Origin of the sequence: Bacillus sp. 007/AIA-02/001, from assembly GCF_004634455.1 — a bacterium.
Taxonomy (GTDB): Bacteria; Bacillota; Bacilli; order Bacillales; family Bacillaceae_G; genus Bacillus_A; species Bacillus_A cereus.
The window spans coordinates 288,358-329,235 of the sequence record NZ_SEIY01000004.1 but is presented as its reverse complement, the minus strand read 5'-3'; the positions used below and the strand labels follow the sequence as shown (position 1 = coordinate 329,235).

The following is a 40,878-nucleotide window of genomic DNA, read 5'->3' as shown; positions in this document are numbered from 1 at the left end:
TTAGGCTGGGAGGCAACACGCGGATTAGAAGAAATGTGTGCTGACTCTTGGAAATGGCAATCAAATAATAAAAATGGATACATGGATAGTGAATTATAAAAAATGTTGAGCTAAATGCTTATGATTTAATCCATTAGAGTTAATGACTCTTAATTTACAAGGTTAGATGTATAGAAAGTAGGAAGAAAATGAACTCAATCCTAATCTGTGGCGGAGCTGGCTACATCGGTTCTCACGCTGTGAAAAAATTAATAGACGAAGGTTTATCTGTAGTAGTAGTAGATAACTTGCAGACTGGTCATGAAGATGCAATTACGGAAGGCGCGAAGTTTTATAATGGCGACCTTCGTGATAAATCCTTTTTAAGGGATGTTTTTAAACAAGAAAATATTGAGGCGGTTATGCACTTTGCAGCTGATTCTTTAGTTGGAGTTAGTATGGAAAAGCCCCTTCAATATTATAATAACAATGTGTATGGTGCACTTTGTTTATTAGAGGTAATGGATGAGTTTAAGGTAGATAAGTTCATTTTCTCTTCTACTGCGGCAACGTATGGTGAGGTAGATGTTGATCTTATTACTGAAGAAACGATGACGAATCCAACGAATACGTATGGAGAAACGAAGTTAGCAATTGAGAAGATGCTTCATTGGTATAGCCAAGCTTCAAATTTACGTTATAAGATTTTCAGATACTTTAATGTGGCTGGTGCAACTCCAAATGGTATTATTGGGGAAGATCACCGTCCAGAGACACATTTAATTCCTCTTGTGCTGCAAGTGGCTTTAGGTCAACGTGAGAAGATTATGATGTTTGGTGATGATTATAATACGCCAGACGGTACTTGTATCCGTGATTATATTCATGTTGAAGATTTAGTAGCGGCTCATTTCTTAGGGCTTAAAGACTTGCAGAACGGCGGAAAGAGTGATTTCTATAACTTAGGAAATGGTAATGGTTTCAGTGTAAAAGAAATCGTTGATGCAGTTCGCGAAGTTACAAATCATGAAATTCCTGCCGAGTTAGCACCGCGCCGTGCGGGCGATCCAGCACGTTTAGTTGCTTCTTCTAAGAAAGCGAAAGAGAAGTTAGGATGGGATCCTAATTATGTAAATGTTAAAACAATTATTGAGCATGCTTGGAATTGGCATCAAAAGCAACCGAATGGATATGCTAAATAAATATAATAAGTGAAAGAGAGGGTATCGTCGACAAAATATGTTCGACAATACCCTCTCTTTTTTTATAGGATTTTTGCTATACTAAACTGTACTATAATACGTGGTGGAAGGAGGAGAATGATGAAAATACTTGTGGTGGATGATGAATCGAGTATTCGTAATTTGATTCGGATGCAGTTGGAGATGGAAGGTTATGAAGTATTGGCAGCGGCTGATGGGAGAGAAGCTTTAGAGAGATGGAATGAAGGGCCGGATGTATTGATTTTGGATGTTATGCTTCCGGATACGGATGGGTATGAGTTGCTTCGTTTGTTCCGTGAGAGGGATAGGGATATTCCGGTGCTGATGTTAACGGCAAAGAGTCAGATGAATGATAAGTTGCTTGGCTTGCAGCTTGGTGCTGATGATTATGTGACGAAGCCGTTTAATTATGCGGAGCTTATTCTTCGGGTTAAGAATATGGCGCGGCGTGTAAAGAAGACGGAGGCGGCTGTAAGTCATGAAGTAATTGAGGCTGGAGAGATAGTGATTTGTCCTAAGGAAAGAAAGGTACATGTGAGTGGACAAGAGATTCAGTTAACGTACCGAGAGTTTAATTTATGTCAGTTATTTGTTTCAAATCCGCAGCGTGTGTTTATGAGGGATGAGTTGCTTGAGAAAGTATGGGGATTTGAGTATATCGGAAATACGAGAGCAGTTGATATTATGGTGCAGAGACTTCGAAAGAAGCTTGGGACGAGCGGGGAATATATTAAGACAATTTATGGCGTTGGCTATAAACTGGATTGTTAAGTGGTGATGGTATGTCTTTAAAGCGAAATATGGTGTTTGGAATAGTTGGGCTGTTAATTCCGATTTTTGTTCTTTTATATGCAGTTGTTTATATTACGTTAGAAAAGAATATGTATCATAACGCAGCAGATTCTTTAGAAAAGTTAAGTGTAGAAGCACAAATTTATACGATGAATTATTTAGAGAAGGAAGCAGAAGTGGATACGCTTGGTCCGAATTCACTTTTAATTGCGTCGTATTTAGCGAAGCGTATGGATGTCCGTGTGCAGATGATTGGGAAGAATGGCGATGTTGTTGCAGATACACAAAAAGGAGCATTGCTTCACCGTAACATCGACATTGAGAGTTCTTTGAAGGGAAAGAAGTCTTACGTTTTTGAGGAGGCGGATCCAGCTCCTATTCTTTTGTTTTCAAGCCCGGTTTATTATGGAAACGATGTCATTGGAAGTATTCGTTTTATAAATGAGTTAACGGGTGAGAATGAAGTTTTAACAAATGTGAGCTGGACGTTCTTAATGACATCTCTTTGTTTAGTAGCTACCGGTATTTTCTTTGCAATTCGTTTGGCGAAGTCTCTTCATAAACCAATTGATCAGTTGAGACAAATGGCACAGCGGCTCGCGAATGGTGATTATAAGAGTAAGATTGAGTTAAATGAGTATGTGGAAATCGCTCAGCTTTCAGCATCTTTTAATGCGATGGCCGATGGAATTGAGCTGCATATTAAGCAATTGCAGGAGGAGAAAGAGAAGCAGAAAGATTTCCTAGACCGTATTACGCATGAGCTAAAAACACCGCTAACGGCAATTATCGGTTATGTTGATTTAATCCCGAAGTTACAATCGAAAGAAGATGTACAGGAAAGTCTCCGTTATGTGGCTGTGGAAAGTGAGCGCTTATTATCACTTGTAGAGGAACTGCTTAAGTCCTCGAAATATGGGACGAGTACGTTTGAAGTGTCTCCTACAGTTGTGAACATAAAGGAATTGGCAGAAGAAGCAGTTTCAATTGTAAAACCTCGTCTAAATCAGTTTGAAATTGAAGTGGTAAATGAGTTAACGGATGTACATGTTGTTGCGGATTTTGATAAGACGAAGCAAATTTTCTTAAATGTGCTTGATAATGCAATTAAGTATAGTGATGCTTCGCACATTCGTATGAATGTAATTGTAAATGAGCATGAGGCGAAGGTTTTTGTTCATGATGATGGGATCGGTATAGATGAAGTGGTGCTTGCAGAGTGGAATGAGTCTCCGAAAGGAAAGGCACTTCCTTCTAGTTACGGGAATGGTTATGGTTTGTATATTTGTCAGGAGATTATGAATAAGCAGGGCGGAAGCATGCGGATTGAGAGTAGTGAAGAAATAGGTACTACAATATTCATTACATTTTTGCTTCCGAGAAGGATGGAAGACATAAAAAACTTGAAAGCGGTTAAATGATACATTTATGAAACAATTATGCGGTATTTTCGAAACAACGTTTTTTTATCTTGGAGGTAGGCAGAAATGAAAAGGCTATCATTTCAAATTCTTATGTTTGTCATTTGTATGATTGTTTCTCTTGTTTTGTTTTATGTTATGGAGAAGCAAATCTATAATCGAATCAACATTGTAAATGATAAACAAGCCGTTTTACAAAGGGTGAATGAATCTCTTCCAATTGAAGTGAAAGTAAGACATGAAAAGTGGGGAGAAATCGTTGTAACGGATGAAGTTCGTTTGCATACGATTGTTTCATTCTTTGACCGAATTCGAATAGAGCCAGGGGACGTTAAGAGCCAAGAACAAGTATTTACTGGAGAAGTAACGTACTTGAATGGACATAAGCGTACTTTTGCAGTAGGTGACTTGTTCCAGTATGGGGAAAATGTATACGGAAAGAATGGCATGGATCCGATGATTTCAGCACTTCAAACGTATTTATTAAGCCTGTATTACACGCCAGAGCGTATTAGTGATTTCTTTGCTTCAGCAAAGGATGTCGTAGCACGTCAAGGCGATGTGGTACGTACTATCAATCTTACGCACATACTTGATTCTATTCGGTACGCAAAGCAAATTACAGATTACGGAGAAATTCAGAAGTTATTACAATCGCAGAATGAACCGATTGCTTATATTACAGCTTATAAAACAGGTAAGCGCGTAAAAAATGATCGTGAAGATATTCTTACGATTTCTGTGTATCCATCGTACTTTGTTGTGCAATATCTCGGTGATAATAACGGAAATGTCATGTATATGAAAGGCTCTCTAGCAGAGTTATTCGTAAAGGAGAATGCGTCATGAGAAAGATAGCCTTTTTCTTCTTTTTGCTAGTAATTGGAGGAGCGATGTCTAGTTGCTCTCGAGATACAACCTCTATTAAATATAGTAAAAATGGTCTCCCTATTTTGGATGATCGTCATATTGTTGCGTATGTGGCGGCTCGTGAGGAAGTTGGAGAAGCGTTACTTTCATCATTTTGTAAGCCACGTGGATGTACGTATGAATTTATTCGTCTTTCAACAGAAGAACTTCTTCGTAGAGTGGAAGAAGAAGCTGGAAATCCGAAGGCGGATATTATTATTGGCGGTACAGTAGATGCGCATCAAATGATGAAGCAAAAAAATCTTTCTATTCCTGTGATAAGCCAACATGCAAATCGTATTTCAAAAACTGTTAAAGATAAAGATGGTTATTGGTACGGTTATGAAGTGGAGAAGCTGGCAATTGCGATTAATAAAGAGCGGTGGAACGAGGAAATAGCGCCGCTCGGTCTCTCGTATCCGTTAAGATGGAAAGATTTATTGAATCCAGTATATAAAGGAAAGATTGTCATGCCCGATCCAAATGTTTCAGGTACAGCATATACGTTTTTCCAATCACTGATTGATACGTTAGGTGAAGAGGAAGCGAAGGGATATGTGAAGAATCTGGCAGAACAAGTTGGAGAAGTAACAGTGAATGGTTACATCCCAGCAGAACTTGTTGCGAGCGGTGAATATATGATAGGCATCAACTTTATGGGAGATCAGAGAATGCTTCAAAAACAAGGCTTTCCGATTTTAAGTAACGAACCTGAGCAAACAGGGTTATCTGTTAATGCGATTTCGAAACTAAAACGTGCACCGAGTGGTATTATTGCGGATTTATTTATTGATTATTGTTTATCAGAAGAAGCGGGGCATATTTTAGAAAAAGTGTCGTTTGGCGTACCAACGATGTTTGCGAAGAATGAGAAAGAAATAGAAGGACAGCCGGTTAGAAGGACGAACCAAAATATATCAAATAGCGGAATAATCGAGATATGGAATAGACAGCGTCTCTCTCTGAAGTGAGAAAAGGAGACGGAAATATATGTTTAAATGGCTCAAGCCAGCACCTGCAATTGAAAGATTGCCAGCGGATATGATCGACCGTGTATATCGATTACTACGTATTCGTGTGTTAATCGGAATTTCAGTTGGATATGCTGCTTATTATTTAGTTCGTAGTAACTTTAATTTATCTACTACGTATTTAGTAGACGAGTTCGGATTTAGCACTACACAAATCGGATTATTAGGTGCAGTAATGGCTGTTGTTTACGGACTTAGTAAATTCTTTATGGGTAATTTATCGGATAAGGCATTTGCTCAACGATTTATTGCAGTAGGTTTATTTTTATCTGGGCTTGTTAATATTTGTTTCGGTTATGCATCTTCCTTTGGGATGATTTTAACATTACTTGTTCTAAACGGTATTGTACAAGGTATGGGAGCACCACCTTGTAGTATTGTTATGACGAAATGGTTTTCAAAGAAAGAGCGTGGTACGAAAACAGGTCTTTGGAATATTTCACATAACGTTGGTGCACTACTTGTTCCACCATTCATTGGGATTGGGGTAGGTATTTTCGGTGAAAGCCATTGGCAAGGCGGCGTATTTATTTTTCCAGCGATAATCGCTATGGTAATTTCAGTTCTAGTATGGATTAATGCGAAGGATACACCAGAATCTGAGGGTCTTCCACCAATTGATGAATATCGTAATGACTATGAAGAACTTGAAAAAGTAGATAATGCTAACAAAATGTCACCAAAAGAAATTTTAATGAAATATGTAGTGAAAAATAAATTTGTTTGGTTCTTATGTATCGCAAATGCATTTGTTTACTTAATTCGCTTCGGTGTTATTAACTGGGTACCAATTTACTTAACAACAGTGAAAGGTTTTACAAAAACAGAAGCGCATTTTGCGTATTCAATATTTGAAACGGCAGCGATTCCAAGTTCTTTAATTGTCGGCCTTTTAAGCGATAAATTATTCAAAGGAAAACGTATGCCATTATGTGTTATGAGTATGGCTGGGGTTGTTGTTGGAACAATCGTCTATTGGCAAGCAACTAATATTATTGTTGTGAGTGTTGCAGTTTCTATTATCGGTTGTTTAATTTATGTACCACAGTTCTTAATCGGTTTAAGTGCAATGGAATTAGTACCGAAATTTGCAGTAGGTACGACAGTTGGTATGTGTGGTCTGTTCGGTTATGTTGGAGGTAGTTTCATAGCAAACGCAGCAATTGGTATCATTGTTGACCGTTCTGGCTGGGATGGTTGCTTCATGTTACTGTTAGCAGGCGGCATATTAGCAACGATATTCTTACTGATTGTTCAAATGGGACATGAGAGAAAAGCTTCTAAGGTAGCATAATATTTTATTTGAAAAAGCTATCCAATTGTTATATTGGATAGCTTTTATATTTTTATTTAGAAAAAACAAACAGTATGAAAAATTGCAGTTTAATATATAAATGATTTTTGTTAATTAATATAATTTTTTTAGATTCCATAAACCAAATAGATACATGGTTATACCGAAAAATCCGCCGCCACAGATGAAAATTACAACCTTAAATAAAGAAATAGAGATTTCCTCTGAACCTACATAGGGAAGGATATAATTCATAAAAACAAACATTTGAAAGCCCCAAAGCACACCTGCTTTTAAGCCAGCTTTTCTTAATTTTTTCTTGTGTTGTAAATATTCTTCTTTTGTTGCACATTCAGTATCACTTAAACCTTTTTTCTTGAATTTAAAGGCTAAATAATTAGCGTAAATCATATTAGATAGAAAAATAAATATAGTTCCTATAGATATTGTGTGGTTCATAGTATCAACAAGTAACATAATAAGCATTACCAACATATTTAACCACCATAAACCAATTCCAGCTACAGATAACTCTTTATTGATTTCTTGTTTTTGATATTCATCTCTCTCACTTAGTGTTCCAACAAAACTATTATAAACTCTTTCTTTCCATTCAATTTTCATCATTTAATCTCCCTACCAAAATAGACTATTTAAATCTGTTTTTAGTGCTTTTGCTAATTCGATACACAAGGCTAAAGAGGGATTATATTTATTGTTTTCAATTAAATTTATTGTCTGTCTCGCCACGTTAACTTTTTTAGCTAACTCTAGTTGCGATAGACCTTCAGATTTTCGATATTGTTTAACGTTATTCAAATATAAACCTCCCATTGATGGTTGTAGACCTCGTGTGCCAAAATGTCATTTATATGTGACATTTTATAATTGAATAGATGAAATGTCAAATATATATGACAAAATAGCGATGGTGCAATTAGGAAAATGATTTTAATGATTCATTTTGGCAAGAAGTTTGTTAATAAAGAATGGCTTCCATTCAATTAAAATTGCTCTTTTTCCTTTCCTTAAATCTATCTTAAAAGATATAATGTCATATTTCTAATCATTGGAATTTTTGTTACAATATAAATGGATGTGTAAAACTTTGTAAAAATAATGTAATAATATGTAATCTATTTTCAGAAAGTTTTATACAATTTTTATATTAAACTATTAAGTTATAAAAGGGAGCGAGAATATGTTACCAAATACGGTTCGTACTCCAAACAAGAAGAAGAAATGGATTATTATTGGGGTTATTGCACTAATTGTTATTGTAGCGGCAATTAATATTTTTGTTATGCAAGGTAAGAAGAAGGGTGCATCAACAAATGCTGATGCTGTAAGTTTTGAGAAAGTGACAGAGCGTAAGCTGAATAATACGAAGTTAATTTCTGGTCAGGTGAAGCCTGGTAATATTGAAAGCTTCTATGCAGATCCGGCCAAAGGGAAAGTGAAAGATATTGAGGTAAAAGAAGGGCAAGAGGTAGAAAAAGGTACGAAGTTATTCTCTTATGATAATGAAGAGATTAATCTTCAAATGAAGCAAGCTGAGCTTGATCAGAAGATGGCGGATATGCGTTACGATCAAGGGAAAAAGAAGATTGATTCGTTGAAGAAAGAAATTAAGAAGGCGAAAGATAGCGGAGCTGGGAAAGAAGTAACAGATCCGATGGACGAGCAAGTAAACGAGTTAGAGATAGGGCAAAAAACAATTGACCTTGAGAAAGAAAAAGGAAAGTTGCAGAAAGAAGAGTTAAGTAAGAAGCAGAAAGAACTTACGATTTATAGTAATTTCGCTGGTGTTGTTCAAAAGTTAGATAAAGATGCGGCACAAAGCTCATCTCAAGCGTTAGGTGGTCAAGGAAAAGCGTTTTTACAAGTAGCTTCTAAAGATCCATTCCAAGTTCAAGGTACGTTAACTGAGCTTCAGAAGTCACAAATTCAAAAAGATCAAACATTCACTGTAACGGCGAAAGCAAATAATAAGAAGAAGTGGACAGGTAAGATTACAGAGGTAAGTGAGTTCCCAACAAGTGCAGAGATGGCGCAAGCTGGCGGCATGGGTGAAGCAACTCAAAATATGTCTCAATATACATATAAAGCAAGTCTTGATAGCCAAGACGGTTTATCTCCAGGTTACCACGTTTCTCTGCAAGTAAACTTAGAGAATAAGAAGATGATTGCTGTCCCAAGTAAGAGTATTGTAGCAAAAGGCGATGATGCATTTGTTTATGTTGAGGATAAAGGTAAGCTTCGTAAACAAAATGTGAAAAAAGGTTCTACTGATGGGGACTGGACAGAGGTTGTAGAAGGCGTAACAGTGGGGCAAAAGGTGGTTAAAAATCCTTCCGACGATGTGTATGACGGAATGGAAGTGAAAGAGAAATGATTACGTTAAATAATATTGCTAAAACGTATTATCAAGGAAAGTTGGCAGTGCCGATTTTGCACGGTATTAGTTTAACGATTCAGAGCGGTGAGTTCGTTTCGATTATGGGACCGTCTGGCTCTGGTAAGTCGACGCTTATGAATATTATCGGTTGTTTAGATCGTCCAACAGAAGGCGAATATATGCTGAATGACGTGAATATCTTAACAGCAGACGAGTCAAAGCTTGCTTTAATTCGTAATGAATATATTGGCTTTGTATTCCAGCATTTTAATTTACTGCCTCGTCTTTCAGCAGTGGAAAATGTTGAGCTTCCGCTCGTATACGGTGGCGTGAAGAAAGCAGAGCGTCGCAAGCGTGCTTTGGAGGCGCTAGGTAAAGTTGGATTGGCAGATCGCGTGCATCATTTACCAAATGAGTTATCAGGTGGACAGAAGCAGCGTGTAGCGATTGCAAGAGCGATTGCAAATAATCCAACGTTTATTATGGCCGATGAACCGACTGGTGCACTTGATACGAAGTCTGGTGAGCAAGTTATGAATATTTTCACGAAGCTTAATGCAGAAGGTACGACGATTGTTATGGTTACGCATGAAGAGGAAGTGGCAGCGTATTCTTCCCGCCGCATTGTACTGCGAGACGGGAAAGTTACAGAAGATAGAAGGTGTGCGGTATGAGTTTACTAGATAGTATAAAAATTGCCTTATCTTCTATTTTAGCTCATAAACTGCGTTCAGCTCTTACGATGCTGGGTATTATTATCGGGGTAGGTTCGATTATTACTGTCGTTGCAATTGGGCAAGGCGGGGAAGCGATGTTGAAATCAAAATTCGCAGGTTCTGGTGGTAATAACCTTATGCCAATTCAATTTAAAGCAGATATTAATGATGAATTTGCTATAGGTGGATTTGAAATACCGAAGTTAACGGAAGAGGATATTTTGGAAGTAAAACAAGTGAAAGATGTTTCACACGTTATTACAACAAATTCGACAACAGAGACACTTGATGTAAATGATAAAAAAGCAAGGCTGAATGTTATTGGACTTGATAATGAATATTTTGCGGTTAATAAAGTAAAGGTTGTAAAGGGCCGCTCCTTAAATGAATCAGATATTTCTCACGCGAATAACGTTGTGATGATTAGCACAAAAACAGAGGAAACGTTATTTAAGGGCGTAAACCCAGTTGGACAAATTATCGAGATGAAGGGACAGCCAATGCAAATTATTGGTGTGTATACATCAGATAATGAATTTATGGGATTTGAAATGGAAGAAGCGTTAATTCCTCTTACGTTATGGCCTGTTTTATACGGGACAGATGATATTCAAAATATCGCAATTCAAGCTAAAAGTGTAGACAATTTAGAAGCAGCAGGGAAACGAGCTGTTGATGTATTAAATAGTCGTAAGCCAAGTGAAATCCCAGGTAAATATGAACTGGTGAATTTAAAAGAACTCCAAGAAAATGTTTCTAAAGTAACTAGCATCATGACGATGATTATCGGTGGTATCGCGGGTATTTCATTAGTCGTTGGTGGTATTGGTGTTATGAATATTATGCTTGTATCTGTAACGGAGCGTACGCGCGAAATTGGGATACGTAAAGCGCTTGGAGCAACGCGTAGTAAAATTTTATTACAGTTTTTAATTGAAGCTGTTATGTTAACACTTCTAGGTGGTTTAATCGGAATTGGTCTTGGGTATGGCGGAGCATATATCGTTTCTACATTCGCAAAATGGCCACCACTCGTCTCGTGGGAAGTTGTCGTTGGAGGCGTACTGTTCTCGATGACACTCGGTATTATTTTCGGATTAATTCCAGCAAATAAAGCTGCGAAATTAGATCCAATTGAAGCATTGCGTTATGAGTAATTAATAGTGTAGTAACAATACACATTACCATTCTAGTGGGCGGTTCGTAGCCTCTATATGAGGAAGTGAACCGCCCGTTAGAACGGGTTATATAAATAGAAGGAGGCGTTATAATGGAAGCTAATATTAATACGCAAGATGTAGGTGCGAAGAAGCCATCATTATTAGGAATGATTACTTCTCCAAGTGAGCAGTTTGAGAGAATGAAGACGAGTAATGCAGTTTGGGGTGCATTTTGGCTACTTGTTTTAATAGCTGGGCTTGTTGGGGGATTTGCTGCTTATGTATATTCTCTAACACCTGAAGCAATTAAGCTTAATAAGGAATTAGGTGTTACTGTTTCAGCTGCAATGACATATGGTATGGGATTTGGGGTAATTGCTATTAGTATGGCATTTGTCTTTCTACTTAGTGCCGTGGTGTATAAAGTGTTAATGGTATTTATAAGCAATGATACTTCTTATAAAAAATTATTAGCGATTACTGTATATTCAAGTGTTATTTCATTACTAGGTTTATTAATAAATACGATTTTAGCATATATTTTAGGTGGATCAGGTCAAGAAATGTACACTGGCCTAGAGCCAATTTTTGCTTCAAGTAGTGGTGTTGTAAAAGGCATTGTAAGTAAATTTGAAGTGTTTACAATTTGGGGATATGCAGTTACATGGCTAGGTCTTCAAATTACAGCAGGTTTAACTAAAAAGCAGGCAACAATTATTACTATTGTTTTCTTTGTTTTAACTCTTGGAATGGGCGCTTTACAAGGTATGTTCCAATAAGGAAATAAAATAGAAAGGTGGCTCTTTAAAGGAGTCACCTTTTTTTATTTTTACCCCTATTTCAAATGCCACCAACAAAATTTCAAATACTATCTAGTGTAATTTCAAATTCCGTCGGTAGTATTTAAAATTACTCACAATGAAATCTTTTCTTTATTTTTATATTGTGAAGGTACCGCGGAATACTAGAAAGGTATACCTTTTAGAAACGGGTACTGTGTGAAGCCAGCGACTTTTAAAGAGGCAGTTGTTTTGTATGAAGGTATGATTGTAAATCAAATAAAGAAATTAGGTATTCGTAAAGATTATGAAGAGTATTATCAATGTGGTTTAATTGGTCTTTGGTATGCGTATGAAAGGTATGATGCAGAGAAAGGGAGTTTTCCCGCATATGCAGTTGTAACGGTGCGAGGTTATATATTAGAGAGATTGAAGAAAGAGTTCGCAGTGCAGGAGAGGTGTGTATGTGTAGGAGAGTATGAGGATATCTTTCATTTTGAAGATGTTGAAATAAGAGTGAAGGATTTTATGAGTGTGTTAGACGAGAAGGAGAAGTATATTATTTTTGAACGTTTTTTTGTAGGGAAGACGATGGGAGAAATCGCTTTAGAGACGGAAATGACATATTATCAAGTAAGATGGATGTATCGGCAAGCAATCGAGAAAATACGGGATAGTGTAAAAGGATAAAAATAGAAAATAGAATGGAAGATAAGGAAATACTACCTTCCATTCTATTTGTTATTAAGGTGATGAATCTTGCATGTTCATTTGGGATAATACATATCCAGCTTTCCATAATTGCTGGCTTAACTTATGAGGACTAATTTGTATCGTTACGGTAGCTCCATTTGAAAAATGAATTTTAGCTTGTTTAGCTTTTTTGAAAAACTCTATTGTATGAACATGTTTGAAGAAAAGCCAAATGCAATTTGGAGAAGCAGGAGATTCTGTTGGGAAAGCACAAATATATTCTCTATGATTGATCGGAATTGGAACGTTTTGTTTGAATTTAAATTTTGTTTTTACGGCATTACGTCTCCCTTGATAAGTAGAATGAATATTTGTTAGACAAGATTTCTGTATAAGTTGGAGAGCAGTTTGACAGGAGTAAAGATGGTTCCCGCTACTGTCGATAATTTTTGTGCGGTAATAAGGGTGTTTACATGGTTCAAGCATCATTGTAGAACTAGAAATAAAAATGTTGTTTTCATTATCCATAATTCTATATCCTCCCTTATAATTTTTATTCCGAATATAATTATATATAAATTAAGTAAATTTACTGTTAATATTCTATTTCATATTGTAAATTTTGTCTATTCGTTTACAATCAATAGGTGATAGTCTTTCTAATTTGCATCGCTTGTACATATATATGAAAATAGAAAAGAGTAGGCGGTGATATAGTATGAAGAAAAAGTATATTATTATGGCTTTAGTTGTCGTTCTCCTAGTATATTTAGCAAACAGTAATCCGAGTAAGGGCGAATATACAGAATGGGCAGCGAAGCAGTTTATGAAGCGTAATGATGTGAGTAAGAAGCTAGATGAAGTTCAAAAAGAGAATGAAGAGGGTCTCCTTGGCGACTTGGCATCGGCCGGTAAAAAGTTAGCGAAAAAGTATGTTGAGCCACAAGTTGGGTTATTAATTGATCATTATACGAAGCGAAATGATTATATATTCTTCTCAACATATACGACTGAGTTTGATATAGGGGAAGAACATTATAAGTATGTATGCGTCGGTTTTTCAAAGATTTTTATCCCGATTGAAATGCCGAAGAAAAAAGACGAATCTGCAAAATGATGCAGATTCGTCTTTTTCATTTTATAGAGTAATGGGAACTTCAGATACATTTTTTTCTACAAGGCGAGCTCCCTTTTTTCTTGTATTTTCATCAATGGATGAAAATACAGATGAGGCAAGGATTGTATCCATTACTTGATTTACGACTTGTGCATCGATTGGTGTGATGGGCGTATCGATAGAAAAAACGACTGTTTTTCCATCTTCCTTCGCGAAAATCAACTCTAGTACTTGCATGTGTTATTCCCTCCTTTGTATTTATCCCGCTATTTACGGGATTTGGGTCTGCCGGTTAAATTGCGGGCTAATAATCAGCGGGGATGAATAAAATCCCCACTGATCCGAGTTTTACTTTATAGTTTAGAAAGATCTGATGTGCTTACAAGTTGTACAGCGTGAAGCGGTGATGCTTGTAAGGAAGCTAGAGCATGAGCTACATTGTGTACTTGATCTAAGCTCGCATTTGTTTTAACACGTTTAAATTGTTTGCTCTTGAAAACTGTTTTGCCGTTCTTATCTAATCCGTTGTTTAAGACAAGACGTAAAGTTAAATCCATTACGATTGTTTCAATTGCCATGTGTATCACCTCCTTTCACTTTATAAATAGGATGCAAATGTCATGTTTTGGCGTGAAATTTTTTCTTTTTTTTGGTACCCTTAAAAGATTAAGAGAGGAGAATTCTGGATAATGAATCGTAAATGGTTATTTTGGATTCCTGTATTACTATGGATGGGGCTGATTTTCTATTCTTCGGCACAACCATATAAAAAGCAGGATATGCGTTCAGATATTGAACAATATGTAAATGTTGAATTTGTGAAAGAGCATTTTTCATGGGTATCTATCGATTATGGTGGAGGAACCCCTGTTAGTATTGCGAATAAAGGTGTAGGCGGATTTATTGAGTTTTTCCTTCGTAAAGGTGCTCATTTTATGGTGTTCTTTATGCTAGGTTCATTGATTTATTACGCTTTTCATCGATCAGGTTATTCGAGGAAAAGATGTTTTATATATGCCCTTCTTTTCGTTGCGGGTTATGCAACATTTGATGAAATTCACCAATGGTATACGGGAGACCGTACACCAATGTGGCAAGATTCATTGCTTGATACGTGCGGCGGGTTAACGGGGATTATAATAAGTAATTGGTTTTGGAATAGAAAAAAGCGCTAATCTCATTTTGAGATTAGCGCTTTTTTTGTGGGTAGTAAAACTCCCCGTAAATGGCCTAATTAAAGTTTCACTTTATACACCAAGTAATTCTTTTAGTTCGTCTGTTGATAGTTCAGTCATCCAACTATCGCTTGTGATGACTGCATTGTTTAGAGATTGTTTTCTTTCTAGCATTTCATCAATTTTTTCTTCTAATGTTCCTGTTGTAATGAGTTTGTGAACATGAACAAATCGTTTTTGACCAATGCGATATGCGCGGTCTGTTGCTTGATTTTCCACAGCTGGATTCCACCAACGATCGTAGTGAATGACATGGTTGGCAGCGGTTAAGTTTAATCCTGTTCCGCCAGCTTTTAAGGATAAGATGAAAATGTCATACGTTCCGTTTTGGAACTCCTCAATCATCTTGTCACGATCTTTTTTCGGTACACTACCGTTTAAGAAGAGGACACGTTGGCCGAATTTTTCTTCTAGCACACGTTTTAGCATGTTCCCCATGCCAATGTATTGAGTGAAGATGAGGCAACTTTCATTTTGATCTTTTATATTTTCTATGAGTTCCATTAACGTTTTTGTTTTCATAGAGCGTTCAACGACATTTTGTGGCTCTTCTTCTTTTAAATAAAGAGCTGGATGATTACAAATTTGTTTTAGCTTGTTCAGCATAAGTAATATAAAGCCGCGTCTTTCAATTCCACTTAATCCTTCGACATTTTGCAGTGTATCTTGAACAAGTTGTTCATATAAGGAAGCTTGTTCACCAGTAAGAGGACAGTAAGCTTTTTGTTCTTGTTTATCTGGTAAATTTAATGCGACTGTTTGATCTTTCTTCGTTCGGCGCAGTAAAAATGGTGAGATAAACCGTTGAACTTGCTGGATTTTTCCTTCGTCACGATCTTTTTCAATTGGTGTGACGAAGCGGCGTTGGAATTGCCCTAAGCTTCCGAGATATCCATGATTAATAAAGTCGAAAATGGACCAAAGTTCAGCGAGGCGATTTTCCATCGGTGTACCAGTTAAAGCGATTTTGTGATTTGCTTGCAAGTTTCGTACTGCTTTCGACTGTTTCGTATGTGGGTTCTTAATATTTTGTGCTTCATCCAAAATAACAGCATCCCAGCATAATGAAGTTAGTTCTTCCTCATCGAGTTGAGCCAATGCATAAGATGTTAATACAACATCTGCTGATTGAAGGAAATCTTCAAAAGAATTGCCCTTATCTCTATTACTTCCGTAATGTAATTGAACACGTAAATTCGGTGCGAAACGCTCAAATTCTTTTTGCCAATTTCCAAGAACAGATGTCGGCGCTACGATTAATGCAGGGCCTGTTTTGAGATTGTTTTCTTTTATATATAGTAAGTAAGAGATTGTTTGAATACTTTTCCCGAGTCCCATATCGTCAGCTAGCAATGCTCCAAATCCAAGCTTTCGTAAATATAATAACCATTCAATGCCGTGTTGTTGATACGGACGAAGTGTTGCGTTTAGTGAAGTAGGGACATCTACTTTTGGAATATCTCCAATATGAAGCAGCTTTTGGAATAGTTCCTCATAATATCCATCTAGTTCGATTTCAATATCAGTAAACGGACTATCATCTTCTACAATTTCTGTTTCAGCCGTATTTGATAAATGTTGCTGCAGGACATCTTTCATCTCTAGTCCGTATTTATCGGCACGGTTCATGAGTTTCCTTACTTCTTCGATAAAGGCTGGATCTAGTCGCATCCATTGACCGTTTATATTGAATAGACGTTTATTTTGTTCAACGAGTTCGAAAAATTCGCTTTCTGATAAATCAATGCCGTTCGTCGAAATGCGCCAATCAAAATTAACGAGCGTATTCATACCGAAGAACGATTGTGTTTGTGCTGTATTTTGCTTCAGCTGGACACGTAATTTCGGTTTTGTTGCTTTTAAATTTTGCCACCATGATGGTAGTAAAATTGTAATACCGGCTGCAAGTAATTCATTGCTTGCTTCTGTTAAGAAGTTCCAAGCTTCTGTTTCAAAGAGTTCATTTCGGAACGTATCTCCTTCTTTTAACCACGGTATGAGTTTACTAAAACCTTCTTGTGTTTCTGTAATCCGTTCTTCGTAATCGTGCCATCTTTTCGGTAAGGAATCGATGTTTTCATATACATATATGCGATGCGCCCCGCGCTTTGGTGTCACAATTGTTTCAAGCTTCCACATTTCAAATTCTTCTTGTGGTTCTTGTAGTCTTAGTCCGATTGTAAACGGAAGATCATCTTCGATATAACCAATTTTCCGAAGCCAATCTTCTTCATGTAGTGCTGTTTCCAGTTGTCTTTTCGTAAAGTCATAATGTTCATATAGTCTTTTAGCATCTTCCCAGCCGTCATTTGAGCGGTTGTCTTGTAATATGCTTTCATTTACTGCTGCTGAGAAAAGCGATGCTAATGTGTCATCTTCAATTGGTGTATTTTGAACTTTCCAAGATGGTTGTTTAGGCCAATGATTCATATCTGGTACGAAACTACCACTCGTAAAGGCATCCCATAGTTCATTTGCATCTTTCGTAAGTGCTGTAATCGTGCCGTTTATTTGAATATGTGCAAAGGAATTCATCGGTTTGTTTGCAATGTATTCAAAGGCTTGTGCATTTGTTAGCAACACACCTTGTTTTCCTTCGAAGGTTGCTTCTTTTAGAAACGTACCATAGAAAGAAGTGGAGTGCCATGTGAATGCATTTCGTTTCCAACTTGTTACGGATAATGGAGTACCGCTGTCATCTTCTCCCCAAAGGAACCAACCTTGACTAACATGCTGGAGCCTAATTGTTACTTCAGTTTGATTGATCATCGATTAATTTTCCTTTCCGTAATTCCTCTTGTAGTGCACGCAGACGTGAATGGAGATTAGCGATGTGAATAATGAAAGCATCCCATTCATCGGTGCGTTTTAATCGTTTATATAATGTACGTAATTTCTTTAAGTAACGAACTGCACGTTTATATGATTTACGATTTCGTTCTTCAATCGCCTCTACAGCAGCAAGATGGTAAAGAGGAAGTGCCACTTCTGGCGCTTCTTTTTCAATATCTTTCAGTGGCTCTTTCAACAGTTCAATTGCCTCAAATCCATATAAGAGATGAAGCTCTGCCCATGTGCGATACTGTTTTTTCGCAAGTACGTACTGTTCGTAGTTTGTGAAACTATACGGTAATAGTTCTTGTAAAATCATTTCAAAACCAGCTTGTTCATTTGTATGTGTTGCGTATGTTTCATACATGATTACAAATAGCCGAACGATATCTTTTATGAAAATCGTATTTTCGTGATCTTGGATCGTTTTCTTTACTTGTTTATACGTAAAGGAAAGCCAGTTTTTTGCACGATCCCATTGCATGGCACTTAATAGTTCTTCTAACCAATAGAAGTATAGACTCACAACAGAAGCAGGTTGTTTCTTTAGTAAGTCCATCGCTAGTAAATCTTCATCATTTAAAAAGAGAAGATGAGAAGACGCTAATGCTTTGGATAGTGGATTGATTTTCGTATCGATTCGTTTTTCTTCCTCTTGTATGTTCTCTTTATTGTTTAAAAGTTCACTCCATATGTGACGATAAATGAAAAATCGCTCTTGCGTATAAGCGTCGGTAGAGAAGAATACTTCATGAACGAGACGAGCTGTTTCTTGCAAAATTATTTCAGACTCTGAAGGAATCGCTTCTGATTGTAAGTCCCGAACGATGGATTCCACTTTATCTACAAATAGGCGAATGACATTAACAGGTTGGTGATAAGAATACGTTTTGTTTGCTTCGAATGCCTGAATTTCTTCTAATAATTTTTGAAAGCAGTAAATTGCTGCATGTAACCTGAATAATTCATGTATGGCGATGACGCGCGGAGCTTTCCGCTCAAGCTTCGTATAGAAATCTGTAAAGATACTCATAAGAAAATACATTTGTTTATAAGTAAGGCGAGCTTGTTCTTTTTTAAATGAATCATATTCTTTTTCAAAATATGATTCCCAACTTTTATAATCCGTTTCTTCAAAAGCTGATGATTGCAATACTTGTCTTGCAGTTCTAATAGGAGGAAGGGAAGGTTTCGTATTATTTTTAAATAAAGTTAATACATCTCCTACTTGCCCGAAACTAGACGCTGCAGATAGTAATACAGCGAGCATATGCTCACATTGTGTTGGTGCGAAGCAATCACAATAACTTTCAGCGACATTACGAATCGGAATATGAACGCTATATACGTTGCCTTCCGCATCTACAGTTCCTGATAGTGTATAACCATCAAAGTCAACGTTGTAGACAACACCACTACGATATAGGTGCCGAGCTGTAGCGACATGTTCCTGATCAGCTGTTTGCTGTGGATCTAGTCCTTGAACGAACTCATTCGCAATCATCATAATTTCATCTTTCGTAATTGAGTGTTGCAGCATAATATTCCTCCGTACACATATTTCTTTCCTTTACCATTATAAACAAAAAATGCTCAAAACAGAAAAAATGAAATTTGGATTACATAACTTGAAAATCATGGTAATATATAAAATGTTAATTTCATATATGAATATATACGTATAGGAGGAGAAATAATTTGTCAGATTTACAGACGAAGTTAGGTAGTGGAATGAATAAGTTACAAGAAGGAATAGAACAAGGGAAAATGAAGTTGCAAGTTGCACAAGAAATTGCTCAATTGAAAAAGGGAATGCAAGTGCAAATGCAGAAAAAAGCAGAGGTTCTATTAGAGGTTGGGCAGCAAGTGTATGTTCAATTAAGAGGAAGTGGAGTAAATGAAGCGAGCTTAAAAGAAATGATTGCTCCAGTTCAAGAATTTGATGTAGCTATTTATCAAGCAAGAAAGCGCATTGTTGAATTGCAAAAACAACAAGGTGAAAAAGCTACATGTGAATGTGGTGGACCTTTATCAATAAATGATAAGTTTTGTGGTTCGTGTGGAAAATCTAACCCGATGTTAGCGGTAGAAAATGAAGGTGAAACGGTAAATTGTATTTCATGTAATGAGCATATCGATAAAAACTCTACTTACTGTCCAGTTTGTGGAATTAAGCAAAGTGGGGAGTGAATTAAATGTATTGTCGCACATGTGGAAAACAACATGGTGAAGAAGTAAATTATTGCCCAAATGAAGGTAGTATGGAGATTGCAGGAGCTATAGATGCAGTAACATTAGAAAAAGATACTGCAAAATACTGCAAAGGTTGTGGCAGTGAAAATGCTCAAAAAAATTTATATTGTCAAAAGTGCGGGTATTCTTTATCTGTTGTGAAGAAAAAAGAACAATCTGTAAAATTGCCTACAATGGATGGTGCTCCTAAAGTTGAATTTAAAGCAGATAAAGCCGTGTTACAAAAAGGTTTTATTGGTGGGGCTGTTGCAAGTATTCTCATGTTAATTGCTGGTTGGATTGGTAGTTTATTATTTGCTTCTATGTTAAGTGAGATGTTTAGCAAATTTGCGAAAGAATTAGAAATGTTGCCAAGTTTTTATTCGAGTGCAACTTCTACGATGTTAAGTTACCATTTACTTGGTTTTACAGCTAACGATGATAGTGGATTGATATTTTCTTTATCTTGGCATACTCCATTTACATTATTATTAATCATTCCATTTATTATTTTCGCTGGTACAGGAATTTGGTTAGGGAAACAGCATGTTGCGAAAACGATTAAAGATCAAATCTTTATGGCAGCAACAGTTGGTATTATTTATGGCGTCTTTTTATTCATTATAAGTTTTATAGCATCACAATCTTTTGCAATTCCATTCTCAGAAGCAGGTAAGATTACGGTTGGCTATTCAGCGATTAAGAGTTTATTGAGTGGTGTTGTATGTGGGACATTATTTACCTTATTAGGATTTATTGCTCATACAAGCAAAAACAATATGGCAGTAGCATTTCAAGAGTTAATGCCATATGGAGCGTCTGTGTATTACGGTGTTTCAGCTATGATAAAAGGACTTTTAGTAACAGCGGTAGCGGTTTGTATTATGGCGTTAGTAAGTAAGGAAGACGGTATTGAACCATTAAAAGAAATAACAACTTTAAAATCTGAAAGTACATTATTAGCATTAGAGTTAACACCTCAATTATGGAGTATGGCTCATTTTGCGCCGTTAGAAGTATCAAGTCCAGCACTTAGTAAAGAATTTACTAGAATTGGTAAGAAATCAAATACATATGAGAGCACGCTATCGTTTTCATTTATATCAGGCGTCTCTGTAAATGGCGTAGAGCTTAGGGAGATATTGATTTCAAAAGGAGCAAATGAGGAAAGCCTTGCAGAATTTGATAAAGTGAATAATGTATTCCATTATGGTTTATTACTGCTTATTATTCCATTGTTCTTTATGTTTAGAGCGGGAAGAAAGTTAGCTAAATTACCGACCGCCAATATATATATTACATTAGCGGTATGTAGTGGTTCTTACACAATTATGATGATTGTAATGAATATGATTTCTAAGTTCCAAATTAATGTTTCAGGAACGGTAACAGGTTTATTTGGAACAAGTGGAACGGTATTATCTATGCAAAATTCATTTATATATTTAACTTTGTTTAGCTTGATTGTGACATATGTAGCGGCATTTGCTGGAATGAAATTAGCTAAAAAATAGGAGGAGAGCACGTTGAAGTTTTGTGGAACATGTAAAAAGAATGTTGCAGACCATTTGAACTTTTGTCCTGAGTGTGGGAGTAAAGTAGAAGTAATCGTTGATAACACTGCTGCTTCATATACAGAATTACAAAGCGAGACAAAATCAGTGAAAAGTAAGAAAAATTTATTTTTGATCATTGGTTTTGCTGTTATTGCTGCATTATTATTTGGGGCATATAAATTTGGAGCATATAAGTTTTCAAAAGAAAAGCAAGTAAATGTAATGATTGAAGCATTCCAAAAGAAAGATATTAATGCAATTGATGAGTTTGTAAAAGCGAATGATTCAAGCTTAAAGATTAAGACAGAGGATATTAAAGCGTACATGCGTTATTTAAAAGAGAATCCTTCTTACAACAAACAATTACTGTCTTATTTACAGAAAGAGACAGTAGATCAAAAGTTAACTAAAGATAAATCTTCATTTAAGGACGGGGAAATAGTAGAAGAGGGAAAAGAGTGGTTCTTATATCCAAAGTATAAGTTCAGCATGAAATCTTATTATATGAGCATTAGTACAACTGCAAAAAATGCAGAAATACATGTGAATAACAAAAAAGAAACAGAGCTTTCTAGTGATAAAACTTCGAAAGAGTTGGGGCCATACTTCCCAGGTACATATGTTGTAAAGGCAACGGCGAAGACAGAACTGACTGAATTAGAAACAGAGAAAGAAGTAGATTTAGCGGATGAACAGAGCGAGAAGGTGAAAGTGGATTTATCGCTTGAAGGTAAGTATGTAAGCATTTCTTCTGATGAAAGTGATGCAACTGTATTTGTGAATGGGAAAAAACGTGGAAAATTAAATTATGGAAGTTATAAGCTTGGCCCTGTATCCATAGATGAAACAGTAGAAGTACATTTAGAGAAAACTACTGATTTTGGTGTGATGAAATCTGAAAGTGTTAAAATTGGAGACCAAAGCACGTATTACTTAAAATTCCCGAAAGAAACATCAAGTTCAGCAGTGGGCGAATTTGTAAGAAATCATATTTATGATAACGTACGTGCAATTTCATTAAATGATTTTAGTTTAATTGAAAAGAATTATGATAAGAGCGGGAAATCGTATAAGGAAGACCGTGATTATATACAGTATTTACACAAGAAAGGAATTACAGAAGACTTATTAACGATGGAAGTTCGTAATGTAGAGCGTCAAAGTGATACGAAATATAAAGTAACGACATATGAAGAGTATCATATTCGTTACGGTGATGGATCTGTGAAGTTCAAAAGTTTTAATAACGAACATATTGTAACTGTGAATGGAAATGGAAAGATGTTGTATCATTCTCTTGGTGCAAATAATACGTTGAAATCAGAAGATGTATCTGGTCCAACTCGTTAATATGAGAGAAGCTGTTCAATATTTGAACAGCTTCTTTTTTGTAGCTAAATCGATATTTCGTGTCCAACCGTTGATATATCGTAAGTTATGATAGATATAATTGAAAAATCGCTGATATATTTTTTTACAATTATGAGTGTGTTTCCTTTAATATTTCTTGTACATATGGATCATGTAATATCTGCTCTATAATTGGTAACATGTTTTGTTCAAATGGAATATCGATAGGAAATGGCTTTTGAGAGCCTGGTTTTACTCCATATTGCACAATTTTGTAATGTGTATTGTTTTCAGACTTGAGCACAATTAACTTATAGCGGTTATCATCGCCAGCGAGTGAGAAATCAATAGAAGTAGCGTTATATGTTACTTCATCTTTATATATGTACGGTTTTGGCGTACCAATCCAGTCTACTTTTGCTTGTACATTCATGGGCATAGCCTCCTTATATGTATTATAAATAAATAAAAGCCAGCTCTCAATAAAGAGAACCGGCTTGTAATTTAGCAGTTATTGGTTATTTTAAAATTTTCACTTTAACAGTTTTGCGTCCCCATTTTTGAGCAGCGCTATCTGATCCAAGTAAGATATCGATACGGTTACCTTTAATTGCACCACCAGTATCTCCAGCGATAGCTTCTCCGTAACCTTCTACCCATACTTTAGATCCTAATGGGATTACTTTCGGGTCAACAGCGATCATTTTCATGCTTGGATTCGCAGTTAAATCATGACCCATTGCAGTTAATACACGGCCGCCATATGTGCCACCGTTTTCGCTCGGGTGAGCTGTATATGCTGTAGCTACAACTGTTAACTCACGACCACCAGATGGTTCGCTAGTTTCAGCAGCTTTCACAGCAGGCTTAGCAGCTGGTTTTGCTTGTGCTACAGTTGTTTGAGCCTTAGCTGGTGCTTCAGCTTTAGCAGGAGCCGTTGTTTCTTGTTTCTCAATTACAGGTGCTGTACCTGTTAAGAAAGGAACATGAACATAAGCTGTTTTCCCGTTATATTCAAATTGTAACCACTCATTTTGTACTTGGTTCGTTGTTTCGATTACATCGTCTTTCTTCAACTTTCCAAGAACCTCTGAGTTTGTGTTCGCTTCAGCACGTACGTTTAATACGTTAGCTGTTACGTAGTAGATGCTTTTTGTGAACTCTGCACTTACGAATGCGTCTTTACCGTCTAAAGTAACTTTTGACCATCCGTTCTCTGTATTTTGTACATCTATTTTATTACCGTTTAGTAATTTACCGACAACTTTTGATTCCGTAGTAGGGTTTTCGCGTACGTTTAGTACATCTGTTGTTACAACAGTTTCTGCATTAGCAGATGATGTGAAAATCCCAAGACCAAAAACTGCTGCTGTTGCTATACCAATTAATTTTTTCATGATAGCCTCCATTGCGTTTGTTTTCGTGTCCTCATTATAGCAACAGATTTTTTCGGATTTGGGGAAAACACACAATTACAAACCATTCGTAATAAGTCGTTAATATCCTGTAATATAACAAAAAATATAGGAAAGCGTTTTTCATTCTATATGACTCATAGGTTTCTAGTTATATTCAAAATATTTAATACAACATGTTTTTTTCGACGTAAATAAAAATATTACAGGGATGTTACATGATGTTTACTAAACGATTACATTCCTTGAGTATTTTACCGTTTTATGGGTAATATAGTTATATAAACATAAACATTTTGTTTGTGAAGCTATAAACACGTGCTATATACTAGCAAAAAAACCGCATAATTGTTACAAAACGAAAGGGTTGCAAGGAAGAAATTTGCCCTTTTTTACATATGTAACACATCCTTTTTTAGGAAAATACATTCCTATCCGCGTTTTTCTCACACAATTTGACAGCAGTATTTCTAACTTGTAGCTCTTGCAGAGTGAAAAGGTTATACGAAAGGTAAGGCTGTCCATAAGAATTCGAATTGGTGAAGGTGAAAGTAAGAAAATCACCGCAAAATTATAGTTTTCTATCCGATTTTACATATCGGAATTTATGTTATTTACAAAAGCGAAACCTACGAAGGGGGATTTGATGAGGAAACTGACAAAAACATTCATCGTTTCATTAACATTATGTATTGCATTTACAATTTGGGGGATTATTCCCGAATCTATTATTGGAAAAGGTAGTTTAGGAAATGTAACAACCGCAATTCAAACTGCATTAGTTAGTAAGTTCGGCTGGTTTTATATTATTTCCGTTTCTATTATTTTAGGTGTGTCTATCTTTTTAATTGTTTCGAAATACGGTTCTATTCGTTTAGGCAAAGATGATGACGAACCTGATTATAGTTATATGACATGGTTTGCTATGCTATTTAGTGCTGGTATGGGTATCGGGTTAGTTTTCTGGGGCGTTGCCGAACCATTAAACCATTTATACGCACCTCCGTTTGGAGAAGGTGCAACTGAGGAAAGTGCGCGTCTTGCACTGCGTTTTTCATTTTTCCATTGGGGATTACATCCTTGGGGACTATATGCGTTTGTAGCGTTATGTATTGCTTACTTTACCTTTAGAAAAGGAAAAGCAAGTACGATTAGTGCGACAGTAGGTCCGTTATTTAAGGGCGGGGAACACGGGCGTATTGCTCATTCATTTGATGTGTTAGCTGTTTTTGCAACTGTGTTTGGTGTTGCAACGTCATTAGGTCTCGGTGCAAAACAAATTGCGGGTGGTGTTAGTTATTTAACATCTATCCCGAACTCATTAACGACACAGTTAGTTATTATTGCAATCGTAACGGTTCTTTTCATGTTATCTGCACAAACAGGTCTTGATAAGGGAATTAAATATTTAAGTAATACGAATATTATTTTTGCGTTTGCACTTATGATCATTGTATTATTTGCGGGTCCAACAAACTTTATTATGAATTACTTCACTTCAACAATCGGTTCTTATATTCAGGAATTACCAAGCATGAGCTTCCGTTTAAGTCCATTAGACGAAGGTGGAAACCAATGGATTCAATCGTGGACAATTTTCTATTGGGCATGGTGGATTGCATGGTCACCATTCGTAGGTACGTTTATTGCTCGTGTTTCACGAGGCCGTACAATTCGTGAGTTTGTTATCGGTGTGTTACTCGTACCGACCGTAATTGGTGCACTGTGGTTCTCCGTTTTCGGCGGAACAGGTATTCATATGGAGCTGTTTGGTGATGCACATATCTTCGAAAAAGTGAAAGAGATGGGAACAGAAGTAGGATTATTCGCTATGTTCGATCAGATGGGCAGCTTTGGATCAGCTTTATCAGTTTTAGGTATTTTACTTATTGCAACATTCTTTATTACATCTGCAGACTCTGCAACATTCGTTTTAGGGATGTTAACGACACATGGTAGTTTAAACCCACCAAATCGTATTAAAATGATTTGGGGTATCGTTTTAGCCGCGATAGCTTCTACGCTATTATATATTGGCGGATTAGAAGCATTACAAACGGCAGCTATCATTGCAGCATTCCCGTTCGTCTTTGTTATTTTCTTTATGATGGCAGCATTATTTAAAGAGTTACAAAAAGAAGGACGTATGAAGCGTCATTAATAATAGAAGGAAAAGAGCTGATTTCATATCAGCTCTTTTTTTATCCCTCTATTTGCTGAGCAGTAAGAACCCCACCTCAAAATTCAGCAAACGCAAATAAATCGAGCTGCTTGTAAAAGCCCGATTGGTGATGGCTAATGAAAGTTTCACTTTATATAGAAGGAATTTGAAATGCGGGTAGGGGAAATAAAATACTTTACCATATAAGTAGTATGCCTTTTATACGAAGAAAAAACGATAGGTTTCGACAATATTCGATCCCTTGCGAATTCTATTCATATTTTTGACAAAAAATTGTCGGAAATGTGTTGTCACGTTTATATATATGTGCTATATTATTTCCTGTAAGCGATTTCAAATAGTTTTAAAGCGCATTCAAGGGGGACATCTAGAATAATGAAACGTTACGAAAGAAAGTGGAAGCATATTTGTTTGAAACGTGTGGCACATCGTAGTGTCCAAGAAAGCACGGAACCTAAGACTGAAACGCGCAAAGAACAGCAAGAGAAGCAATTGGTTCTACAAAAATAGCAATCACTTTTTCGTATATAAATGAAGGTCGATCGTTCGTTGGGGGATGGACGTGAAATTACTTTCAGCTAAGGGGTATTGTCTGATATATAATTTATACGGCAATAAATAAGCACAGAGCATACGGCGCTCTGTGCTTATTTTTATTATTTATCTTTTTTGAATCGAACTGTTTTATCCCAGCCAATGACTTGTTTCTTGCTCTTTGCACGTAAGTATAAGATTAAGCTACGAATAAATAAGTACGTAAAGAGCTGTGCGTACGTAAAGTACATAATAACGCTAATAAAAATATTAGTCGGTGTAAAGGTTCGTTCGACACTCTGGGCACTAAATAATTGAGAAACATATGTAATATATGCGACATACCACATAAATAGTAGCGGAATGCTATATTGAATTTGGAATATCCCGAGTAGCCCAATTACAAACCAAACGTTCGAAATGATTAGGAATAGCCAAAATACAACATACACTAGAACTTGTTGTAAGGAATGAACAAGCAGCTTTCCTTTAAAGAAACTTAATGATGAGAACATTTTTTCTAAAATATATAAATTTCCCTGGAGCCAACGTGTACGTTGTTTAATAAGAATTTTTAAATGCTCTGGTTCTTGTTCCCAAGTAACTGATTCTGGGACGATTGGTAAGAGATAACCTTTTTGTGTAATTCGTAATGTTAATTCAGCATCTTCTGCAATTGCGTAAGGGTCATAGCCACCAAGCTCTTCTAGTGCGGAGCGACGAAGAAGCATGTTTGTTCCTGTCAGCGAGCCCGTTTGGAATAGTAACCAGCGTCCAGATTGCATAAGGAGCTGGAAGATTTGGAATTCTAGCGAAATCATTCGCGTTAACCAGTTTCTTTTTTCGTTTACTGTACGAACGTGTCCAACAGCTCCAACAGCATCTTCAGTTGTTTCAGCGTGTTCTACAAGCATTCGCAGTGCGTGTGGTTCAGGTTGGTTATCTGCATCGTAAACACAGAAGTACTCACCATCTGAAATACTAAGCCCATAGTTTAGTACACGTGATTTACCCTTCGGTTCACCGGGAGGAACACGAATATGACGAATATGAGCATAAGCTTTGTCGAAATCATCTCCGATTTCAGGTGTTTCATCTTGAGAGTTATCATTTAATAAATAAATAGTTAGCTTTCCTGGATATTCAATCTTTGCCATCGCCTCTAAAGTATCTTTAATAACGACGCCTTCATTATGGGCAGGTATGAAAATATCGACGCTCGGATAATGTTCTAGCGTACGATCTTTTCGTTTACTATTTCGGTGAATTAAGCCCGCGATTGTTAAGAAAGAGTAGTAAACGAGTAAGCCAGAGAATAGAAAGGCCGTAAAAATAAGTACATATTTAATTGAAAATGTGATACTAATCCAAAAAACGAGTACGCAAAACAGAAGGAATAAAAGAAGTATAACGAGAGTCATCATAACAGTGTCTGTCCTTTGTTTCCAATTTGCTCGCGTGAAATTTTTATATCTTTGATTGCTTCAGCAGCAAGCCATTGCTCCATTTTTGGTTTTAGGCGGTTCATTACAATGTCAGCACCAGCTTCATTTGTGTTTTGTAATAAAATAACTAGCGTATTATTATCATATTCAGCAGCAAGGTCAAAATCATTCCTTACCGTTTCAACTAATAAAGAAGCTACACGGTCCATAACACTTTCCTTTGTATATTTACTAAAGGAAGTGAAATCAAAGTAAACAATAATGCCTGTTTCATTACGACGATTCATTGCAGTCGTTAATAACGCTTGGCGTCTCTCGAATTCTTGTCTTGTTAGTAATTTGGATTCTCCAATATATTGTTCCAATGTTCTCACACGCTCAGTTAAAGCTTTATTTTCATGAATCACTTTTTTCAATAGGTGAGTTGTTATATATACAATGAAGAAGTTAGCTGCCATCAGGAAGTGGGTAATCATATATTGCCATTGATCTGATGTACTCCATAAGTGAAGCCATGCTTGATAGAACAAATAAAATACGGAAATAATGGTTCCTAGTATGAAGAAAATAAATGCTGTTTTGTCAGCTAAAAATAAGAATAGTACATTTACGATTACGTATATTAGTGTAAAAATGAGAGCATGCTCATATTTCGTCACATGTACAGTAGTAAAATAAAATACAATTTGTAAAATCCACATAGAGAGGATTTTATAGAACTTATCTTTCACAAAACTTTCCTCCTTAAAGCTATTTCATCAATAGATACTTGTAGTATGCGCAATTATTAAGAAATTGACCATGTCGTTAAACTCTTTTGAAGGGTAACAACAAGTAGTATCTCTATTTTCATAAGAAAAATAAAAAGACTTAAACATTATTGTATCATAATGTGCCTATATTTAGGATAAATTGATTAATAGATACATAAAAGACGTTTGGATTGCATGAAAAAAGTCTCCTCTTGTAGAAAGAGAAGACTCTATATAAGTTTATAGGAACATCATACCTGCAACTGCTGCGTTTAAGAAGTTCGCTAATGTACCAGCGATAACTGCTTTAATCCCTAATTGTGCAATTTGTTTACGGCGAGTAGGAGCTAACGTTCCTGTTACACCTAATTGAATTGCGATAGAAGAGAAGTTTGCAAATCCACAGATTGCAAATGTTAAAATTAGATTTGTTTTGTCAGAGAACTCTGCCATGTGTGGTCCTAAGTTTGCGTATGCAACGAATTCGTTGATTGCAAGTTTTTGACCGATAAAGCTTGCTGCTTGTATCGCTTCACCAGGAGAAACCCCGATTAAGATTGCGAAGGGTGATAATAAGTAACCAAAGATTAAATCAAGACTAAGTTTAATATCGAACAGAGAACCAACCCATCCTAATAATCCATTTAATAAAGCGATTAATGCGATGAAAGCCATTAACATTGCTGCTACGTTAATAACAAGTTGCATACCTTCAGATGCGCCGCGTGCAGCTGCATCAATAACATTTGCGTCTTCACGTTCTGTAGAAAGTTCAACGTTATTATCTACTTTTTCTGTCTCTGGCATGATTAGTTTCGCAATTAATAAGCTCGATGGAGCCGCCATAATTGCAGCTGCTAATAAGTGCTCTAACGGAATACCCATTGCTGCATAACCGACAAGAACGGATCCAGCAACAGCTGTCATACCGCTTACCATAATAGTGAAGAATTCACTATTTGTTAAGCGTGCTAAGTAAGGTTTAATTAAAATTGGAGCTTCAGTTTGTCCTAAAAATACAGTCGTTACTGAGTTTAGGCTTTCTGCTTTAGAAGTTCCAAGAAGTTTACTTAATGCACCACCAACGATGCTAACAAATTTCTGCATAATACCGAAATAATATAAGATTGCTACTAATGAACTAATAAATACGATTGGAAGTAGTGCTTGAATAAAGAATACAAATCCCCAAGGTCCCTTTGCGTTGACTAAATCCCCAGTAACGAACTTAATTCCCTCGTAAGAAAAATTAATTAATCCTTGAACACCGTCAGCAGCGTGTTTTAAACCTGCTTTACCAGCGTCCCATCGTAATACGATAAATGAAAATGACATTTGTAATGCTAGCGCAATTAAAATTGTGCGCCAATTAATAGCTTTGCGGTTGGAAGATAGTAAGAAAGCAATTGCTAATACTCCAATCACGCCGCCAATTCCCCATAAAAGATTCATGCAGTGTATGCTCCTTCCTCATAGTAAAAACAGTGTATAAACCAGTTGTCTATACGTTTGCGAATATAACATCTTTAGTAACTTATCATAATGGACATCGGAGGTCAAACGTCTAATGAAAAGTTTAAATAAAAAGAAAATTCTTCAAAAAAACACATATAAAATAAATAGACATGAAATAGGTTATGTTTTTTATGAAAATATATACATTATGATAACGTTATGCATTGTTTTTGTAGAATAAAGTGTATGAAATGGAAGAATGGATACATTATTTTTGTAGAGAGAAGGTAGGAGAAAGGGAGTAATATGTTGAACTCATAGCAAAAAAGCCTTCTAGTAAACTAGAAGGCTTTGAAACTATTAATTAAGGTGCTTTCGTGTATCCTAAGAAGTGGCTCTTCCAATAAGAGTTACTTAATGAAGCGATTGCTACACCTTTATCTCCAGCTTGGATAAATGATCCGCCCCCAAGGTAAATACCCATGTGAGAAGGACCAGATTTATAAGTGTTTTGGAAATAAATTAAGTCACCAGGTTGTGGACTTGAAGTTTGTGGTAGGCTACTCCAATATCCTGCAACACTTTGGCGGCTAATGTTATGACCAAATTTCTTAAATACGTGGTAGATGTAGCCACTGCAGTCTACGCCGTTAGCAGAAGTTCCGCCCCAAACGTACGGTACACCTTGCATTGATTTTGCATATGCAAGTACGGAAGAACTGTCGCCGCTATTGTTGCCTGTATTATTATTGTTGCTATTGTTTTGATTGTTATTTTGGTTATTGTTAGGCTTATTATCTACTGCGCCTCCAACTGGTGTTTTAGATAGGTAACGTGTTCCGATATAACCAGTTTGACCGTTGTAGTTAATTTTGCTCCATCCAGAGTTTTCAGAGATTACTTGAACCTTCTGACCTTGTGGAAGTGCGCCTATGATTCTGTAATTTGTACCTTCGCCGCTACGTACATTTAGTGCAGAAGCATTAATGTAGTAGTCGCCAATTGCACCTTGGTTAGGTTTTTCAGGTTGTTTTGGTTGCTCAGGAGTAGTAGTGCCACCTTTAACGAATTTTACAAATTCGCTACTAACAAAGCCTGTTTTTCCTTGGTAATTTACTTTAAACCAACCGTTTTCAGATCCAACTACGTTTAATGTTGTACCATTTAAAACGCCACCAATTACACTATGGTAAGCGGCAGGGCCTGTACGAACACGTAGAGATGTAGCGTTAACCACGTAAGAACCACCAGTTTGAATAGTTCCATTATTATTGTTTTGCTCTTGTTTGTTGCCTTCTGTAACGTTTTCGTTAGAACCGCCTTTTGTTACATAGTCTTTGCTTACATAAGCAGTTTGTCCTGCGTAATTGATTTTGAACCAATCTTGAACTTCTCCAACAACTTGTACTACTTGTCCTTTTGTAACAGAACCTACAGTTGTGTGAGAAGTGCTAGGACCTGTACGAACGCGAAGGGAAGATACATTTACTGTATAGTTTCCGCTTGCTGGTTTTACTTCTTGGTTGTTATTATTCGTATTGTTGTTTGAAGAACCTGCATTAGAAGAAACGCCAGATACGAATTCGCCACTTACATAACCTACTTGTCCATTATGGTTAATTTTCACCCAACCATTTTCTTGTCCAATTACGTTTAATGTTTGTCCTGCATATACACGTCCAGAAACAGAACTAGAAGTGTTAGGAGCTGTACGTACACGTAATACATCAGCAGTAACTTTATTGTTTCCACCTGTGCTTACATTGTTGTTTGCTGCTCCACTTTTTGATACAAATTCGCCACTAACAAAGCCTGTTTTTCCGTTAATGTTAATTTTGAACCAACCATTTTCTTCGCCAATCACGTTTAGTGATTGACCGTTATAAACACGTGAGATGATGTCGTGAGAAGTACTTGATCCCGCACGAACATGTAAGACGCTCGCGTTTACCGTATAAGATGAGTTGTTTGACGCAGAAGCTTGGACAGTTGTAGCAGCTTTTTGTGTATTTTGTTCAGGTGCAGCTTGAACACTATCAAGTGTAGGTGCTGCTCCTCCTGCTACAGACACTGCCGCAAGACCGGCAAGATACTTTTTCATAATTTGTCGATTCCTTTCTGTCTGTAATGTAGTGAAGAAATATTTACCAACTGTTAAAAATTCTAAAGAGCATGTCGATTACTGTCAAGACTTATATAGGAATCTGAATATGACAAAAAGATTACAAGAAAAAAATCAAGGCATAAAATTGCACCTTGATTTCCATTTAAATGCATATATTGAATATGAAAGGACAGAAATTATTCGTGTTTAAGAAGATGCCATATTGGATTGTAATAAGATTTGATTAAAAGATTTTTGCAGTTTTTTGGTGATAGGCCCAACTTGCCCATCTTGAATCGCGGTCCCATCAAGGTGGGTCATTGGTAAAATTTCAATCGTTGTGCCTGTAAAAAAGCATTCATCTGCTTGATAAACGTCACGAACGCTGAAAAGTTCTTCCTGCACAGGAATGTGAAGAGTATTCGCTAAAGAAAGGACATATTGACGAATAATGCCATTTAAAATAAGGTGATTGGCTGGATGTGTGTAAAGCGTTCCGTTTTTAATTAAAAAGAAGTTGGAATGGCTTCCTTCCGTTACAATACCGTTCCTTACGAGAAGTGCCTCTTTACAGCCTTTCCGTTCAGCTTTCGTAGCAGCTAGTACGTTTGGTAATAAATTTAATGATTTAATGTCACAGCGTAGCCATCGAGTATCGGGTTCTGATATAGCGCGTATACCATATTCAATCCATAAAGCTGGTCGTTCTTTTTTTGTAATATAGGCATAAATTGTCGGAGGGTTGTCATATGAAAATACATGTGTGCGAGCTTGTACACCACGAGATACTTGCAAATAAATGGTGCCATCTTCGTGGAAATGGTTTCGTTCAATTAATTTGTAAAGTAAAGTGATGAGCTCAGCTTTTGAGAAAGGGAGCGATAATTCTACTTCTTCCATGGATCGATATAATCTCGTTATGTGCGGATCTAATAAATGAAAGTTCCCTTTATATAGGCGAATAACCTCATAGACACCATCTCCGAACTGCGAACCTCTCTCTTCAAGTTCTATGTACGTTTGTTGTTTTGTTGTATCAATAACTTCATCATTCCAAAGTACAAATTTTTCGTATGCCAATTTCCGTCCCATCCTTTCGTAAGTACGTAAGTAACGTGAAACTTTCATTCATGCGAGATAAAAATCACTATAGTAATTTTTATGTGAGCAATTCTCTACATATGACCATATATGTATTTGTAAATCATAGAGAAATAAGGATGATCTACCCCGCATTAACGGCAGTAAAGCCCCTACTTACAAATTCGGGTAGAGCAAAGAAGTGAAGTGGGCGAATCACTGCCCGTAAATGCCCGATTGATGAGGGCTGATTAAAGTTTCACTTTACAGCATTTTGTATATACAAATTCGAAAATAAGAAATGAGAATCCTGCTTTTAAATAAAAAAAAGCAACATTCTTATGGAATGCTGCACAAGGAGGGTAGCTACCTTTCATAGGGACATTGTCTCGTTGAATGCTTTGTGTATGGAAACAAAACAAGTTGAAAGACAATTATAAGAAAGTAGAAACAAAAGATTTACACATTTCTTTAAGGGATCTTACGAAAGATGAGAGATAAGAAATATGTAGAACCTCGTTTACATATTTTATTATAGAGATTCTTCATTAACACTATGTGAATATTTGGTAAAGGTTATGTAATTTTAAAGTTAATGAATATAAGTAGTTGTATGGAAGAAAATAAAAAAGAGGCTGAGATTACTCAGCGCTCTTCTTTTCTTCTTTAATAACTGTTTTTACTTCACCAGTTTTGATCTTATTACTTTCAGAGAAGCGAAGTAAGTCACCTTCAATGATTTTATCAGACATGTTCAATTCATTTTGGGCACGATCAATTAGTGGCTGGGATTCTTCTTTCGGTAATTGTACAACTTCGCCAGTAGCACGGTCATAGAATGTACTGTTTGTGTACATGTATTTATCTGTAACGAAGCTACCGTCACGAAGAACAACGAATCCTTTATTATCAGGTGAGAATACATCATGACCGAATCGAACGTCATTTGTAGAATCTACACCAAGTAAGTTTAGAATAGTTGGTTTAATGTCAATTTCACCAGTTGGTTTCGAAATTGTTTTACCTTCTTTTTGACCTGGAACGTGAATAAACATCGGTGTTTTTTGTAAGTTCATATGGTCAAATGCAGTGATTTCTTCTTTTCCTAAGAACTGTGCCATTGCACGGTTATGGTTTTCAGAAATACCGTAGTGGTCACCGTAGAATACGATTACTGAGTTGTCGTAAATACCTTCTGCTTTTAGACGCTCAATAAAGTGTTTCATTGCTTCGTCTAAGTAACGAGCAGTTACCATGTAACGGTCAAATACTCCATCACCAGAATTGTATTCATCGATTAATTTTGTACTGTCATCGTAAGTGAATGGGTAATGATTCGTTAAAGTAAGGAAGCGAGTATAGAATGGTTGCTTCACTTGTTTTAGCATATCAATAGATTGATCGAAGTACTCGATATCTTTTAATCCCCAGTTTAATTTTGTTTCTGGCGTAATCTTGTAGTCAAGCTCGTTGTAGTAACGATCATAACCAAGTGCTGGATACATAATGTTACGGTTCCAGAATGTTGCGTTGTTTGCGTGGAATACCGACGTGTGATACCCTTGCTGACGTAAAATTTCTGGAGTTGCTGTATATTCATTGTTACCGTGTGTGAAGAATACAGCACCGCGGTCTAGTGGATATAACGAAGTATCTACTAGGAATTCAGCATCAGATGTTTTACCTTGACCAGTTTGATGGAAGAAGTTATCAAAGTAATAACTTTCTTTCGTAAATTGGTTTAAGAATGGTGTAACTTCTTGTCCATTAACTGTTGCACCAATTAAGAATGTTTGTAATGACTCAAGAGAGACAACAATTACGTTTTTCCCTTTTGCAGTACCGAACATATTTGGATCTGGTTTACTTTGTGTTGTTTTTACGTAGTTTTCTGTTTCTTGTAATTTACTACCGTCAGCGAACGCTTTTTGTGAACTTGATTTTGCTTGTAAGCCAAGATCGTATACTTGATGTACATATAATCCTAAGTTTTTAACAAGCATAACGCGGTCGAATGAACGTGTTAATAGTTCTGGGCGTTCAGCTTCTGCAAGTCCTAAGTTTGCGAAGAAAATAGCAACTGTTGATACGAAGTATAGAGAACGCATCGGGCGTGCTACACGCTCTGTAGGTGCAAAGTTCTTCATTTTCTTTAATAGAACGAAGAAAACGATAATGTCTGCAAATGCAAGAATAATTTTGTAGTTAAATAATTCTTTCACACTAGAACCTAAACTTCCGAAGTTAGATGTTTGTCCTAGCACCGGTAATGTAACGAAGTCATTGTAGAATCCGTAGAACATTACGTTACCAACAAGAACGATTGTTAAGACAAAATTAATTCCAAGTGCTATATAGTTACGTTTTTTCCCTTTTGCAAATAATGCAAGACCAACAAGCAGTAATGATGCTGCTAATGGGCTAAGGAATAAAATGAATTCTTGCATGAAAGATTCAAGTTTTAAATCAAAGCTTGTGCGTGTAATAAGGTAAGTTTTCAGCCATAAGGCTAAAGCTACGAATACAGTGAAACGCACATTTTGAAATTGTGATTTCAAGGTTTCTTTCATTCATTTCCACCCTTTCTCTATCAGGCTTGGTCGATTTTGGAGCGAAAAATGCTAAAATAAAAAATACATAGTTTTCTTGGCCATAATTAAAGGTTCTATATTCACCCATATACGACTATAACTATGCATACCCTTTTGGTTTCTTTTGTTGCTCATAAGCATAACGTCATTTCTGTATTATACAACAAAATTCATTTCTGAGAAACACTATAACATTTTACATTTTTTGTATAAGATTTGTCACTACCAGAGAAAACTTTAACATTCGTTTATATGTCCGTCAACTAGAAAATATAACAAAGGTAGAGCAGAATGTTAAGTGGAAGTGAAAATTTTCTTTGTTGAGAAATAAGAAATGAATATGGGTAAGGGTTATCTAGAAATCTATTATATGAAGGAAATAGTGTGAAAATTAACGAACACTTGTTCTTTTTTGGTTTGTTTGTTACAATAAAAGTTCATTGATAGGTTTTGTGTAATTTCCATGAACTTTTACTGATAACATATTGTAGCTTATTTCTTTTTAAAAATAGGGAGGCTTTTTACATGAAACAAAAATTTTCAGTTGAAGCGTTTTGGAAGAAAGTAAAACATGTTGCAAAGCAAGCAGGGCAATCGGTCATTTATGCAAGTTTATTACTGTTTTACGTTTTGCAAAGACCCGATGTTCCAAAACGAGTGAAAATTATTGTAATTGGAGCACTTGCTTATTTTATTGCACCGATTGATGCGATTCCAGATTTCATTGCTGGAATTGGCTATACGGATGATTTGGGGGCGTTAACGGCCGCACTAATACAGGTGTCGTTATACGTCAATGAAGATGTGAAAGATAAGGCACGAGTGAAGTTGGCAGAATGGTTTGGTTCGGATATAGACACAACATTTATCGATCAGAAATTAGGTCAATAGGTGAAACCTGTCATAAGGTGACAGGACGAACGTAAGCGAGGAAGTGCATTATGCCATCAGGAAGAACGCATACGAAAATAAACTTAATATCCCTTCCGGTTGTTTTGTTTTTGCTCTTTTCGTATGGATTAACAAATTTTGATTTTTTATTAACTTTTGCGATTGGTTTTTTAGTAGGTACTTCATTTTTAACACCAGATTTAGATACGTACAGTAATGCTTATAACAAATGGGGTTTCTTACGTATATTTTGGTATCCTTATAAGAAAGTAATGCCGCATCGATCTTTCTTTACACATACGATTATACTTGGTGATGTAATTCGTATTGCGTACATGTTAATCGTCTTTTCTCCATTTTTGTTACTATTAAATGTAATCGCACTGGATGGTAATTTAATAGAAATTGCGAAGAAGCATGAGGTTGAAATTGTAACGTTCTTAATGGGAATTGTTGTGGCAAGTACGCTCCACATTATAGCGGATAAAGTGAATACGCGCCGAAAGAAAATGATGAGAAAAAAGAAGAAACGCAGAAGATAAAGTGAACGAATTAGGAAAAGGGCCCCTTGCAAATTGCAAGGGGCCCTTTTTAAACAAACATTTGTTTAAAATTAAGCTTTCAGCACTTTAATTCCTTTTACAATGTTCCAGATGAAGTAGTATAAGCTGATGATTCCGCAAATAGCTAAGACAATCATTGATCCAATTCCAAGTGTTACATCTGGTTGATCAGATCCAAGACCCATAATTCCTAGAATAGTTACGCCAATGAATGTAGCGATACTTGGAATGATGTGTGTCCATAGAGCACGTTTTGCATGTGGTTTTGTTTCAGCGTCTCCCACGATCCAAACGATAATAGGGAATAAGATAGGGGCAAATAGTACACTAAAGTATGATAACGCAGCTAATATTTTATTTCCGTTCATATATATCACCTCATGAATAATTTCTGTTGTTATACTATTATTATGCAATAATTTTGGCAAACTTCCTATCGATGAACATTACAAGAACGTGACGATTTTGTAAGATTTTCTGTTAAATAATAAAATTTTCAAAAAAATCTTTTTTAATAGAAATTGTTATGGTACAGTATAAATGAAAGTTGTTGAAAACGTTTTCTTAAACGTTTTTTTATTTTAGGCTTAAAGGTATGATGACCTGATAGTCTATTGATGAGGTTATTCTATTTAAAAGGGGATTCTTTAGGGGGAGAGAACAATGAACACATGGACACAAGTTTATGATCCATTCGGAAACATTTGGATTTCGGCAGCGGTCGCACTTATTCCGATTATCTTTTTTTTCTTAGCTTTAGCAGTTTTCCGCATGAAGGGGTATGTGGCAGGATTTATTACAGTTGTACTTACAGTTTTAGTAGCGTTATTCGCTTATAAAATGCCGTTCACGATGGCAATGGCAGCAACCGGGTACGGTTTTTTGTATGGGTTATGGCCAATTGCTTGGATTATCATTATGTCCGTATTTTTATATAAAATTTCTGTGAAAACAGGTCAATTTGATGTGATTCGTGCATCGGTATTATCGATTACGAACGATCATCGTCTACTCGTTATTTTAATTGGATTTTCATTTGGAGCATTTTTAGAAGGAGCGGCAGGATTTGGGGCACCAGTAGCGATTACAGCAGCGCTTCTTGCGGGTCTTGGGTTAAATCCTTTATACGCAGCAGGTCTTTGTTTGATTGCAAATACTGCACCAGTGGCGTTCGGAGCGATGGGAATTCCGATTACAGTTGCTGGACAAGTAACAGGTATTGATCCACATAAAATTGGACAAATGGCTGGGCATCAATTACCGTTCCTATCATTATTTGTTCCATTCTTTATCGTATTTTTAATGGATGGATTTAAAGGTATAAAACAAACGTGGCCTGCGTTACTTGTAGCGGGTAGTTCATTTGCGATTACGCAGTTCATTACAGCGACATTTTTAGGGCCGGAACTTCCGGATATTACATCGGCACTTGTAAGTTTAATTAGTTTATCGCTGTTCTTAAAAGTTTGGCAGCCGAAAGAAACTTATCAATCTGGGCAAGCAAATAGTGAAGTAGCAGCAACAACGACAGTAGCATCGATGCCCAAATTAACGTTTGGAAAAGTAGTGAAGGCATGGTCCCCATTTATCGTATTAACGGTTATGGTAGTCATTTGGAGCCAAAGTTTCTTTAAGGCATTATTCGCTCCAGGAGGGGCTTTAGAAAGTCTTGTATTTAAGTTTGAAATTCCAGGTCTGCATAATCTAGTAATGAAAGCAGAGCCAATTGTAAATAAACCAACGCCTTACGAGGCAATTCTGAAGTTTGATGTATTATCGGCAACTGGAACAGCGATTTTAATTGCTTGTATCATTTCCATGTTTATTTTGAAAATGAATGTAAAAGATGCAGCAGTGACATTTAAAGAAACGTTAAGCGAATTAAAAATGCCAATTCTATCTATCGGATTTGTACTAGGGTTTGCATTTATCGCAAACTATTCTGGTCTATCTTCTACGTTAGCGTTAGCATTAGCCGGAACTGGCGGACTATTCCCGTTCTTCTCGCCATTCTTAGGCTGGATTGGCGTATTCCTAACAGGGTCTGATACGTCTGCGAATGCACTGTTCTCAAATTTACAAGCCATTACAGCGCAGCAAGTCGGCGTATCTGAAGTGCTTCTTGTTGCAGCAAATACAACAGGCGGTGTAACAGGGAAAATGATTTCCCCGCAGTCGATTGCGATCGCTTGTGCGGCGGTTGGTCTTGCTGGAAAAGAATCGGATTTGTTCCGTTTTACATTGAAGCATAGCTTATTCTTCGTAATTATTGTTGGTATTATGACGTATGTGCAGGCGTATTATTTAACGTGGATGATTCCGTAAAGAGCAAAAGAAATAAACTTTTCATTTTTCAGATTATCGTGTATGATGGGAAAGTATTGAAAATTAAATCAGTGATAAACTAGGGGTGCCTAACGTATGCGTAGGCTGAGAGAGAAGCGCGTGAACTTCTTAACCCTTTGGACCTGATCTGGCTCGTACCAGCGTAGGGAAGTTAACGGCTTTACATAATGATGTCTTTATGAGCCAGGTCCTTATTTTTTTATGGACCTGGCTCTTTTTATTTTGGCATGCGCTGGCCATATCTTGTCCTTGTCACGAACAGGGGGGCAACAAAATTTATGAAACAATCTGTTTCAGCTGAGCAAATTGAATTGAAGTCGAGTTTACCAGGGAGTAAGAAAGTATATGTGGATGGACCACGAGAAGGTATGAAAGTGCCGATGCGTGAGATTGAACAAAGCGAAACGAATGGCGTTCCAAATCCACCAATCCGTGTGTATGATACGAGCGGTCCTTATACAGATCCTGCGTATAAGGTCGAGTTGGAAAAAGGAATTCCGACGCCGCGCCATTCTTGGATTATGGGGCGTGGTGATGTAGAAGCATACGAAGGGCGTGAAGTGAAACCAGAGGATGACGGTGTGAAAGTAGCTTCGAAGCATACACCTGTTTTCCCGCAAATGGATCGCCAGCCACTTAGAGCAAAGCAAGGTGCAAATGTTACGCAAATGCACTATGCACGTAATGGCATTATTACGTCTGAGATGGAATACGTTGCGATTCGTGAAGGGGTAGAGCCGGAGTTTGTTCGTAAGGAAATCGCAGAAGGCCGCGCTATTTTACCAGCGAATATTAATCATCCA

General features: G+C 36.6%; 38 protein-coding genes and 1 riboswitch (1 of these 39 only partly in view). Of the genes, 22 read left to right on the top strand and 16 right to left on the bottom strand.

Features of this window, described 5'->3' with window-relative positions; all coding sequences use genetic code 11:
- The 7 genes from ES895_RS13320 to pgtP all read left to right on the top strand — a co-directional run.
- Positions 1-99 (top strand): UDP-glucose 4-epimerase (locus ES895_RS13320; protein WP_098290265.1); only part of this gene is annotated, 99 nt, incomplete at its 5' end.
- An 89-nt stretch (positions 100-188) separates the two neighbouring features.
- The gene (gene galE / locus ES895_RS13315; RefSeq protein ID WP_135238402.1) at positions 189-1,181 is read left to right on the top strand and encodes a UDP-glucose 4-epimerase GalE; all 993 of its coding nucleotides are present in this window, start codon (positions 189-191) and stop codon (positions 1,179-1,181) included.
- A gap of 120 nt (positions 1,182-1,301) precedes the next feature.
- Entirely contained in the window at positions 1,302-1,973 is a 672-nt protein-coding gene (locus ES895_RS13310; RefSeq protein WP_000699553.1) for a response regulator transcription factor, read from the top strand.
- Positions 1,974-1,984: 11 nt separating this feature from the next.
- Entirely contained in the window at positions 1,985-3,415 is a 1,431-nt protein-coding gene (locus ES895_RS13305; protein WP_135238401.1) for a HAMP domain-containing sensor histidine kinase, read from the top strand.
- Positions 3,416-3,481: 66 nt separating this feature from the next.
- The gene (locus tag ES895_RS13300) at positions 3,482-4,264 is read left to right on the top strand and encodes a DUF3919 family protein (RefSeq protein WP_135238400.1); all 783 of its coding nucleotides are present in this window, start codon (positions 3,482-3,484) and stop codon (positions 4,262-4,264) included.
- A complete protein-coding gene (locus ES895_RS13295; protein ID WP_001225645.1) occupies positions 4,261-5,295 on the top strand; it encodes an ABC transporter substrate-binding protein in 1,035 nt (344 codons plus the stop codon). Before ES895_RS13300 ends, ES895_RS13295 begins: the two co-directional genes overlap by 4 nt.
- A gap of 19 nt (positions 5,296-5,314) precedes the next feature.
- On the top strand, positions 5,315-6,649 hold the full coding sequence (gene pgtP / locus ES895_RS13290; RefSeq protein WP_016110992.1) for an MFS transporter: 1,335 nt from the start codon (positions 5,315-5,317) through the stop codon (positions 6,647-6,649).
- Positions 6,650-6,763: 114 nt separating this feature from the next.
- Here pgtP and ES895_RS13285 read toward each other — a convergent pair whose 3' ends face one another.
- Positions 6,764-7,276 carry a DUF3278 domain-containing protein gene (locus ES895_RS13285; protein WP_000975590.1) on the bottom strand — a complete coding sequence of 171 codons (513 nt, stop codon included), beginning with the start codon at positions 7,274-7,276 and terminating at the stop codon, positions 6,764-6,766.
- Between the two features lie 9 nt (positions 7,277-7,285).
- On the bottom strand, positions 7,286-7,468 hold the full coding sequence (locus ES895_RS13280) for a helix-turn-helix transcriptional regulator (protein WP_097998075.1): 183 nt from the start codon (positions 7,466-7,468) through the stop codon (positions 7,286-7,288).
- 382 nt (positions 7,469-7,850) lie between these two features.
- On the opposite strand from ES895_RS13280, the gene ES895_RS13275 reads away from it, so the two are divergent.
- The 5 genes from ES895_RS13275 (at position 7,851) to ES895_RS13255 (ending at position 12,392) form a co-directional block, all read left to right on the top strand.
- Positions 7,851-9,044, top strand: coding sequence for an efflux RND transporter periplasmic adaptor subunit (locus tag ES895_RS13275; RefSeq protein ID WP_000937316.1), 1,194 nt, complete (start codon positions 7,851-7,853; stop codon positions 9,042-9,044).
- The gene (locus tag ES895_RS13270) at positions 9,041-9,721 is read left to right on the top strand and encodes an ABC transporter ATP-binding protein (protein ID WP_000631626.1); all 681 of its coding nucleotides are present in this window, start codon (positions 9,041-9,043) and stop codon (positions 9,719-9,721) included. Before ES895_RS13275 ends, ES895_RS13270 begins: the two co-directional genes overlap by 4 nt.
- Positions 9,718-10,920, top strand: a complete 1,203-nt coding sequence (locus tag ES895_RS13265) for an ABC transporter permease (RefSeq protein WP_135238399.1) — start codon at positions 9,718-9,720, stop codon at positions 10,918-10,920. The genes ES895_RS13270 and ES895_RS13265 overlap by 4 nt, the downstream gene beginning before the upstream one ends.
- 113 nt (positions 10,921-11,033) lie before the next feature.
- Complete coding sequence (gene yknW / locus ES895_RS13260; protein ID WP_044584993.1) at positions 11,034-11,702, top strand: YknW family membrane protein; 669 nt, start codon at positions 11,034-11,036, stop codon at positions 11,700-11,702.
- Positions 11,703-11,921: 219 nt separating this feature from the next.
- Positions 11,922-12,392, top strand: a complete 471-nt coding sequence (locus ES895_RS13255) for a sigma-70 family RNA polymerase sigma factor (RefSeq protein ID WP_135238398.1) — start codon at positions 11,922-11,924, stop codon at positions 12,390-12,392.
- 54 nt (positions 12,393-12,446) lie between these two features.
- On the opposite strand, the gene ES895_RS13250 is transcribed toward ES895_RS13255, so the two are convergent.
- Positions 12,447-12,923, bottom strand: coding sequence for a competence protein ComK (locus tag ES895_RS13250; protein ID WP_000368309.1), 477 nt, complete (start codon positions 12,921-12,923; stop codon positions 12,447-12,449).
- Positions 12,924-13,113: 190 nt separating this feature from the next.
- Here ES895_RS13250 and ES895_RS13245 point away from each other — a divergent pair, with 190 nt between their 5' ends.
- Positions 13,114-13,512, top strand: a complete 399-nt coding sequence (locus ES895_RS13245) for a DUF4359 domain-containing protein (protein ID WP_000731405.1) — start codon at positions 13,114-13,116, stop codon at positions 13,510-13,512.
- 21 nt (positions 13,513-13,533) lie between these two features.
- Here ES895_RS13245 and ES895_RS13240 read toward each other — a convergent pair whose 3' ends face one another.
- Both ES895_RS13240 and ES895_RS13235 read right to left on the bottom strand, forming a co-directional pair.
- Positions 13,534-13,749, bottom strand: a complete 216-nt coding sequence (locus ES895_RS13240) for a DUF2922 domain-containing protein (protein WP_001197593.1) — start codon at positions 13,747-13,749, stop codon at positions 13,534-13,536.
- A gap of 116 nt (positions 13,750-13,865) precedes the next feature.
- Positions 13,866-14,090: a DUF1659 domain-containing protein gene (locus ES895_RS13235; RefSeq protein ID WP_000963861.1), complete on the bottom strand. Its 225-nt coding sequence runs from the start codon at positions 14,088-14,090 to the stop codon at positions 13,866-13,868.
- Between the two features lie 111 nt (positions 14,091-14,201).
- Here ES895_RS13235 and ES895_RS13230 point away from each other — a divergent pair, with 111 nt between their 5' ends.
- The gene (locus ES895_RS13230) at positions 14,202-14,687 is read left to right on the top strand and encodes a VanZ family protein (RefSeq protein ID WP_001080709.1); all 486 of its coding nucleotides are present in this window, start codon (positions 14,202-14,204) and stop codon (positions 14,685-14,687) included.
- A gap of 72 nt (positions 14,688-14,759) precedes the next feature.
- Here ES895_RS13230 and ES895_RS13225 read toward each other — a convergent pair whose 3' ends face one another.
- Entirely contained in the window at positions 14,760-17,516 is a 2,757-nt protein-coding gene (locus tag ES895_RS13225) for a DEAD/DEAH box helicase (RefSeq protein WP_000610111.1), read from the bottom strand.
- On the bottom strand, positions 17,500-19,119 hold the full coding sequence (locus ES895_RS13220; protein WP_000939131.1) for an SWIM zinc finger family protein: 1,620 nt from the start codon (positions 19,117-19,119) through the stop codon (positions 17,500-17,502). Before ES895_RS13220 ends, ES895_RS13225 begins: the two co-directional genes overlap by 17 nt.
- A gap of 158 nt (positions 19,120-19,277) precedes the next feature.
- Between ES895_RS13220 and ES895_RS13215 the strand changes: the two genes are divergently transcribed.
- The 3 genes from ES895_RS13215 to ES895_RS13205 are packed head-to-tail and all read left to right on the top strand — an operon-like array spanning position 19,278 to position 22,717.
- Positions 19,278-19,769: a zinc ribbon domain-containing protein gene (locus ES895_RS13215; protein ID WP_001281755.1), complete on the top strand. Its 492-nt coding sequence runs from the start codon at positions 19,278-19,280 to the stop codon at positions 19,767-19,769.
- A 5-nt stretch (positions 19,770-19,774) separates the two neighbouring features.
- A complete protein-coding gene (locus tag ES895_RS13210; RefSeq protein ID WP_135238397.1) occupies positions 19,775-21,325 on the top strand; it encodes a zinc ribbon domain-containing protein in 1,551 nt (516 codons plus the stop codon).
- A gap of 12 nt (positions 21,326-21,337) precedes the next feature.
- Positions 21,338-22,717, top strand: coding sequence for a zinc ribbon domain-containing protein (locus ES895_RS13205; protein WP_135238396.1), 1,380 nt, complete (start codon positions 21,338-21,340; stop codon positions 22,715-22,717).
- 130 nt (positions 22,718-22,847) lie between these two features.
- On the opposite strand, the gene ES895_RS13200 is transcribed toward ES895_RS13205, so the two are convergent.
- Positions 22,848-23,150, bottom strand: coding sequence for a DUF3910 family protein (locus tag ES895_RS13200; protein WP_001102542.1), 303 nt, complete (start codon positions 23,148-23,150; stop codon positions 22,848-22,850).
- A gap of 85 nt (positions 23,151-23,235) precedes the next feature.
- Positions 23,236-24,114, bottom strand: a complete 879-nt coding sequence (locus tag ES895_RS13195; RefSeq protein ID WP_088066935.1) for a cell wall-binding protein EntA — start codon at positions 24,112-24,114, stop codon at positions 23,236-23,238.
- Between the two features lie 664 nt (positions 24,115-24,778).
- Here ES895_RS13195 and opuD point away from each other — a divergent pair.
- Positions 24,779-26,293, top strand: coding sequence for a glycine betaine transporter OpuD (opuD, locus tag ES895_RS13185; protein WP_001230117.1), 1,515 nt, complete (start codon positions 24,779-24,781; stop codon positions 26,291-26,293).
- Positions 26,294-26,970: 677 nt separating this feature from the next.
- Here opuD and ES895_RS13180 read toward each other — a convergent pair.
- The 6 genes from ES895_RS13180 to ES895_RS13150 form a co-directional block, all read right to left on the bottom strand.
- Positions 26,971-28,272 (bottom strand): glycosyltransferase family 2 protein, encoded by a 1,302-nt coding sequence (locus ES895_RS13180; protein ID WP_000988751.1) that lies wholly within the window; start codon positions 28,270-28,272, stop codon positions 26,971-26,973.
- Positions 28,269-29,024, bottom strand: coding sequence for a nucleotidyl cyclase domain-containing protein (locus tag ES895_RS13175; RefSeq protein ID WP_000653224.1), 756 nt, complete (start codon positions 29,022-29,024; stop codon positions 28,269-28,271). Before ES895_RS13175 ends, ES895_RS13180 begins: the two co-directional genes overlap by 4 nt.
- 261 nt (positions 29,025-29,285) lie before the next feature.
- Complete coding sequence (locus tag ES895_RS13170; RefSeq protein WP_001051029.1) at positions 29,286-30,497, bottom strand: NupC/NupG family nucleoside CNT transporter; 1,212 nt, start codon at positions 30,495-30,497, stop codon at positions 29,286-29,288.
- A gap of 367 nt (positions 30,498-30,864) precedes the next feature.
- Positions 30,865-32,601 carry a C40 family peptidase gene (locus ES895_RS13165; RefSeq protein ID WP_000760267.1) on the bottom strand — a complete coding sequence of 579 codons (1,737 nt, stop codon included), beginning with the start codon at positions 32,599-32,601 and terminating at the stop codon, positions 30,865-30,867.
- A 210-nt stretch (positions 32,602-32,811) separates the two neighbouring features.
- Positions 32,812-33,696, bottom strand: a complete 885-nt coding sequence (locus ES895_RS13155; RefSeq protein WP_074595267.1) for a D-amino-acid transaminase — start codon at positions 33,694-33,696, stop codon at positions 32,812-32,814.
- A gap of 629 nt (positions 33,697-34,325) precedes the next feature.
- A complete protein-coding gene (locus ES895_RS13150) occupies positions 34,326-36,254 on the bottom strand; it encodes an LTA synthase family protein (protein WP_000665358.1) in 1,929 nt (642 codons plus the stop codon).
- A gap of 546 nt (positions 36,255-36,800) precedes the next feature.
- Between ES895_RS13150 and ES895_RS13140 the strand changes: the two genes are divergently transcribed.
- The gene (locus tag ES895_RS13140; RefSeq protein ID WP_000810369.1) at positions 36,801-37,166 is read left to right on the top strand and encodes a YkvA family protein; all 366 of its coding nucleotides are present in this window, start codon (positions 36,801-36,803) and stop codon (positions 37,164-37,166) included.
- Positions 37,167-37,216: 50 nt separating this feature from the next.
- Complete coding sequence (locus ES895_RS13135; protein WP_001139060.1) at positions 37,217-37,708, top strand: metal-binding protein; 492 nt, start codon at positions 37,217-37,219, stop codon at positions 37,706-37,708.
- Positions 37,709-37,779: 71 nt separating this feature from the next.
- Here the strand turns inward: ES895_RS13135 and ES895_RS13130 are convergent, their stop codons facing one another.
- Complete coding sequence (locus ES895_RS13130) at positions 37,780-38,097, bottom strand: magnetosome magnetite crystal formation protein family (RefSeq protein ID WP_001014099.1); 318 nt, start codon at positions 38,095-38,097, stop codon at positions 37,780-37,782.
- A gap of 295 nt (positions 38,098-38,392) precedes the next feature.
- Here ES895_RS13130 and lldP point away from each other — a divergent pair, with 295 nt between their 5' ends.
- Entirely contained in the window at positions 38,393-40,054 is a 1,662-nt protein-coding gene (lldP, locus tag ES895_RS13125) for an L-lactate permease (protein WP_135238395.1), read from the top strand.
- A 71-nt stretch (positions 40,055-40,125) separates the two neighbouring features.
- Positions 40,126-40,241, top strand: a riboswitch (TPP riboswitch).
- Between the two features lie 112 nt (positions 40,242-40,353).
- Positions 40,354-40,878, top strand: partial view of a phosphomethylpyrimidine synthase ThiC gene (gene thiC, locus ES895_RS13120; RefSeq protein WP_000814479.1) — the 5' end (the start) only. The gene runs 1,236 nt beyond the window's last position; 525 of the gene's 1,761 nt are visible here — the first part of the coding sequence; its start codon is at positions 40,354-40,356; its stop codon lies beyond the right edge, outside the window.

Excerpts from the sequence above, each read along its gene's own strand:
- galE (WP_135238402.1), top strand. The coding sequence starts at position 189 with ATGAACTCAATCCTAATCTGTGGCGGAGCTGGCTACATCGGTTCTCAC.
- ES895_RS13310 (WP_000699553.1), top strand. The coding sequence starts at position 1,302 with ATGAAAATACTTGTGGTGGATGATGAATCGAGTATTCGTAATTTGATT.
- ES895_RS13305 (WP_135238401.1), top strand. The coding sequence starts at position 1,985 with ATGTCTTTAAAGCGAAATATGGTGTTTGGAATAGTTGGGCTGTTAATT.
- ES895_RS13300 (WP_135238400.1), top strand. The coding sequence starts at position 3,482 with ATGAAAAGGCTATCATTTCAAATTCTTATGTTTGTCATTTGTATGATT.
- ES895_RS13295 (WP_001225645.1), top strand. The coding sequence starts at position 4,261 with ATGAGAAAGATAGCCTTTTTCTTCTTTTTGCTAGTAATTGGAGGAGCG.
- pgtP (WP_016110992.1), top strand. The coding sequence starts at position 5,315 with ATGTTTAAATGGCTCAAGCCAGCACCTGCAATTGAAAGATTGCCAGCG.
- ES895_RS13285 (WP_000975590.1), bottom strand. The coding sequence starts at position 7,276 with ATGATGAAAATTGAATGGAAAGAAAGAGTTTATAATAGTTTTGTTGGA.
- ES895_RS13275 (WP_000937316.1), top strand. The coding sequence starts at position 7,851 with ATGTTACCAAATACGGTTCGTACTCCAAACAAGAAGAAGAAATGGATT.
- ES895_RS13270 (WP_000631626.1), top strand. The coding sequence starts at position 9,041 with ATGATTACGTTAAATAATATTGCTAAAACGTATTATCAAGGAAAGTTG.
- ES895_RS13265 (WP_135238399.1), top strand. The coding sequence starts at position 9,718 with ATGAGTTTACTAGATAGTATAAAAATTGCCTTATCTTCTATTTTAGCT.
- yknW (WP_044584993.1), top strand. The coding sequence starts at position 11,034 with ATGGAAGCTAATATTAATACGCAAGATGTAGGTGCGAAGAAGCCATCA.
- ES895_RS13250 (WP_000368309.1), bottom strand. The coding sequence starts at position 12,923 with ATGGATAATGAAAACAACATTTTTATTTCTAGTTCTACAATGATGCTT.
- ES895_RS13245 (WP_000731405.1), top strand. The coding sequence starts at position 13,114 with ATGAAGAAAAAGTATATTATTATGGCTTTAGTTGTCGTTCTCCTAGTA.
- ES895_RS13240 (WP_001197593.1), bottom strand. The coding sequence starts at position 13,749 with ATGCAAGTACTAGAGTTGATTTTCGCGAAGGAAGATGGAAAAACAGTC.
- ES895_RS13235 (WP_000963861.1), bottom strand. The coding sequence starts at position 14,090 with ATGGCAATTGAAACAATCGTAATGGATTTAACTTTACGTCTTGTCTTA.
- ES895_RS13230 (WP_001080709.1), top strand. The coding sequence starts at position 14,202 with ATGAATCGTAAATGGTTATTTTGGATTCCTGTATTACTATGGATGGGG.
- ES895_RS13225 (WP_000610111.1), bottom strand. The coding sequence starts at position 17,516 with ATGATCAATCAAACTGAAGTAACAATTAGGCTCCAGCATGTTAGTCAA.
- ES895_RS13220 (WP_000939131.1), bottom strand. The coding sequence starts at position 19,119 with ATGCTGCAACACTCAATTACGAAAGATGAAATTATGATGATTGCGAAT.
- ES895_RS13210 (WP_135238397.1), top strand. The coding sequence starts at position 19,775 with ATGTATTGTCGCACATGTGGAAAACAACATGGTGAAGAAGTAAATTAT.
- ES895_RS13200 (WP_001102542.1), bottom strand. The coding sequence starts at position 23,150 with ATGAATGTACAAGCAAAAGTAGACTGGATTGGTACGCCAAAACCGTAC.
- ES895_RS13195 (WP_088066935.1), bottom strand. The coding sequence starts at position 24,114 with ATGAAAAAATTAATTGGTATAGCAACAGCAGCAGTTTTTGGTCTTGGG.
- opuD (WP_001230117.1), top strand. The coding sequence starts at position 24,779 with ATGAGGAAACTGACAAAAACATTCATCGTTTCATTAACATTATGTATT.
- ES895_RS13180 (WP_000988751.1), bottom strand. The coding sequence starts at position 28,272 with ATGATGACTCTCGTTATACTTCTTTTATTCCTTCTGTTTTGCGTACTC.
- ES895_RS13170 (WP_001051029.1), bottom strand. The coding sequence starts at position 30,497 with ATGAATCTTTTATGGGGAATTGGCGGCGTGATTGGAGTATTAGCAATT.
- ES895_RS13165 (WP_000760267.1), bottom strand. The coding sequence starts at position 32,601 with ATGAAAAAGTATCTTGCCGGTCTTGCGGCAGTGTCTGTAGCAGGAGGA.
- ES895_RS13155 (WP_074595267.1), bottom strand. The coding sequence starts at position 33,696 with ATGGGACGGAAATTGGCATACGAAAAATTTGTACTTTGGAATGATGAA.
- ES895_RS13150 (WP_000665358.1), bottom strand. The coding sequence starts at position 36,254 with ATGAAAGAAACCTTGAAATCACAATTTCAAAATGTGCGTTTCACTGTA.
- ES895_RS13140 (WP_000810369.1), top strand. The coding sequence starts at position 36,801 with ATGAAACAAAAATTTTCAGTTGAAGCGTTTTGGAAGAAAGTAAAACAT.
- ES895_RS13135 (WP_001139060.1), top strand. The coding sequence starts at position 37,217 with ATGCCATCAGGAAGAACGCATACGAAAATAAACTTAATATCCCTTCCG.
- ES895_RS13130 (WP_001014099.1), bottom strand. The coding sequence starts at position 38,097 with ATGAACGGAAATAAAATATTAGCTGCGTTATCATACTTTAGTGTACTA.
- lldP (WP_135238395.1), top strand. The coding sequence starts at position 38,393 with ATGAACACATGGACACAAGTTTATGATCCATTCGGAAACATTTGGATT.